Origin of the sequence: Pseudoxanthomonas sp. SE1 (assembly GCF_029542205.1) — a bacterium.
Lineage (GTDB): Bacteria > Pseudomonadota > Gammaproteobacteria > Xanthomonadales > Xanthomonadaceae > Pseudoxanthomonas_A.
Genome location: NZ_CP113783.1, coordinates 2,300,833 through 2,356,450, shown reverse-complemented (window position 1 = coordinate 2,356,450; position 55,618 = coordinate 2,300,833). Strand labels below are relative to the sequence as shown.

At 66.9% G+C, this 55,618-nt stretch carries 51 protein-coding genes and 1 tRNA gene (2 of these 52 running past the window's edge); 24 read left to right on the top strand and 28 right to left on the bottom strand.

The window, feature by feature from the left end; translation table 11 throughout:
* Positions 1 to 356 carry the 3' portion of a hypothetical protein gene (locus tag OY559_RS11155; protein ID WP_277726338.1) on the top strand. The gene continues 55 nt to the left of window position 1, outside the view, so 356 of the gene's 411 nt are visible here — the last part of the coding sequence; its start codon lies beyond the left edge, outside the window; its stop codon occupies positions 354 to 356.
* A gap of 65 nt (positions 357 to 421) precedes the next feature.
* Here the strand turns inward: OY559_RS11155 and OY559_RS11150 are convergent, their stop codons facing one another.
* Positions 422 to 829 carry a GFA family protein gene (locus OY559_RS11150; RefSeq protein ID WP_277726337.1) on the bottom strand — a complete coding sequence of 136 codons (408 nt, stop codon included), beginning with the start codon at positions 827 to 829 and terminating at the stop codon, positions 422 to 424.
* Between the two features lie 85 nt (positions 830 to 914).
* Between OY559_RS11150 and OY559_RS11145 the strand changes: the two genes are divergently transcribed.
* The gene (locus OY559_RS11145; RefSeq protein WP_277726336.1) at positions 915 to 1,868 is read left to right on the top strand and encodes a helix-turn-helix transcriptional regulator; all 954 of its coding nucleotides are present in this window, start codon (positions 915 to 917) and stop codon (positions 1,866 to 1,868) included.
* 117 nt (positions 1,869 to 1,985) lie between these two features.
* Here OY559_RS11145 and OY559_RS11140 read toward each other — a convergent pair whose 3' ends face one another.
* Positions 1,986 to 2,612, bottom strand: a complete 627-nt coding sequence (locus OY559_RS11140) for a TetR/AcrR family transcriptional regulator (RefSeq protein WP_192202629.1) — start codon at positions 2,610 to 2,612, stop codon at positions 1,986 to 1,988.
* Positions 2,613 to 2,620: 8 nt separating this feature from the next.
* Complete coding sequence (locus tag OY559_RS11135) at positions 2,621 to 2,878, bottom strand: acyl-CoA-binding protein (protein WP_192202628.1); 258 nt, start codon at positions 2,876 to 2,878, stop codon at positions 2,621 to 2,623.
* Between the two features lie 152 nt (positions 2,879 to 3,030).
* Between OY559_RS11135 and OY559_RS11130 the strand changes: the two genes are divergently transcribed.
* Positions 3,031 to 5,019, top strand: a complete 1,989-nt coding sequence (locus OY559_RS11130; RefSeq protein ID WP_277726335.1) for an SDR family oxidoreductase — start codon at positions 3,031 to 3,033, stop codon at positions 5,017 to 5,019.
* Positions 5,020 to 5,697: 678 nt separating this feature from the next.
* Here OY559_RS11130 and OY559_RS11125 read toward each other — a convergent pair.
* The 4 genes from OY559_RS11125 to OY559_RS11110 form a co-directional block, all read right to left on the bottom strand.
* Positions 5,698 to 6,171 carry a group II truncated hemoglobin gene (locus OY559_RS11125; protein ID WP_277726334.1) on the bottom strand — a complete coding sequence of 158 codons (474 nt, stop codon included), beginning with the start codon at positions 6,169 to 6,171 and terminating at the stop codon, positions 5,698 to 5,700.
* Positions 6,172 to 6,201: 30 nt separating this feature from the next.
* Positions 6,202 to 7,152, bottom strand: coding sequence for a restriction endonuclease (locus OY559_RS11120; RefSeq protein WP_277726333.1), 951 nt, complete (start codon positions 7,150 to 7,152; stop codon positions 6,202 to 6,204).
* Between the two features lie 243 nt (positions 7,153 to 7,395).
* Positions 7,396 to 7,962: a phasin family protein gene (locus tag OY559_RS11115; RefSeq protein ID WP_277726332.1), complete on the bottom strand. Its 567-nt coding sequence runs from the start codon at positions 7,960 to 7,962 to the stop codon at positions 7,396 to 7,398.
* 95 nt (positions 7,963 to 8,057) lie between these two features.
* Positions 8,058 to 9,302: a patatin-like phospholipase family protein gene (locus tag OY559_RS11110; protein ID WP_277726331.1), complete on the bottom strand. Its 1,245-nt coding sequence runs from the start codon at positions 9,300 to 9,302 to the stop codon at positions 8,058 to 8,060.
* A 12-nt stretch (positions 9,303 to 9,314) separates the two neighbouring features.
* Here OY559_RS11110 and OY559_RS11105 point away from each other — a divergent pair, with 12 nt between their 5' ends.
* Positions 9,315 to 10,106, top strand: coding sequence for a DUF8198 family protein (locus OY559_RS11105; RefSeq protein WP_277726330.1), 792 nt, complete (start codon positions 9,315 to 9,317; stop codon positions 10,104 to 10,106).
* A gap of 3 nt (positions 10,107 to 10,109) precedes the next feature.
* Here the strand turns inward: OY559_RS11105 and OY559_RS11100 are convergent, their stop codons facing one another.
* Positions 10,110 to 10,385: a polyhydroxyalkanoic acid system family protein gene (locus OY559_RS11100; RefSeq protein ID WP_277726329.1), complete on the bottom strand. Its 276-nt coding sequence runs from the start codon at positions 10,383 to 10,385 to the stop codon at positions 10,110 to 10,112.
* A gap of 98 nt (positions 10,386 to 10,483) precedes the next feature.
* Here OY559_RS11100 and OY559_RS11095 point away from each other — a divergent pair, with 98 nt between their 5' ends.
* Positions 10,484 to 11,287, top strand: coding sequence for an FHA domain-containing protein (locus OY559_RS11095; RefSeq protein WP_277726328.1), 804 nt, complete (start codon positions 10,484 to 10,486; stop codon positions 11,285 to 11,287).
* Here OY559_RS11095 and msrQ read toward each other — a convergent pair.
* Positions 11,256 to 11,885 carry a protein-methionine-sulfoxide reductase heme-binding subunit MsrQ gene (msrQ, locus tag OY559_RS11090; protein ID WP_277726327.1) on the bottom strand — a complete coding sequence of 210 codons (630 nt, stop codon included), beginning with the start codon at positions 11,883 to 11,885 and terminating at the stop codon, positions 11,256 to 11,258. The genes OY559_RS11095 and msrQ overlap by 32 nt on opposite strands.
* Positions 11,886 to 12,079: 194 nt before the next feature.
* On the bottom strand, positions 12,080 to 13,048 hold the full coding sequence (msrP, locus tag OY559_RS11085; RefSeq protein WP_277726326.1) for a protein-methionine-sulfoxide reductase catalytic subunit MsrP: 969 nt from the start codon (positions 13,046 to 13,048) through the stop codon (positions 12,080 to 12,082).
* Positions 13,049 to 13,253: 205 nt separating this feature from the next.
* Between msrP and serC the strand changes: the two genes are divergently transcribed.
* The 3 genes from serC to aroA all read left to right on the top strand — a co-directional run bounded on the left by serC (position 13,254) and on the right by aroA (position 17,059).
* Positions 13,254 to 14,339 carry a phosphoserine transaminase gene (gene serC, locus OY559_RS11080; RefSeq protein ID WP_277726325.1) on the top strand — a complete coding sequence of 362 codons (1,086 nt, stop codon included), beginning with the start codon at positions 13,254 to 13,256 and terminating at the stop codon, positions 14,337 to 14,339.
* Between the two features lie 115 nt (positions 14,340 to 14,454).
* Entirely contained in the window at positions 14,455 to 15,606 is a 1,152-nt protein-coding gene (gene pheA, locus OY559_RS11075; RefSeq protein ID WP_277726324.1) for a prephenate dehydratase, read from the top strand.
* A 142-nt stretch (positions 15,607 to 15,748) separates the two neighbouring features.
* Positions 15,749 to 17,059, top strand: a complete 1,311-nt coding sequence (gene aroA, locus OY559_RS11070) for a 3-phosphoshikimate 1-carboxyvinyltransferase (RefSeq protein WP_277726323.1) — start codon at positions 15,749 to 15,751, stop codon at positions 17,057 to 17,059.
* Positions 17,060 to 17,279: 220 nt separating this feature from the next.
* On the opposite strand, the gene OY559_RS11065 is transcribed toward aroA, so the two are convergent.
* Both OY559_RS11065 and OY559_RS11060 read right to left on the bottom strand, forming a co-directional pair.
* The gene (locus tag OY559_RS11065; RefSeq protein WP_277726322.1) at positions 17,280 to 17,843 is read right to left on the bottom strand and encodes an energy transducer TonB; all 564 of its coding nucleotides are present in this window, start codon (positions 17,841 to 17,843) and stop codon (positions 17,280 to 17,282) included.
* A 374-nt stretch (positions 17,844 to 18,217) separates the two neighbouring features.
* Positions 18,218 to 18,865: an energy transducer TonB gene (locus OY559_RS11060; protein ID WP_277726321.1), complete on the bottom strand. Its 648-nt coding sequence runs from the start codon at positions 18,863 to 18,865 to the stop codon at positions 18,218 to 18,220.
* 111 nt (positions 18,866 to 18,976) lie between these two features.
* Here OY559_RS11060 and serS point away from each other — a divergent pair, with 111 nt between their 5' ends.
* The gene (serS, locus tag OY559_RS11055) at positions 18,977 to 20,257 is read left to right on the top strand and encodes a serine--tRNA ligase (protein ID WP_277726320.1); all 1,281 of its coding nucleotides are present in this window, start codon (positions 18,977 to 18,979) and stop codon (positions 20,255 to 20,257) included.
* A gap of 192 nt (positions 20,258 to 20,449) precedes the next feature.
* On the opposite strand, the gene OY559_RS11050 is transcribed toward serS, so the two are convergent.
* The gene (locus OY559_RS11050) at positions 20,450 to 21,184 is read right to left on the bottom strand and encodes a DNA alkylation repair protein (RefSeq protein WP_277726319.1); all 735 of its coding nucleotides are present in this window, start codon (positions 21,182 to 21,184) and stop codon (positions 20,450 to 20,452) included.
* A gap of 58 nt (positions 21,185 to 21,242) precedes the next feature.
* Positions 21,243 to 21,821, bottom strand: a complete 579-nt coding sequence (locus tag OY559_RS11045) for an FMN-dependent NADH-azoreductase (protein ID WP_277726318.1) — start codon at positions 21,819 to 21,821, stop codon at positions 21,243 to 21,245.
* A gap of 116 nt (positions 21,822 to 21,937) precedes the next feature.
* Between OY559_RS11045 and OY559_RS11040 the strand changes: the two genes are divergently transcribed.
* From OY559_RS11040 to OY559_RS11020, 5 genes are all read left to right on the top strand, one after another.
* The gene (locus tag OY559_RS11040; protein ID WP_277726317.1) at positions 21,938 to 22,945 is read left to right on the top strand and encodes a LysR family transcriptional regulator; all 1,008 of its coding nucleotides are present in this window, start codon (positions 21,938 to 21,940) and stop codon (positions 22,943 to 22,945) included.
* A 113-nt stretch (positions 22,946 to 23,058) separates the two neighbouring features.
* Positions 23,059 to 23,148: transfer RNA gene (locus OY559_RS11035), tRNA-Ser, on the top strand.
* A 142-nt stretch (positions 23,149 to 23,290) separates the two neighbouring features.
* On the top strand, positions 23,291 to 23,587 hold the full coding sequence (locus OY559_RS11030; protein WP_277726316.1) for a hypothetical protein: 297 nt from the start codon (positions 23,291 to 23,293) through the stop codon (positions 23,585 to 23,587).
* Between the two features lie 8 nt (positions 23,588 to 23,595).
* A complete protein-coding gene (locus tag OY559_RS11025; protein WP_277726315.1) occupies positions 23,596 to 24,399 on the top strand; it encodes a DUF5694 domain-containing protein in 804 nt (267 codons plus the stop codon).
* Between the two features lie 167 nt (positions 24,400 to 24,566).
* Positions 24,567 to 25,685, top strand: a complete 1,119-nt coding sequence (locus OY559_RS11020; protein ID WP_277726314.1) for a hypothetical protein — start codon at positions 24,567 to 24,569, stop codon at positions 25,683 to 25,685.
* Positions 25,686 to 25,721: 36 nt separating this feature from the next.
* On the opposite strand, the gene OY559_RS11015 is transcribed toward OY559_RS11020, so the two are convergent.
* Positions 25,722 to 26,252, bottom strand: coding sequence for an REP-associated tyrosine transposase (locus OY559_RS11015; RefSeq protein ID WP_277726313.1), 531 nt, complete (start codon positions 26,250 to 26,252; stop codon positions 25,722 to 25,724).
* Positions 26,253 to 26,378: 126 nt separating this feature from the next.
* Here OY559_RS11015 and OY559_RS11010 point away from each other — a divergent pair, with 126 nt between their 5' ends.
* Positions 26,379 to 26,660 carry a hypothetical protein gene (locus OY559_RS11010; RefSeq protein WP_277726312.1) on the top strand — a complete coding sequence of 94 codons (282 nt, stop codon included), beginning with the start codon at positions 26,379 to 26,381 and terminating at the stop codon, positions 26,658 to 26,660.
* A 407-nt stretch (positions 26,661 to 27,067) separates the two neighbouring features.
* Here the strand turns inward: OY559_RS11010 and OY559_RS11005 are convergent, their stop codons facing one another.
* Entirely contained in the window at positions 27,068 to 27,910 is an 843-nt protein-coding gene (locus OY559_RS11005; protein ID WP_277726311.1) for a type 1 glutamine amidotransferase domain-containing protein, read from the bottom strand.
* Positions 27,911 to 28,018: 108 nt separating this feature from the next.
* On the opposite strand from OY559_RS11005, the gene OY559_RS11000 reads away from it, so the two are divergent.
* Positions 28,019 to 28,933: a LysR family transcriptional regulator gene (locus OY559_RS11000; protein WP_277726310.1), complete on the top strand. Its 915-nt coding sequence runs from the start codon at positions 28,019 to 28,021 to the stop codon at positions 28,931 to 28,933.
* A 324-nt stretch (positions 28,934 to 29,257) separates the two neighbouring features.
* Positions 29,258 to 31,555, top strand: a complete 2,298-nt coding sequence (gene ggpS, locus OY559_RS10995) for a glucosylglycerol-phosphate synthase (RefSeq protein ID WP_277726309.1) — start codon at positions 29,258 to 29,260, stop codon at positions 31,553 to 31,555.
* Positions 31,556 to 31,982: 427 nt separating this feature from the next.
* Here ggpS and OY559_RS10990 read toward each other — a convergent pair whose 3' ends face one another.
* The 3 genes from OY559_RS10990 to OY559_RS10980 all read right to left on the bottom strand — a co-directional run bounded on the left by OY559_RS10990 (position 31,983) and on the right by OY559_RS10980 (position 34,407).
* On the bottom strand, positions 31,983 to 32,789 hold the full coding sequence (locus tag OY559_RS10990; RefSeq protein WP_277726308.1) for an isocitrate lyase/PEP mutase family protein: 807 nt from the start codon (positions 32,787 to 32,789) through the stop codon (positions 31,983 to 31,985).
* 96 nt (positions 32,790 to 32,885) lie between these two features.
* Entirely contained in the window at positions 32,886 to 33,107 is a 222-nt protein-coding gene (locus OY559_RS10985; RefSeq protein WP_277726307.1) for a hypothetical protein, read from the bottom strand.
* A gap of 427 nt (positions 33,108 to 33,534) precedes the next feature.
* Positions 33,535 to 34,407, bottom strand: coding sequence for a M28 family metallopeptidase (locus tag OY559_RS10980; RefSeq protein WP_277726306.1), 873 nt, complete (start codon positions 34,405 to 34,407; stop codon positions 33,535 to 33,537).
* A 156-nt stretch (positions 34,408 to 34,563) separates the two neighbouring features.
* Here OY559_RS10980 and OY559_RS10975 point away from each other — a divergent pair, with 156 nt between their 5' ends.
* Positions 34,564 to 35,211: a response regulator gene (locus OY559_RS10975; protein WP_277726305.1), complete on the top strand. Its 648-nt coding sequence runs from the start codon at positions 34,564 to 34,566 to the stop codon at positions 35,209 to 35,211.
* A 638-nt stretch (positions 35,212 to 35,849) separates the two neighbouring features.
* On the opposite strand, the gene OY559_RS10970 is transcribed toward OY559_RS10975, so the two are convergent.
* Positions 35,850 to 39,014 (bottom strand): Rne/Rng family ribonuclease, encoded by a 3,165-nt coding sequence (locus tag OY559_RS10970; protein WP_277726304.1) that lies wholly within the window; start codon positions 39,012 to 39,014, stop codon positions 35,850 to 35,852.
* Between the two features lie 382 nt (positions 39,015 to 39,396).
* On the opposite strand from OY559_RS10970, the gene OY559_RS10965 reads away from it, so the two are divergent.
* The gene (locus tag OY559_RS10965; RefSeq protein WP_277726303.1) at positions 39,397 to 40,395 is read left to right on the top strand and encodes an RluA family pseudouridine synthase; all 999 of its coding nucleotides are present in this window, start codon (positions 39,397 to 39,399) and stop codon (positions 40,393 to 40,395) included.
* A 9-nt stretch (positions 40,396 to 40,404) separates the two neighbouring features.
* Here the strand turns inward: OY559_RS10965 and OY559_RS10960 are convergent, their stop codons facing one another.
* Genes OY559_RS10960 through OY559_RS10950 form a run of 3 tightly spaced genes read right to left on the bottom strand, consistent with a single transcriptional unit; the run spans position 40,405 to position 41,577 of the window.
* On the bottom strand, positions 40,405 to 40,800 hold the full coding sequence (locus tag OY559_RS10960; RefSeq protein ID WP_277726302.1) for a DUF1761 domain-containing protein: 396 nt from the start codon (positions 40,798 to 40,800) through the stop codon (positions 40,405 to 40,407).
* Positions 40,801 to 40,816: 16 nt separating this feature from the next.
* Entirely contained in the window at positions 40,817 to 41,230 is a 414-nt protein-coding gene (locus OY559_RS10955) for an energy transducer TonB (protein WP_277726301.1), read from the bottom strand.
* Positions 41,230 to 41,577: a 4a-hydroxytetrahydrobiopterin dehydratase gene (locus OY559_RS10950; protein ID WP_142124776.1), complete on the bottom strand. Its 348-nt coding sequence runs from the start codon at positions 41,575 to 41,577 to the stop codon at positions 41,230 to 41,232. Before OY559_RS10950 ends, OY559_RS10955 begins: the two co-directional genes overlap by 1 nt.
* 92 nt (positions 41,578 to 41,669) lie before the next feature.
* On the opposite strand from OY559_RS10950, the gene OY559_RS10945 reads away from it, so the two are divergent.
* Complete coding sequence (locus OY559_RS10945; protein ID WP_277726300.1) at positions 41,670 to 42,266, top strand: NfuA family Fe-S biogenesis protein; 597 nt, start codon at positions 41,670 to 41,672, stop codon at positions 42,264 to 42,266.
* A gap of 15 nt (positions 42,267 to 42,281) precedes the next feature.
* Positions 42,282 to 43,937, top strand: coding sequence for a hypothetical protein (locus OY559_RS10940; protein WP_277726299.1), 1,656 nt, complete (start codon positions 42,282 to 42,284; stop codon positions 43,935 to 43,937).
* Positions 43,938 to 44,097: 160 nt separating this feature from the next.
* On the opposite strand, the gene OY559_RS10935 is transcribed toward OY559_RS10940, so the two are convergent.
* Both OY559_RS10935 and OY559_RS10930 read right to left on the bottom strand, forming a co-directional pair.
* Positions 44,098 to 44,556, bottom strand: a complete 459-nt coding sequence (locus tag OY559_RS10935) for a c-type cytochrome (protein ID WP_142124773.1) — start codon at positions 44,554 to 44,556, stop codon at positions 44,098 to 44,100.
* A 6-nt stretch (positions 44,557 to 44,562) separates the two neighbouring features.
* On the bottom strand, positions 44,563 to 44,961 hold the full coding sequence (locus tag OY559_RS10930) for a c-type cytochrome (RefSeq protein WP_277729986.1): 399 nt from the start codon (positions 44,959 to 44,961) through the stop codon (positions 44,563 to 44,565).
* 365 nt (positions 44,962 to 45,326) lie between these two features.
* Here OY559_RS10930 and OY559_RS10925 point away from each other — a divergent pair, with 365 nt between their 5' ends.
* The 3 genes from OY559_RS10925 to OY559_RS10915 are packed head-to-tail and all read left to right on the top strand — an operon-like array spanning position 45,327 to position 53,082.
* Positions 45,327 to 46,469 carry an efflux RND transporter periplasmic adaptor subunit gene (locus OY559_RS10925; protein WP_277726298.1) on the top strand — a complete coding sequence of 381 codons (1,143 nt, stop codon included), beginning with the start codon at positions 45,327 to 45,329 and terminating at the stop codon, positions 46,467 to 46,469.
* Positions 46,466 to 49,975, top strand: a complete 3,510-nt coding sequence (locus OY559_RS10920) for an efflux RND transporter permease subunit (protein ID WP_277726297.1) — start codon at positions 46,466 to 46,468, stop codon at positions 49,973 to 49,975. Before OY559_RS10925 ends, OY559_RS10920 begins: the two co-directional genes overlap by 4 nt.
* Positions 49,972 to 53,082 carry an efflux RND transporter permease subunit gene (locus OY559_RS10915; protein WP_277726296.1) on the top strand — a complete coding sequence of 1,037 codons (3,111 nt, stop codon included), beginning with the start codon at positions 49,972 to 49,974 and terminating at the stop codon, positions 53,080 to 53,082. Before OY559_RS10920 ends, OY559_RS10915 begins: the two co-directional genes overlap by 4 nt.
* A gap of 58 nt (positions 53,083 to 53,140) precedes the next feature.
* Here the strand turns inward: OY559_RS10915 and OY559_RS10910 are convergent, their stop codons facing one another.
* The 3 genes in view from OY559_RS10910 to OY559_RS10900 are tightly spaced (at most 9 nt apart) and all read right to left on the bottom strand, a layout consistent with a single transcriptional unit that may run on beyond the window.
* The gene (locus OY559_RS10910) at positions 53,141 to 54,376 is read right to left on the bottom strand and encodes a TraB/GumN family protein (protein ID WP_277726295.1); all 1,236 of its coding nucleotides are present in this window, start codon (positions 54,374 to 54,376) and stop codon (positions 53,141 to 53,143) included.
* Between the two features lie 4 nt (positions 54,377 to 54,380).
* Positions 54,381 to 54,911, bottom strand: a complete 531-nt coding sequence (locus OY559_RS10905) for a GNAT family N-acetyltransferase (protein ID WP_277726294.1) — start codon at positions 54,909 to 54,911, stop codon at positions 54,381 to 54,383.
* A gap of 9 nt (positions 54,912 to 54,920) precedes the next feature.
* Positions 54,921 to 55,618, bottom strand: partial view of a carbon-nitrogen hydrolase gene (locus OY559_RS10900; RefSeq protein ID WP_277726293.1) — the 3' portion only. The gene runs 187 nt beyond the window's last position; 698 of the gene's 885 nt are visible here — the last part of the coding sequence; the start codon falls outside the window, past its right edge; the stop codon is at positions 54,921 to 54,923.

Below are 55,618 nucleotides of genomic sequence, written 5' to 3'. Positions count from 1 at the left end.
GGCTTGCCGGACTGGGCCTGATCGCCGTCACGAGGCGCGAGGCCGTTGCGGCCGCGAATGAAGCCGCCGGTCGCCTGCAGGCGGCGCGTGCGCAGGCCGGAAGCTTCGCCGGACAGGCGCAGCGCGATGTGCTGGGCCGCTTGGCCGAGGTGCGTGAACAGGGCGAAGCACGCGTGGGCCGGTTCAGTGCCGAGGTAGAGGCCCGCCTGCAACCGGTACTGACCAAGCTGGGCCTGAAGCAGCCCACCCGGAAGACCACGCCCCGCGCCCGCAAGAAGCCGGCCGCAAAGCGCGCCCGCGCCACGCCTGTCCGCAAGCCGGCGGCCAAACGGCCTGTGCGTCGCAGCAGGGCCTGACGGCCCACGGACGCGACGCGTCCCGAACGCCCCGGTTCCCGGGGCGTCCTGTCATGCGGTCCCGATCAGAGATGCGCGGTGACGGCGGGTTCGGAGAACCAGTCGTTGTCGCGGCCGTTGGCGTAGCGGATCGGGACCTGCGCCAGCGCGGCCGGCTCCACGTCATCCAGGCAGGCCAGGTTCACCGAGTAGTAGCGGCCGCCGAGGACTTCCAGCTCGCCCCGGCCGAACGACTTCACGCCGCAGTGCCGGCAGAATAGATGTTCGGCCACGCCGCTGCCGAAGGGGTAGCGGGTCAGCGCCTCTTCGCCCTGCCGCAGGCGGAAAGCATCCGGCCGGACCACCGTGCCCCAGTAGCGCGTCTTGGTACAGATCGAGCAGTTGCAACGGCCACTGCCGGCGGCCAGGTCGAGGTCGACTTCGTAACGCACGGCGCCGCAATGGCAGCTGCCCTGATAGGTCTGCACGGTCATGGGGTTTCCTTCCGGCGGGAGAGAGCTTCCAGTCTGGCCGACATCGAGGACAGAATCAGTCCTCAATGGGCGGCATACTGCACCCATGCTCAGCACATCGAACCGCCTGCTCCGCCTGCTGTCGCTGCTCCAGTCGCGCCGTCACTGGACGGGCGCGGAACTGAGCCAGCGGCTGGAAATCGACCGCCGCACGCTGCGCCGCGACGTGGAGCGCCTGCGCGAGCTCGGGTATCCCATCGATGCGTCGCCAGGCCTGGGTGGCGGCTACCGGCTGGGTTCCGGCGCGACCATGCCGCCCGTGCTGCTGGAGGATGACGAGGCCGTAGCCGTGGCGGTGGCACTGCGCACGGCGGCGGCCAGCGTGGGCCGGATGGAGGACACCGCGCTGCGGCTGCTGTCCAAGCTGGACCAGTGGTTGCCGGCGCGGTTGCGCAAGCGCGCCAGTGCCCTGTATTCGGTCACGCTGTCGCTCGCCGGCGGTGCGCCCACGTCCGATGTGGACGCGCTGCTGCGCATCGCCGGTGCCTGCCGCGACGGCTTCCGCCTGCGGATGCAGTACCGCGACCGCACGCAGCGAGCCAGCGAGCGCCTGATCGAACCGCTGCGTCTGGTGCATACCGGCAGCCGCTGGTACCTGGTGGCTTGGGACCTGAAACGCGAGGACTGGCGGACGTTCCGCGTGGACCGCGTGCAGGCGCTGCACGATACCGGCACCCAGTTCCCGCCGCGCGAGTTTCCCGGTGACGTGGCGGACTACGTCGCGAAGTCGATCACCCAGCCGTTCACCCGCTTCCAGGTAAGGCTGCGGCTGCCGGGGTCGGTGGAAGAGCAGGCGACACGGGTGCCCACCTGGTGCGGGATCCTGGAAGCCGGCGACGCACACCACTGCGTGCTGGAGCTGGGCGCCGAATCCGTCGAGGCGCTGCTCGCGCTGCTGGCGCTGGTGGGGCCGGAGTTCGAGATGCTGGATGATCGCGGCCTGCTGCCGGAACTGCGTGCGGCGTCGGCGCGGCTGGGCGATGCGCTGGCGGCGGCCTGATTCCCGGCTTCGCCGACGCAATGGTAGGAGGGGCTTCAGCCCCGACGCCTTTCCTACGGTCCTCGTTGATCCGACTGCACAGCGTCGGGGCTGAAGCCCCTCCTGCAGGCAAGCACGCTAGTTCGTATAGGCCTGCGTCAGCGTGTTCAGGTGCACACGTTCCGCGTCGCGCAGGAACGGTGCCACCAGCATCATCACCTGCACGATGCCCTGGCGGATGGCGGCCTGTTCGTCCTTCTCGCCACGCGTCGACGCGTAGTTCAGCCAGAAGGTGGAGATGACCAGCACGTTGGTGGCGGTGGCGGCCAGTTCCGCCGCCGACGCCCGCATCACGCCGGCCTGGCCCATGCCGCGCATCACCGCGTGGGCGCTGTCGTCGGCGCGCTTGAGGATGCGGGCGAAGCGCATGCGCAGCCGCCGGTTGCGGCTCAGGATCTCCACCAGGTCCCGATACAGGAAGCGGTAGTCCCAGATGCACTCGAACACGAGGTGCAACTGCAGCCAGATGTCCTCCAGCCCCGGCAGCCGGTCGGTGGGAGGCGTCAGCGCAGCGTCCATCCGCTCTTCGTACCGCGCGAAGAGCTGTTCGATGATGTCGTCCTTGTTGCGGAAGTGGTAGTACAGATTGCCCGGGCTGATCTCCAGCTCGTCGGCGATGTGGTTGGTGGTTACATGCGGCTCGCCCTGCGTGTTGAACATCGCGAGGGCGGCGTCGAGGATGCGCTGGCGGGTATCGCGCGCCACGTCGGGCTTCAGGCCAGCAGCTTCTTCACCAGGTCCACGTACTTCTTCTGTGCGTCCTCCTGCGCCGTGCCCTTGAGCTTGGCCCAGGCTTCGTACTTGGCGGTGCCGACGAAGTCGAAGAAACCCGGCTTGTCACCCTTCACATCACCTTCCGCGCCTTGTTTGTAAAGGCCGTAAAGCCGCAGCAACGTGTCGTTGTCCGGGCGCTCGGACAGCGTCTGGATGTCCTTGGATGCCTGGTCGAACGCGCTCTTGAGGTCTGCCATGGATGATCCCTCCCAGTGATCCAGGCCATCACACCACGGGTGGTGGAAGCGGTCAATGCGTGACGGGATTGTCGAATCTGGGCGGCTCTGGCAAGTTAGGCCGCAGGGCAGTCGGAGGGGCTCGCCCATACAACTCGAGGATAGGGGTCGTCATGAGCTATTTCGTCACGGGCGCCACAGGATTCATTGGCCGTTACCTGGTCGGCAATCTCCTCAAGCGCAGCGGGACGGTCCACGTGCTGGTCCGCAAGGACTCGCAGAAGAAGTTCGACGCCATCGCGAAGAAGGCCGGCTGGGACATGAAGCGCGTGTCCGTGGTGCACGGCGACATGACCAAGCCCAAGTGCGGCCTGACACCCGCGCAGTTGCGTGCACTGACCGGCAAGGTGAAGCATTTCTTCCACCTGGCAGCGATCTATGACCTGACCGCGACCCGCGAAGCGCAACAGGCCGCCAACATCGACGGCACCCAGCATGCGCTCGACCTGGCCGCCGCCTTGAAGGCCGGCTGCTTCCACCACACCAGTTCCATCGCAGCCGCCGGGCTTTATCCGGGCATCTTCCGCGAGGACATGTTCGAGGAAGCCGAAGGACTGGATGATCCCTACCTGCGCACCAAGCACGAATCCGAGGGGCTGGTGCGCAACGAGAAGCGCATCAAGTGGCGCATCTACCGTCCGGGCATGGTGGTGGGCCATTCGAAGACCGGCGAGATCGACAAGATCGACGGCCCGTACTACTTCTTCACCCTGATCAAGAAGCTGCGCGAGCTGCTCCCGCAGTGGGTGCCGGTGCTGGGCATCGAAGGCGGGCGCATCAACATCGTGCCGGTGGACTTCGTCGCTGACGCGATGGACCACATCGCGCACAAGCCCAAGCTGGATGGCCATACCTTCCACCTGACCGATCCCGAGCCGATGCGCGTGGGCGAAGTGCTCAATACGTTCTGCCGGGCCGGCCACGCGCCGGAAATGACCATGCGGATCGATGCGCGCATGTTCGCCTTCGTGCCGGGCAGCATCCGCATGGCGGTGGGCAACCTGCCGCCGGTGCGGCGCTTCATCGGCATGCTGCTGCGCGACTTCAAGATCCCGAAGGAAGTGTTGAAGTTCATCACCTATCCGACGCGCTTCGACAGCCGCGAGACCGAGCGGGCACTGAAGGGCAGCGGCATCGCCGTGCCGCGCCTGGACGACTACGCGTGGCGCCTGTGGGATTACTGGGAGCGCCACCTCGATCCGGACCTGTTCATCGACCGCTCGCTGAAGGGCAAGGTGCGCAACAAGGTGGTGGTCATCACCGGCGGCTCGTCCGGCATCGGCCTGTCGACGGCGCAACGCGTGGCGGAGGCCGGCGCCACCACGATCATCGTGGCGCGTGGCGAGGAGGAACTGTTCAAGGCCCGCGACGACATGAAGAAGGCGGGCGGCAAGGTGTTCGCCTATACCGCCGACCTGGCCGACATGGCCGACTGCGACCGCCTGGTGAAGACGGTGCTGGACGAGCACGGGCATGTCGACATCCTGATCAACAATGCCGGCCGCTCGATCCGCCGCTCCATCGAGGCCAGCTACGACCGCTTCCACGATTTCGAGCGCACGATGCAGCTGAACTACTTCGGCAGCATCCGCCTGATCATGGGCTTCCTGCCGAAGATGACCGAGCGCCGCAAGGGCCACATCATCAACATCAGCTCGATCGGCGTGCTGGCCAATTCACCGCGTTTTTCGGCCTACGTCGCATCGAAGGCGGCGCTGGATGCATTCAGCCGCTGCGCGCAGGGCGAGTTGTCGGGCAAGGGCATCAGCTTCACCACCATCAACATGCCGCTGGTGAAGACGCCGATGATCGCGCCCACCAAGATGTACGACAGCGTGCCGACGCTGTCGCCGGAGGAGGCGGCCGACCTGCTGGTCAAGGCCATCATCGAGAAGCCAAGCCGCATCGCCACGCGCCTGGGCATCTTCGCCGCGCTGGTCAATGCGGTGGCCCCGAAGGCCTACGAGGTGGTGATGAACACCGCGTTCGAGCTGTTCCCGGATTCGGCCGCCGCCAAGGGCGATCGCAAGGCGTTGAAGGAAGCCGCACCCAGCCAGGAGCAGATTGCGTTTGCTTCGTTGATGCGGGGCGTGCACTGGTAGGCGTCGATGCGGATCTCCTGGGCTAGGACGCTCGGGCTGGGCTGCGTGCTCCTGGTGGGCATCGGGGTCGGCATGTGGTTGCTGTTATCCCGCGTCTTGGGCGAGCGCGATGCTTGGCTAGCCGCGTGGACCGCTGAGGGTGCGCGTGCCGCCGCGCGGTACGAAATCGATGCGTACCTGGAAGGCAAGTTGATACCCCAGCGGGCCATGTCGTGCGGTGCGCAGGAGTGGGTTGTTGTCCTAGCCGGTGGTGCATGCTCCTCGGAGACCGTCATCCACGCGAGATCGTCGAAGGACGGTGGCGAGGCAAGGCTGAGGCCGTCGAAAGGCGCCGGGTATCGTTGGAAGGGCTAATTCCATCGTGATATCGACATGGTGTTGAGTCCGCAGCAGTCCGCACGCTTTCGCGAACTGGCGACGCGTGCGTTGGCGCTGCCTGACGCTTACAGGGCAGGCTGCACAGGAGTTCCCTGCCTGCAATCCGGATTCGCCGCTTGCGTCGATGGTGACTGGTGATCGGCCTATGGCCCGCCGGAGCGATTCACCGCAGGAGATCGCAGGGAACCGGGGGACGAACTTTGGTCGGATGCTTTGGCGATTCTCCGGGTCGAGACAGCGCTCGACCCGGACGATTACGTCATTTGCATGTAAGCGATGACGTTGCCGGGACAGGAGACTTTAGCCTTCGTCCGCCCACCGCAACGGCACCGCCTGCATGTTCCGCATATGCAGCGCCAGCGGCTCGATGCGCGACCACAGGAACTCGCGCAGTTCGACGTCTTCGACCGTTTCGGTCATCGCGCCATGGAAGCAGGCCAGCCAGCCGCTGGCTTCCTCCATGCCGATCCGGAAGGGCAGGTGGCGGGCGCGCAGCATCGGGGCGCCGTGCTTCTGCGTGAACAGCGGCGGGCCGCCGAGCCAGCCGCTCAGGAACTCGAATAGCTTCTGTTCGCTGCCGTCGAGTGAGGCCGGGTGCTGCGCGCGCACCGCGGCGGCTTCCGGCAACGTGTCCATCAGCGCATACATGCGCTGCGTCATCCGGCGCAGGCCGGCTTCGCCGCCGATGCGGTCGTAGGGCGTGGGAGCGGCGGGATCGTTCATCGGATCGGAAGGCGTGTCGATGGCGGCAGCATCATCCTGCAGCGACGCCAAGGCGACCAGCGACGAAGTGTCGCGGCGGCCTCACATCGTCTTGCACTGGCGCCAGCGCACCGGTTCGCTGCTGCCCGGCGGCGGGTTGAGCTGCACGCGGGTGGCACGCAGGGCCGGGTAGCGCTCCAGCTCCAGGCAGATCGACGGCCAGATGTCCTTCTCACTGCCCACCCGATCGATACTCAGCGTCAGCTTGGTCTGCCAGACGCCGCGGGTGATGCCGGGGGTTTTCGACAGCGCCTGGAGCACGCTGCGCATCTGTGCTTCCAGTTCTTCCTGCGTCGGTTCACGGAAGGCTTCCTGTGGCGCAGGCGTCGCGGGTGCAGGTGCGCTGACCGTTCGCGCCGGCACGGGTGCTGCGGGCCGCACATCGACGCGTGTGTCCGCCGATTGCCTGCCGGCCCAGCCCGCCATGGCAAGGGCACCCACCGTCACCGCGCCGAGCCAACTGATGCCGATATGCCGTTTGGCGCGCGCCGATGCGTACGTCACGATCTGCTCGCGCAGGCTTGGTTCGATCAGGTGCCTGACTTCCGGCCACAGACGAGGGCCGTCGAGCAACTCGATATTGTTGCCCTGGGCCGCATCGCGGCCCTCCTTTTCCACTTTGCCCTCGGTGGCGAGGATGCCGCCGGTGGCGGCGCCCAGGCGAATGCTGGCGGCTAGCTCCTGTACCGGGGCCGCGGCGATCCGGTAGGCCGAACCATGCTTGCACGAGAGCAGCCACTTCTCCTGGCCGCGCGCGAGCAGGAAGGTGGTCTGGGGTTCGCGGGACTCCTGGGGATCGGCGCCGGCTTCGACCAGGCCACGGCCCGCCATCGCGGCGAGGACGAGTTTGGAAAACTCCCTCCAGCGCAGGCCCGAGAGGGCGTGCAGCCCGTAGGACATTTCGTCGCTGGGGCGGCGCACCAGCCAGAGGTAGGCGGTGGCTGCCGCACCGGTCACAAGGGTGACCGCCAAACCGAGGAGCCAAATGGACATGCGTCGCGGGTGCGTTGTTGTTATTAGGCCCGCGATTCTACCGGGCCGTACCCATGGCTGTCTGTGTCGGCTCAGGCGAGTGCCGGGCGGCGGGCAAAGAAGAGCCCGCCAGTCCGAAGCCGTAAGGGGAGGGGAGCAAACGAACTTCGATGGACTGGCGGGCTGGAATGATTGTTACGCCATTCGATGTTGCCGCGCAACAAAATTTTGTTCAGAAATACGCATGAAAATGCGCGTGCAACCTTATGGTGCAGCCTTCTTGCGCGCTGCACGTTTCGCGGGCGTTTTCTTCGCGGCAGGCGCCGGTTTTTTGACGGCCGGCCTGGCGCTGCGCTTGGCACGGGACGGCTTGGCGGCCGGCGCACCGCCCATCGTGCGCAGTTGCGCATTCAGTGCGTCGACACGATCGATGAGTGCGGACAGATCCTCGCGGCTGGGCACCTCGAGACGGCGCAGTGCGCGATGCACGCGCTCTTCGAACACCTTCTCCAGGCGGTCCCAGGTATCCGAGGCGCGCTCGCGCGCCTGGCCGACGGTGGTCTCCATCGCGTCGCGCATGGCCTGGGCCTTGCCGCCCGCCACCTTGCGCGTGGTCTGCTCCAGCGACAGGCCTTCCTTCACGAGGGTTTCGAACAACTTGGTGCCTTCGGCCTGCGCGCGCCCGAAAGCCCCCACGCCAGCCAGCCACACCTGCTGTGCGGATTCACCCAGGCGCTTGGACATCTGCTCGGCCTGGGCCTGCAGGTTGTCGTTCTTGGAAGCGGATGCAGAAGCGGTTTTCTTGCGTGCGGATTTCTTCAGCGTGGCCATGGCGTTCCATCAGGGAGTGGGGTGGGGGATTGCGTTCCAGAATCGGCGTGCTGTCTAGAGTTTTCACACCAGCCGGTGACGCGGCCGTGAGCGCATCAGCCGCGATGGGCTGCGCGATGCCGCGACACGATCTGGTCCACGTCGTCCAGGGCGCGCCGCAGGCGGGCGGTGGTTTCGGTCATGCGCGGCGTCACGTCCAACCCGTCGAGGATGGAGCGGTGGCGGTCGTTGACGATGTCCTCGTTGTAGCGGATGCCGTGCGCGGCCAGCATGGGCTTGAGCACCGGTGCGCGCTTGCGCAGGTCGGCCAGCGTGTTGCGGTAGGCCAGTTGGCAGACGCGGTGGCGAGAGGAGAAGCTGAAGAGGTTGGTGAAGAACAACTCGCTGTCGTCCGAATTGGGCTCGAACACCAGCTGGTCGATATCCGGGTACCGATGCGGATACTTCTCCATGCCGATCTGCATGCGCGATTGCAGCAGCGTGCGCAGGGTCTGCGACAGCACGGCCGGCAGGCCGCCGCTGGCCAGGCCTACCTGTTCGGCTTCGTCGGCCTGCGGGGTGGCCTGGTTGGCGTCGAAAGGTACCAGCGGGTTGATGCCGATCATCAGGTCGATGCCGCGGTCCAGCACGGTGCTCGCATGCATGGTCCGGCGCAGGGCGCCGTCGAGGAAATGGCGGCCACCGATTTCCACCGGCGGATACAGCCCGGGCAGGGCGGAACTGGCCTGCACGGCGCGTGAGATCGGGATGTCGTCCCAGCCTTCCTCGCCGAAGCGCACCGCCTCGCCGCTGTCGAGGTCGACCGCGACCACGAAGAGATCCGCATCGAGCGTACGGAAATCATTGCTGCGGCCGCGACGGCTGAAGATGTCGCGCAGGAAGTGCTCGACTTCCTCGTTGTCGAAGATGCCGGTGGGCACCAGGCCGCCGAAGCGCAGGAACAGGTCCGACCAGCGCGTCGCGCGGCGGGGATTGCGTACCAGTCGCGACAGCCAGTCGGCATACAGGCCGGGCAGGCTGGCCGCGCGGCGCAGGTACTCGCCGACATTCGGGCGCAGGAAGGTTTCGGGCCGGAACTCGGCGTCGTCGCTGGTGCCGGTGATGAAGATGCGGCACATCTCGGCCGTGCCCATCCGGTTGGCCAGCCCGGCAGCTAGGAAGGCGCCGGAACTGACCCCGACGTAGCAGTCCATCCGGGTCAGGTCCAGGCCGTCGAGGGCTTCGTCCAGGGCACGCAGTGCGCCCAGCTCGTACATGCCCCCGATGGGGCCGCCGCCGGCGATGGCCAGCCCGATCTTGCCGTTGTGGCCCCGCCGCCGCGCACTGTGGATCGAAAGCATGTACTACCCGTGGTGACCTTGCCGCCCGAGTGTAGCCGACCCGCCGCCCGGTTGCGGCGCCCGCAGCGGGCCCGGATCATGGCCGGCATGGCCTCAGGAAATCCCTTGATCGAACGCGTGGGCAGGCGCTTGGCCTGGCACCAGGCCCTGCATGATCCGGTGCAGGAGCCCCGCAACCGGCTGCGCTGGCTGCCGGAGCTGCGGCGCTGGCAGGCGGCGCGGCTGGAGACCAGCTTCGAGCACTTCCTGAACGACCCGAAGCGGCGCGCGGCGGCGATGTTCTTCCTGACCGATGTCTATGGTGACCACGATTTCAGCAAGCGCGACGCCAATGTCGCCAAAGTGATGCCGATGATGCAGCGCCTGCTGCCCGGCGCCGTGCTGGACACCGTGGCGCACGGGATCGAGCTGGGTGTGCTGACGCATGCGCTGGACATGCGCATGGCTGAAGCGCTGCATCGGCTGGCGCCGAATCGCCGCAAGCTGGACGCCGGGCTTTATGGGCGTGTTTATCGTGAGGTGGGACTGCCGCGCTTGCGCGGGCACCAGATCGACCTGATCGCCGAGGTGGGCGTGGGCCTCGCGCGGGCGGTGAAGACCCCCGGCGTGGCCACGCTGCTCAAACTGTCGCGCGGGCCGGCAAAGGCGACCGGGCTGGGTGAGCTCCAGGGATTCCTGGAGCGGGGCTTCGCGGCCTTCGCTGCCCTGGGCGATGGCAAGGCCTTCGTGCGCGACATCGAGCGGGCGGAGCGCGCCGTGTCGCAGCGCCTGTACGAGGACGAACCCGATCCGTTCCGCGACTGACGTTCAGTCGAACTTGTCGCTGAGGACCCGGCGGATCTCGGCCTCGATCGGACCTTTCATGGCCGACAGCAGGAAGCCGAGGTTGGCGGTGACGCGCAGCGTGTCGGCGAACAGGGCGATGCTTCCTTCCACGCCCGAACGGCTGAAGTTCAGCGTATCGCCGTCCCAGCCGTAGTCCATGTCGAAGCGCTCGGACAGTTTCTTCGCCACGTCTTCGACCGCCTTGCGTGCCTGCTTGGGCGATTTGGAATGCGGATGGTGGATGTCGATGCTGGCCATGCGGGGGCTCCCTTTGTGCGGCGCTATTCTGCGCAGCGTGGCGGCATATGCCAAGCCGGGGCTGCCGGATCGGCCTCAACCTGATAGGCTCCCGGGGCGTGCAGAACCTCAGACTTCACTTCGCAAACCGCCCTTCGCCCGACCGGCCGCTGACCACCGGCGTGCATCGCATCGTGCGTGAAGCGGCAGGTACCGTGGGTGTCGGGGATTCGCCGCAGGGTGCACTGCTCGCGCAGATATGCGTGGACCGGCGCGGCCTCTGGCTGCAGGTGGCCAACGGCATGCGGGGTGTGCACATCAACGGCCGTCCGGTGAAGCGCATGGCGGTACTGCGGCCCGGCGATGCGGTGTACGTGGAAGGCGTGGAACTGCTGCTGCAGTCGGGCTACCAATCCGCTGCCGATCTCCGGGAAAGCGACGCCGGCCAGGGCGATGTCCGCGTGGTGCTGCGGGGCCTGGGGGGCAAATACCACGGCAAGAGCATTTCGCTGGAGCAGCCGCGTGTGGTCGGGCGTGCGCGCGATGCCCATATCCGCGTCGACGATCCGGCATTCGCCGAGCGGCACGCGCGGCTGGAGCTGCGTGGTGAACGCGTCCTTCTGCGCGACCTCGGATCCGCCGACGGCACCCGGGTGAATGGTGTGGCGGTGCGCGATGCACTGCTCGTGGCCGGCGACCAGATCGTCTTCGATGCCCAGCATCGTTTCGTCCTGGAAGTGCCGTGGGCACCCAGCGCGACCGTGGACGAGCCTGCGCTGATGGGCGAGACGGGCGCGTTGCCGGCTTCCTCTGAAGCCGCGACACCATCTTCGTCATCGGTGTTGCGTTGGCCCTGGCTGCTGCTCGCGGCGCTGTTGATGGCAGGCGCGCTCAGCGCACTGCTGCTGTTCGGCGCGGGCTGAACCGCTTCCACGCGCGCCAGCCCAGCAGGGCGGCGAGGATGGCCGCGTACAGCAACGGCTCGCGGATGTCGGATTTCACCAGCCACCAGAAATGCAGCACGGCCAGCACGCCGATGGCATATACGAGCTTGTGCAGTTGGCCCCAGCGACGGCCGAGACGGCGCATCCATCCCAGCGTCGACGTGACGGCCAACGGCACCAGCAGCAGCCAGGCGGTGAAGCCGACGGTGATGTAGGGACGTTTGACGATGTCCTCGAAGATCTGGGTCCAGTAGCCGCGCAGGTCCAGGCCCAGGTACACCGCCAGGTGCAGCGTGGCGTAGAAGAACGCGTACAGGCCGAGCATCCGCCGGAAGCGCAGCAAGGCGGACTGTCCGGTCAGCTGGCGCAGCGGCGTGACGGCCAGCGCGACCATCAGCAGGCGCAGCGCCCACAGTCCCGTGCGGTGTTCGATCTCGGCCACCGGGTCCGCACCCAGTGCGTCGCTGCCGTTGCGCCAGACGTCGTGGAACTGCCAGGCCAGGAGCGCCAGCGGGGTGAGCGCGAGGGCGTGGACCAGGATCTTGGCGGCGATGATGCGCGGGGACGTCTTGGGCATGCGTGGTGGGGTCGGTGTCGGGAAGGAGGTGGTGGCCTCAGGTGGGAACGCGTGAGCATCGAACGCATGGGCTCCGGCGTTCGAGCTCACCAGTGACGCATCTGCGCATGGGATGGTTCGACACGTTCACCGCCCGCGGAACCCGGGTGCGCGACCCACGCAGAGCCTGAAGACGAGGTTTCCGGACCTTGCCTTCAGTACCACTTCTTCAAGTCCATGCCGGCGTACATCGAGGCCACCTGGTCGGCATAGCCATTGAACATGCGTGTCGGGATGCGCTCGGCGAACAGCTTGCTCTGCTTGCCGGCGATGCGGCGTTCGGTCTTCTGGCTCCAGCGCGGATGGTCGACGCTCGGGTTCACGTTGGAAAAGAAGCCGTACTCCGACGGCTGCAGGTCGTGCCACGCGGTTTCCGGCATCTTCTCGACGAATTTGATCTCGACGATCGACTTGATGCTCTTGAAGCCATACTTCCACGGCACCACCAGTCGCAGCGGCGCGCCGTTCTGCTGCGGCAGCGGCTTGCCGTACAGGCCGGTGGCCAGCAGGGTGAGGGGATGCATCGCCTCGTCGATGCGCAGGCCTTCGCGGTAGGGCCAGTTGATCGAGGGGTAGCGCACGTCCGGCATCTGCACCGGATCGGCGAGGGTGGTGAAGGCGACGTACTTCGCCTTGGAAGTGGGCTGGAACTTCTTCAGCACCTCACCCAGCGGAACGCCCAGCCATGGGATCACCATCGACCAGCCCTCGACGCAGCGCAGGCGGTAGATGCGCTCTTCGGGTGCCAGGCCCTTCACCAGATCTTCCAGCGGGATCCGGCCCGGCTTCGCGCATTCGCCGCCCACCACCACCGACCAGGGCGAAGTCTTCAGCGTCTTGCGTGCGGTGGATGGGTCGGCCTTGCCGGTGCCGAACTCGTAGAAATTGTTGTAGCTGGCCACGTCTTCGTAGCGGGTCAGTTCTTCCGTCGTGCGGAATCCGGACCGCGCCTGCTCGGGTGTCACCGCGATCCTCGGCGGAGGCGGCGGCTCGGCCTCCGCGCAACCGGACAGGGCCAGCGCCGGCGCCATCGCGAAGGCACGCAGCAGGGCGCGGCGCTCCCGGTACACGGACTCGTCGGTGATCTCGGAGGAGGGGATTCGCAAAGCGTCGCGCAGGGACATGGGGGAGCTCCGGAACGTTGCAGAGGTTGTTGGACGTCTGTACGGCGGGAAAATTCCCGGCTCGCGCACGACCTGTCGCAAGCCTATACGTCCACGACCGGGTGCGGGATGCAGTCCGTCCGCATTTCATGCCCCAACGTCCGCATGGTTGCCCCTGCAACGGATGCGCTGCGGCATACTAGCCGTTCATTCTTCCAGGTGCCCCATGACGCGCGCGTTCAACTTCAGTGCCGGTCCCGCCACGTTGCCCGAGTCGGTACTGCGGCAGGCCCAGGCCGAGATGCTCGACTGGAACGGCATCGGCGCGTCCATCGTGGAAATCAGCCATCGCAGCCAGGATTTCATCGCGGTGGCCGCGCAGGCCGAAGCCGACCTGCGCGCTCTGGTCGGCATCCCGGACGACTATGCCGTGCTGTTCCTGTCCGGTGGCGCCACCACCCACCAGGCATTGCTGGCGCTGAACTTCGCCGCCCCCGGCCAGGTGGTCGACTATGTGGTGACCGGTCACTGGGGCAAGACCGCGATCAAGCAGGCCAGGCCGTACTGCACCGTCAACATCGCGGCCGATGGCGAGGCCGGCGGCTTCCACAACATCCCGCCGCGCGACAGCTGGAAGCTCACACCCGGCGCCGCCTACGTGCACATCACCGCCAATGAAACCATCCACGGCGTCGAGTTCCGCGATACGCCGGACGTGGGCGCAGTCCCGCTGTTCGCCGACTTCAGCTCGTCGATCGCCTCCGAGCCGCTGGATGTGTCGAAGTACGGGGTGATCTATGCCGGTGCGCAGAAGAACCTGGGCCCGGTGGGCGTTGCGGTGGTCATCATCCGCAAGGACCTGTTCCAACGCAGCGGGCAGCCGCGGGCCGACATCTTCGACTACCGCTCGCATGCCGAACGCGACTCCATGCTCAACACGCCGCCGACCTGGAACTGGTACCTGGCCGGGCTGGTGTTCAAGTGGATGCTGGCCGAAGGCGGCGTGGCCGAATTCGCGCGCCGCAACGCCATGAAGTCGTCGCTGGTCTATGGCGCCATCGATGCGTCGGGCGGCTTCTACCGCAATGACGTGGCGCCGGCCGTGCGCTCGCGGATGAACATCCCCTTCTTCCTGCCCGACGAGACGCTGACCTCCCGCTTCGTGGCCGAATCCAAGGCAGCCGGCCTGCTGGCGCTGAAAGGGCACAAGGCGGTCGGCGGCATCCGAGCGTCCCTGTACAACGCGCTGCCGGTGGAAGGTGCGCAGGCGCTGGTCGATTTCATGCGCGATTTCCAGCAGCGCAACGGATGAAGCATCCCTCTCGATCCGGTGTGGGAGCGACGTAAGTCGCGATGAAGCGTTACCGGTAAATCTTCGCGACTTACGTCGCTCCCACAGGGATGCGACCGGATTACGGAAAACCCCGATGGCCTCCAAACCCAGCAAGAAACCCGCAAAGCCCGCCGCCGGCAAGAAAGCAGACGTCACGACTGCCCCCGCACCGGCCCTCTCCGACGTGCGCGCCAAGATCGACGGCATCGACCGCCAGATCCAGTCGCTGATCGCCGAGCGCGCGCGCTTCGCCCACCAGGTCGGCAAGGCCAAGGGCAAGCTCGCCGCGGCCGTCGACTACTACCGCCCGGAGCGCGAAGCGCAGGTGCTGCGGATGGTGGTGGACCGCAACGAAGGCCCGCTCAGCGACGAAGTGCTGGTGCATGTCTTCCGCGAGATCATGTCCGCCTGCCTCGCCCAGCAGGAACCACTGAAGATCGGCTACCTCGGCCCGGAAGGTACCTTCAGCCAACAGGCGGTGCTGAAGCACTTCGGCCGCTCGGCGCACGGGCTGCCGCTGGCGAGCATCGAAGAAGTCTTCCAGGAAGTGGCCAGCGGCAACGCCGATTTCGGTGTGGTGCCGGTGGAGAACTCGGGGCAGGGCACCATCCAGATCACCCTGGATATGTTCCTGACATCGGACCTGAAGATCTGCGGCGAAGTCGAGTTGCGCGTGCACCAGTTCCTGATGTCGCGGACCGGCCGCATCGACGACATCGAACGCATCTACGCGCACCCGCAGTCCTTCGCGCAGACCGCGGGCTGGCTGCGCGCGAACCTGCCGAAGGTGGAGAAGGTGCCGGTGTCGAGCAACGCCGAGGGCGCGCGCCGTGCACGCGGCAACGACGATGCCGCAGCCATCGGTGGCGAGAGCGCTGCCCACGTGTACGGCCTGAAGAAGGTCGTCATGAGCCCGATCCAGGACGACAAGGACAACACCACGCGCTTCCTGGTGATCGGCCGCAGCATCTTCCCGCCGTCGGGCCACGACCGTACCTCGGTGCTGGTCTTCATCCACGACAAGCCCGGCGCGCTGTTCGACGTGCTCAGCCCGTTCGCGCGCCACGGCATCAGCATGAACCGCATCGAATCGCGCCCGTCGCACCACGCCAAGTGGGAGTACGGCTTCTTCATCGACCTGGCCGGCCATATCGACGACGAGTCGATGAAGCAGGCACTGGCCGAGCTGAAGCAGCATTCGGCGCAGATCAAGGTGCTGGGCTCGTACCCGGTCGCGGTGCCTTGACGCACATCCTTCCTCCGCTTGCGGGGGAAGGTGCCCGAAGGGCGGATGGGGGCGAACCGTGAATGCTTGCCCACCGCGCCCGCTTGCCCCCACCCCAGCCCTCCCCCGCAAGCGGGGGAGGGGGTAGAACACGAGAGATGGAATGAGCAGCAAGCAAGACTGGATCGCCTCCGCCGGCCACCCCCTGCGGGGCACCCTCGACATCCCCGGCGACAAGTCGGTATCGCACCGCGCGGTGATGTTCGCCGCACTCGCCGATGGCACGTCGACGGTCGACGGCTTCCTGGAAGGCGAGGACACCCGCGCCACCGCCGCTATCTTTTCGCGCCTGGGCGTGCAGATGGAAACCCCGTCGCCGTCGCGCCGCATCGTCCACGGCGTGGGCGTGGATGGCCTGAAGCCTGCCGACGGCGCGCTCGACTGCGGCAACGCCGGCACCGGCATGCGGCTGCTCGCGGGCCTGCTGGCCGCGCAGCCTTTCGACAGTGTGCTGGTCGGCGACGAATCCTTGTCCAAGCGCCCCATGCGCCGCGTCACCGGGCCGCTTTCCTCGATGGGCGCGCGCATTGACACCGAAGAAGGCGGCCTGCCACCGCTGCGCATCCACGGAGGCCAGCCGCTCACCGGCATCGACTACACGCTGGAGGTCGCCAGCGCGCAGGTGAAGTCTGCGGTACTGCTGGCCGGCCTGTATGCAGACGGCGAGACCGTGGTGCGCGAGCCGCATCCCACCCGCGACTACACCGAGCGGATGTTGAAGGCGTTCGGCGTCGACATCGACTTCTCGCCCGGCTTCGCGCGGCTGCGCGGCGGGCAGCGGCTGAAGGCCACCGACATCGCCGTGCCCGCGGATTTCTCGTCGGCCGCATTCTTCCTGGTCGCCGCCAGCATCATTCCCGGCTCTGAACTGCGCTTGCGCGCCGTCGGCCTGAACCCGCGCCGCACCGGCCTGTTGCAGGCACTGCGCCTGATGGGCGCGGACATCACCGAAGAGAATGCCAGCGAGCACGGCGGCGAACCGGTAGCCGATCTCGTGGTGCGTCACGCCCCGCTGCATGGCATCGAGGTGCCCGAAGCGCTGGTGCCGGACATGATCGACGAGTTCCCGGCGCTGTTCATCGCCGCAGCCCGCGCCGAAGGGCCGACTGTCGTGCGGGGCGCGGCGGAACTGCGGGTGAAGGAATCGGACCGCCTCGCCAGCATGGCCAACGGCCTGCGTGCGCTGGGCCTGCGCGTGGACGAGACGCCCGACGGCGCAACGATCTTCCCGGGCGAACTGCAGGGGGGTGAAGTCGACAGCCATGGCGACCATCGCATCGCGATGGCGTTCTCGATTGCGGGTCAGCTCGCGAAGGGCGAGATCCGCATCGGCGACGTCGCCAACGTGGCCACCTCGTTTCCGAACTACGACGGCCTGGCGACCGGCGTGGGGTTCGCGTTGCGGAAGGCGTGACGCTTTCGCGTTCTGTAGGAGCGACGTGAGTCGCGACCGCAGACCCTGAGTTCCTGTGTGGTTCTCCCATCCGCGGGTGCTTGACGCGATCCTGGCGCGGAAGGGGCACGGTCGCGACTTACGTCGCTCCTACAAGAAGCCAGACATAAGAAAGGGGGACGCCTGCCCGCGTCCCCCTTCTACTTTCCTCGTCAGCTCCTTGTGCGGAGCGATGCAGCACTCAGATGGGCCTGAAGTCCACCGGCACCTTCACGCTGGTGGCGATCGCCTTGCCATTGCGCATGGCAGGCTCGAAGCGCCACTGGCGCACGGCACTCAGCGCGGCGCGGTCCAGATCGCGTTCGCCGCTGCGCTCGATCACGCGCACGTCGACCGGATTGCCCTGGGCATCCACCTCGGCCAGCACCACCACGGTGCCACCGACGCCGGCACGCAGCATCGAAGCGGGGTACTTCGGCTCGGCGTTGCTGGCGAGCGGGCTGGCCTCACGACTGATCATGGCCTGACGGGCGGCTGCGCGTTCGGTACGTTCGCGGTTGGCGGCCTCGGTGACACGCTCTTTGGCGGGCGTGGTCGCTGTCGGCTCATCCATGACCGGTGCGGGCAGGGTCGCCACCGGGGTTTCGGCCGGACCGCGCGACTGGCTCCACCAGATCAGGCCGCCTGCGGTGACCGCAAAGGCGAACAGCACCAGCAGGACAGGGGATGTGGTGCGGCGCGGTTCAACCGTGGTGTCTTGCACGGTATCCGGGGTGCGGTATTCGTTGTTCGTGGGCATCGACATGTGAACCTCCGTTTCGCGTTGTGGGTTCCGCGTTGGAACGGTGCAGAGTCTTTGCGTGGGGATGTTTGCGATGCGTGATTCCGCGATGAAGTGGGCCGGGCGGAGTTCAGCTAGCGGAATACACGTTCATCCGTGTGCACGCAGCGTGCATGCGGAAAGTCTCGCAGACCTGTCGCCTGTCGCGGGCGTCGAAGCTGTACTCCGTTCGTGGTGAGCCCGTCGAACCACGCTCTTCGCGGAAAAGCGACAAACCACGGCAGCACAGAAGCGAGGTCCGACGGACTCACCACGAGCGGCTTTCATGCGGTTTCGATTGTCAGGTTGAGTTGTCGACTGGCTCCTGCCGCATCGTGTGCGATGCAGGCAACCAACGATCACCGCATCTTGAAATCGATCGGCACCGTCACCGCGCCCGGCACCGGCTGGCCATCGCGCTGCGCCGGCTGGAAGCGCCAGCGACGCACGGCCGCCACCGCGGCGCGATCCAGATCGCGGGAGCCGCTGCGCTGGGCCACGTCGACCGACGTGGGAACGCCATCCGCACCCACTTCTACCCGCACCATCACCGTGCCTTCCGCGCCATTGCGCATGGCCGAGGGCGGGTATTCGGGCGCGGGTGTCTGGCCGGGGATCGGCACCGGCACCTCGCCGGGGGCGAGCGGGACGCCTGCCGCCGACGGCGTCGCACTGACCGGTGCCGTGGCTACCGGGGTCTCCGACACGGGCGCGGGCATCGGCTTTTCTTCCACCAGCTGCGGGCGCTCCTCGGCGGGCGGTCGCGGTGCGGGTTCTTCCATGCCGCTCGCGCCATCGCCGGTGGAAAGGGGTTCGGGCAGCGCCTCGATCGGCAGCGATTTGCCGGGCGCGGTGGCTTCGGGTGTGTAGAACCCGTCGTCGCGGCCCGCCCACCAGACGATCACGAACAGCAGCAGGCCGATGCCGAAGGCGATGGCGGCGTTGCGCAGGGCGGTGCGAGGCAGGCGGAAGGTGAAGTGCGGTTCGTGCGGTTGCTGGGCCGACATGGGAGTCACCGGTGAAGTCGCGCCGATTCTTGCACAGCCGCCGTTAACCGCGCGGGCAACCGGTCGCAGATGGGCGATAATGCCGACTTCCCACGCCAGACTGCTGTTTCCATGCTCGATCCCGTCCTGCTCCGCACCCAGCCCGCCGAACTCGCCCAGCGCCTCAAGGAGACCCGCGGTTTCGACCTGGATGTGTCTCGCATCGCCGAGCTGGAAGCGTCCCGCAAGCAGATCCAGAAACGCACCGAGGAACTGCAGAACTTGCGCAATACGCGCTCCAAGGCCATCGGCCAGGCCAAGGCCAAGGGCGAGGACGTGTCCGCACTGATGGCGGAAGTGGCCGGCTTCGGCGACGAGCTGAAGGCTTCGGAAGCGAGGCTGGACGAGATCCGCGCCGAGATCGAGGGCATCGCCCTGGGTATCCCCAACCTGCCGCACGCCAGCGTGCCGGTGGGCAGCGACGAGGCCGGCAATGTCGAACAGCACCGCTGGGGCACGCCGCGCACGTTCGACTTCCCGGTGAAGGACCATGTGGAACTCGGCGCCCGCCACGGCTGGCTCGATGCCGACACCGCCGCCAAGCTGTCCGGCGCGCGCTTCACCGTGCTGCGTGGCCAGCTGGCCCGCCTGCACCGCGCACTCGCGCAATTCATGCTCGACCTGCACACCAACGAACACGGTTACGAAGAAACCAGCGTGCCGGTGATCGTCAACGCCGATTCCATGCGCGGCACCGGCCAGCTGCCGAAGTTCGAGGAAGACCTGTTCGCCACGCAGCTGGGCGAACACAAGCGCTACCTGATCCCGACGTCCGAAGTGCCGCTGACGAATATCGTGCGCGACGAGATCCTCGACGACGCCCGCCTGCCGCTGCGCATGACCGCGCATTCGATGTGCTTCCGCTCCGAAGCCGGCAGCGGCGGCCGCGATGTGCGCGGCATGATCCGCCAGCACCAGTTCGAGAAGGTGGAACTGGTCTCCATCGCGCGCCCGTCGGAAAGCTACGACGAGCAGGAGCGCATGACCCGCGCCGCCGAGACCGTGCTGGAGAAGCTTGGACTGCCGTACCGCCGCATGCTGCTGTGCACCGGCGACATGGGCTTCGGCGCCACCAGGACCTTCGACCTGGAAGTCTGGCTGCCATCGCAGGACATGTACCGCGAGATTTCCTCCTGCTCCAACTGCGAGGATTTCCAGGCCCGCCGCATGCAGGCCCGCTGGCGCAATCCGGCCACCGGCAAGCCCGAGCCGGTGCACACCCTCAACGGTTCCGGCACGGCCGTCGGCCGTGCGCTGATCGCGGTGATGGAGAACTACCAGAACGCCGACGGCTCGATCACCGTGCCTGAGGTGCTGCGGCCATATATGGGTGGCGCGGACCGCATCGCCTGACGCTGTATCCCTTCTCCCCGCGAGCGGGGAGAAGGTGCCCGGAGGGCGGATGAGGGGCGCTCTTGGCGCAGAATTCTCCGCATTCCGGTTGCAGACGCGCGTTGAGCGTTGATCGCGGCGGAAGGCCTACCTCTCCGCTCGCCCCTCACCCGCCTTCGGCACCCTCTCCCCGCACGCGGGGCGAGGGGAGCATCACGCCTTCTTCGCACGTCCCTTCGTCGCCTTCGCCACCTTGGCGAGCACCGCCGCGCGGCCCAGATCGCGCAGCGCGTCCTTGCCGACCCAGCGTCGCGCCGGATCGTCGGTCGCCGCAAGCGCGGTGGCCCGGTCGATCGCCTCCGCATGCAACGCCGCATTGCGGTGGCCGATGGCACGCAGCGCCCAGCTCACGCCCTTGCTGACGAAGTTGCGCGCATCGCCGGCCGCTGCGTCCACATGCGCCAGCCCCGCGAGGAAGGGCGCATCCGGCGTGTGGCGGTCGTGCACCGCCAGCCCGGCCAGCAGCGCGAACGCCGCGCGTTTCTCGAATTCGCCGCGCCTGAGCGCCCACGCATCGATCCGCCCCCACGCATGCGGGCTGCGGTCGAACAGGTGCAGGCACAGCGTGTCGCAGACCGCCCAGGTGTCGAACTGGCGGCACCAGCGGTCCATCCGGGCCGGGGTGAGGCGTGCGGGATCGGCGATGAAGGCCACCAGCAGGCGGGCTTCGTAGATGCCGCTGTCCCAGAGGGGCTGGGCCATGGCGTGACGACGGCCGATGCGCTTGCCGAGCGCCTGGATCTCGCGCATCGGCACGCCCAGCGCGTGCGTGTCGGGAATGCCGTAGCGCGCCAGCCCGGCGCGATGCGCGGGACTGGCGGCGTTCTTCAGTAGAGCGAGTGCTTGTGCCGGTTCGATGGCATCAGGCGGAGACCTTTTCGCGGGCATCGTCGGGGCACGGGGACGGAAGCCGGCAGCATACCGACCCCGTCCCGCGACCCGGGGCTCAGGCCGCCTTGCGCAGCGGCGTCGGGATGCTCGCCAGCGCGGCCTCGATGGCCTCGGCCTTGTGCTGCGGCGAATACGCCACGCGCTCGGCGCGGATGAACTCCACGTCGGTGATGCCGAGGAACTTGAACACCTGCGTCAGGTACGGCGCCACGAAGTCGATCGCCGTGCCGGCGTACTCGCCACCGCTGGCTTCGGCCACGATCACCTGCTTGCCGCCGGCCAAGCCGACGGGGCCGTTCTCGGTGTACTTGAAGGTGCGGCCGGCCACGGCCACGCGGTCGATCCAGGCCTTCAGCGTGGACGGCACGCCGAAGTTGTAGCGCGGGGCGCCCAGCACGATGACGTCGGCGGCAAGGAACTCCTGCATCGCCTGCTCGGCGGCTTGTGCGGCGGCGGCATCGCCCCCACCCAGTACGGCGTTGGTCAGGTGCGGCAGCGGATCGGTGTCGAGGTCGCGGTAGGTGACCTCCAGCCCGGGCACGCTGTCCTGCCAACGGGCTACGATGGCGGCGGTCAGTTGTCGGCTGACCGAGTTGGCGGCCAGGGCGCTGCTGTCGATATGCAATAGTTTCATGGTGGTTCTCCGGTCGGGATGCGGCCTCAACCGCGTTGGAGAGCACTGTAGGTCGTTGCATTGGTGGGATAAACGTGGTTAAATGTCACTGATCGTTCTAAAGGCGAGACTAATTCATGCAGCACGACCTCAACGACCTCTATTACTTCGCGATGGTGGTGGACCACGGCGGCTTCGCCGCGGCGGAACGGGCGCTGGGCATCCCCAAGTCCCGCCTGAGCCGGCGCATCAGCCAGTTGGAGACCGACCTGGGCGTACGCCTGTTGCAGCGCTCCACCCGTCGCTTCGCGGTGACGGACGTGGGCATGAGCGTGCACCGCCATGCGCAGACGATGCTGGCCGAGGCGCAGGCCGCGCGCGAGGTGGTCGATCGCCTGAGCGCCGAGCCGCGCGGCGTGGTGCGCGTCAGCGTGCCGGTGGCGGTGGCGCAGATGCAGTTGCCGAAGATCCTGCCGGCCTTCCTGGACAAGTACCCGAAGGTGCGGCTGCAGCTGCACGTCAACAACCGCCGCGTGGACATCATCAACGAGGGCTACGACGTGGCCCTGCGCGTGCGCGCCAAGCTCGACGACGACGGCAGCCTGGTGATGCGCAGCTTCGGCCAGATCCAGGAGTTGCTGGTGGCCAGCCCGAAGTACCTCAACCGCGCCGGCCGCCCGAAGGTGCCGGAAGACCTGGCCGAGCACGTCACCCTGAGCATCAGCGAGGACGAAGCGCGCCAGCGCTGGGAGCTGCATGGGCCCAATGGCGAGGTGCGCCGCATCGAGTTGAATCCGCGCCTGGCGGGTTTCGATTTCCCGCTGCTGCAGTCGATGGCGAAGGACGGTTACGGCATCACGCTGCTGCCGGAGACGGTGTGCGCGGAGGCGGTGCGCAGGGGCGAACTGGAGGTGGTGCTGCCGGAGTGGAGCTTGCCGCAGGGCATCTGCCATGCGGTGTTCGCCTCGCGCCGGGGCATGTTGCCGGCGGTGCGGGTGTTCATCGATTTCCTGGCCGAGCACCTGCCGCAGCAGATCGAATCCTCGCGGCTGGATTGCGGCGGCAAGTGTTCGGAGGAGAAGGAGAAGGCTATCGCGATGGCCATCGACAACACCAAGGCCGCCAAGGTGAAGAAGGCGTCGTAAGCCACGGGCGGGGTGTTCGTGCGAAAATGCCGTCCGGCCTGCAAGGGGCCGGGCGCGCCGCCGGGGCAGGGTGGCGATGCACCGCGACGGGGTCGCGGGCAGTTCCAGACAACGGAGAGATGGCCGAGCGGTTTAAGGCAGCAGTCTTGAAAACTGCCGTAGGTGCAAGCCTACCGTGGGTTCGAATCCCACTCTCTCCGCCACTTCGACCACCATGAAATGTAGGATGGGTTGAGCGTAGCGATACCCATCGTTTTTCTGCCTGATTGTTCGCGATAGTGGGAAAGTCGGCTCTTCCGTCTAGGGCCGCTACGCTCAACCGTTCCATAGGCAAGGAATACGCGTATGCGCGGAGTCGAACTAACTGGTATCGACATGGTGATCGGGTTTTTTGCCATTTTCTTGGTCATTGCATCCTTTCCATTGCGTGTGTGGCTGTTCCATAAGCTCAAGGGCGATTCCTCGGTAAGGGATTTGTTCGACGGCGCGTCAATGATCGGCTCCGATCTCCTCCCGTTTAGACTCATCAGAAGTTGGCGCACAATCTCCATCGCAGCACGAGGCCCCGTGCTGGCGTTTGTCCTTACCCAGCTATCAGGCCTTTTTCTCTTGCTGGTGGTTTGGGTTCGTGCGCTTCTCTAGAAATCTGAATGGAGGAAAAGCTCATGCGTTGTTTCCTCATGCTGGCGTTGCTCCTGTTGCACGGTGCCGCATGGGCGGCCGGGCCGCCGGCCCGCGTCATCGTCATCGGTACCTACCACTTCAGCAATCCGGGTCAGGACCAGGCCAACGTGGAGTCGGTGGACGTCACGGTGCCCCGGCGTCAGGCGGAACTGCAGGCGGTGACCGATGCCCTGGCCGGGTTCAAGCCGACATTCGTCGGCGTCGAGTGGCCGGCTGAAGCGGCGCGCGACAACTACGCGCGCTATCTCGACGGCACGCTGCCAGCCTCCCGCAACGAGGTCGTGCAGTTGGGATTCCGCCTGGCCAAGCAGGTGGGGCTCGAACGTGTTCACGGGCTGGATGTTCCGGGTGACTTCCCATTCGAGCCGTTGAGCGCGTGGGCGCAGGCCAATGGCAAGTCGGGCGACCTGCAAGCGCTGATGGCGCAGGCCCAGGGCATCACGGCGCGCATTACCGCGCTGCAAACCACCCACAGCATCGGCGGCGTGCTGCGCGAAATGAACACGCCGCAGGCCCTCGATGAGGCCGCGAGCTTCTACGCGGAGTTCCTGCGCTACGGAAGCGGCGAGCAGCAGCCAGGGGTCGAACTCAATGCCGCGTGGGCGAAGCGCAATTTCGCGATCTGCGCGCGACTGCTGCAAGCACTCAAGCCCGGCGACCGCGCGGTGGTGTTCTACGGCCAAGGACACGCTCCTCAGCTGGCAGCCTGTTTGCGGTCTGCGCCGGGCGTCGAGCTTGTCGAGGCGGGGACGTTTCTTCCGGCCTCTTGACCGGAAGAAAGGTAGGATGGGTTGAGCGTAGCGATACCCATCGCTTCGGTGCGTCTGATCGTCCGCGATGATGGGTATCGCTGCGCTCAACCCATCCTACGTGCTAGTGGACGAATGTCACGTTGAATGAGGTTGATTCTGTCCGCCATCGCTCAAGATGAAGTTTCATGAAAACTCTCGCCTCCGGCCCTGCTGACCATCGCGCCCTAGAAGAATTCATAGACGAGGGCGCTCGGGCAATCGTCCGCGCTCATGTCGATCCATGGCTCCACTTCGGTAGTAGTGGGGTTAGTCTAAAGATGTTGGATGGAACTCCCATTTTCTACTCTGGTATCGAGTTCAGCGGCTCCGCGCTTGAGACTTTTTGGAGTCGAAAGTACATAGATGGCTACTTACGAGCGTTCGTCGATACGTTCGTAGCAGAGACTTCGAAGACAGCGCGAGCTTTGGGGCTGGACGTGGGTGTCGTCCTCAACGACATAGGCGGAATGTTGGATACCGCAATTGGGAGAGTGCTTGACCGGATGGTTGTGGTAGATCAGCGCCTACGAGGAAAGGGGTTCCCCGACACGGTGAAGCCGCGGTCTGTAGCGGATCGGCGAGAAGAGTTGCGCAGCTATATCGCTAGACGGATAAAGGTGGAGTACGCGACCGAAATCTTGCACGCGCGCACCATCATGATCCAAGGAGCCGCACGTGGTTCAGCCCTTGTGGACTCTTTCTCGTCATGGCTTCTTGCTGGCTACGCTGCGTTGGTGGCACTTCTCGTCTCAAATGCGGATTCGCTTTCCCTTTTTTTGCAACCTTTGGCGCTCACCTACTCCCTGTATGGATTAGCAATTACGGCTGGCTTGGGTCTTGTGCAAAAGGCAATGGCGGCAATGGTCGCTTCACGCGGTGCGGGCGAAGCTGTCGGAAGAGAACTTGCTGAGAGAGGGGCAGCCATTTCGGGCATGAGTGTGGTAGTCGGCGAGATCATGAAGGCCACACTGCCAGCGATGAAGCCCTATATGCGCCGTCATTTTGGTCGAACGGCGGAAGGGGATTTGGCTGCAGACGGGCGAGCAGCTTACAAGTTGGCGCAGTGGCAGTTGATCGTAGTTGCTCTGCAAACTCTGCTGGCTATAGCTTTCGTCGCGGTTATGGCTTGGCATGCATGGCCCGCTGAGTCCGTGCCCGTAGTTCACGCTGAGAGCGCGGAGGTGCCGACAGCTCGGACTTCAATTGAAGGGAGGAATCGTGCAGAGATGGCGCCTCCAGAAGCAGCGCCAGAGCCGGTCAAGTGAGTAGCCCGTAGGATGGGTTGAGCGAAGCGATACCCATCACTGCCGCTCTCCGAAGCTCGCGTCATCTCCGCCATTACCCCAATCCTTCGTCAACACCCCATCCCGCACAAATCGATGGAACGTGGAATAAGGCCAATCCACAACACGCGCCACGTGCCCGTGCTTCACCGGATTCCAGTGGATGTAATCCACATGCCGCGCGAAGTCGATCTCGTCGCGTATCAGATGCTCCCAATACCGTCGTTGCCATATGCCGCGCTCGCCTTTTTCGATACGGCTCGCGCGTCGATGTTCGCCGTGGGGCAGGTGGCGTGAAAACCAGGTCTTGATGAGGCGCCAGCGCAGGGGGAAATCGGCGTCGCCGGATGGCAACGTCAAGATGGCGTGCAGGTGATCCGGAAGCACGACCATGGCGTCGATATCGAACGGATGACGGCGGCGCACGTACCGGATTGCATCGCGCAACAGGTCGATGTGGTCGACCAGCAGCGTGGCACGACGGTCAGCGAGATTGACCGTGAAGAAGTAGGTGGCGCCGGGGACGAGAGTGCGTCGGTAGTCGGTCATTCCTTGACCTCGGAGATGGCGTTGATGGGTATCGCTTCGCTCAACCCATCCTACGATTGTTCGGGAGCCGATCTTCAACCCGTCGTCCGTTAGACTGCGATCAAGCCTCAACGCAACGCTATCCGCATGAAACTGATCCCCACCCCCATCACCGCCGCCATCGCCGGCCTGTTCGCCGGCGTCGTGATGCCGTTGATCTGGCCGCGATTGGGGGACGAAACGTTGAACTGGGTGTTCGCGTTCCTGCTGGTGGTTGCGTTACCCGTGCATGGGCTGGTGGTGGGGTTCACTCCGTCGCGCGAAGCGCGGGCGGCCGGGGCGCTGGATGCCGCGCTGCTCAAGCGTGTGACGATCTGGCTGGTGGCGGCCGTGGCGACGGTCGCGTTGATGAAGATCCTGTTGGCCTGACCGGTGGGCCGAGGCGTCGGGTGCGGCGCCACATGAGGTCCGACCATCCGGCACCGTCGTGCACGGGGCATCGCTGACCAGGATGGCCGAGGCTTTTTCGCTGGCGCAACAGGCCATGTGTGAGTAGGGCCAGGCTTTTTCGCTCTCGTACCAGGCTTTGCGTGAGTAGAGCCAGGCTTTTTGCCTCTCGCGCCAGGCTTTGCGTGAGTAGAGCCACGCTTTTTCCCTCTCGCGCCAGGCTATGTGTGAGTAGAGCCGGGCTTTTTCCCTCTCGTGCCAGGCTATGTGTGAGTAGAGTCAGGCTTTTCGCCTCTCTCGCCAGGCTTTGTGTGAGTAGAGGGGAATGATCCGCCCTGTACGCCTGTCCGGGTCGGCAAGCGCACAAGGCGGGTACGCTGGCGCCGCTGTCAGTCCAACCGCTCCAGTAACACCTTCGCCACACCCACCGCCGAGGCCGGGTTCTGGCCGGTGATCAGTTCCCGATCGACCACCACGTTCGACTGCCACGGCTGGGTGTTGCTGCGGTACTGCACGCCGGCCTGCTGCAGCGCCGTCTGCGGGTAGAACTTCATGCGGCCGCCGTTGAGCGCGGCCTTGGCCTGTTCTTCCTCATCGTTGCTGATCACCGTGACCTGGTAGCCGGCGTAGATCCAGTCGGCCGGCGTCGGGGCGCGATTGTCGCGTTCCATCCGCTGTATGAAGGCGGCGTTGCCCGGCAGCGTGGACAGGAGGGCGATGGGGCCATGGCAGACCAGCGCGGTGGGCTTGCCCTGCTGGTGGAAGTCGGTCAGCAGGCGGCCCAGGGCCGGGCTGGCCAGCAGGTCCTGCATGGGCGCGTGGCCGCCGGGGATGTAGACGGCGTCGAATTCGCCGTAACCGATCTGCTCCACCCGGGCCAGGCTGAGCACCGGCGACTGCGTGGCGGAGGTCAGCCTCAACTGCGCCAGCAAGTCGGCGTGCGATTGCAGGCTGGCAGCGTCGTTGCCGAAATAGGCCTTGTCCACCGAGGTGCGGTCCACCGTCGGCGCGCGGCCTTCCGGCGTGGCGAAGGTGATCTCGTGGCCGGCGTCGCGCAGCGCCTTGACCGGCTGCATCAGTTCGTTGAGGTAGAAGCCGGTGGGGTAGACCTGGCCGTCGCGCAGGTCGAGGTGGTCGGCATCGGACAGCACCACGAGCACGTGGGCGGCCTGGGCGTTGGCCGAGGCGACGGCGAGCAGGACGGCGGCGGTGAGGGGGGCGAGCAGCTTCATGGGGGTCTCCGGTGCGGGCGGGAAGCCCGGGGTGGCGCGCACTGTATTCCCGGCGCGCGAGGCGATAAATTGGCCCGGGAGGGATTCATCTGTTCTCCGGAGGCAATAATGGCGCGACGGTTCGATCACCTGGCCGATGTCGAGGCGCTGGTGGCGGTGGTGGATCACGGCTCGCTGACGGCCGCCGCGGTGGCGCTGTCCACCACGCCCTCGGTGATCAGCCGCGCGGTCGCCCGGCTGGAAACGCGGCTGGGCAGCCAGTTGCTGCGGCGGACCACACGCCGGACCAGCCTGACCGAAGCCGGTCGCCTGTACGTGGAACAGGCGCGCGCCGCGTTCCACCTGATCGACGATGCCGAACGCGCGGTGCAGGGCGAGGCGGGCACGCTCAGCGGACATGTGCGCCTCAGCGTGCCGACCACCTACGGCCACTACCGGCTGCCGTGGCTGCTGCGCGATTTCGTGCGGCAGCACCCGCAGGTGCGGCTGGAGGTGAACATCGCCAACCGCAACGTGGATCTGGTGGCCGAGGGCTACGACCTGGCCATCCGGCTGGGCGCGCTGCCCGACAGCGGGCTGGTGGGCAGGACGCTGGAGGATGCGACGCTCAGCGTGGTGGCCTCACCGGATTACCTGGCTGCGCACGGCACGCCGCAGACGCTGGACGAATTGGCGGCGCATGCCTGCCTGCCGTTCGTGCTGCCCAGCAGCGGACGCGTGGCGCCGTGGCTGTTCCGCGTGGACGGCGGTGACGTGGACTGGGTGCCGTGCTCGCGCATCGAGGTGTCCGATGACGTGCTGGGGGTGGTGTCGCTGGCGCAGGCCGGCGTCGGCATCTGCCAGACGTACGACTTCATCATCGATGCCTGCACGCGTCGCGGTGCGGAGCTGGTGCGTGCGTTGCCGGACCTGTCGGGACGCACGCGTCCTTTCTCGCTGATCTACGCGCCGCATCGCCGTCTCTCCGCGGCATCGCGCGCGTTGATCGATGCGCTGGTATCGGCGACAACGACGCGCACGTAAGCGTGGCTCGCACGTGATGCAGGCGCAGTGATGCGGGAAAAACGCGGATTTCCCGGTGGAATTTAACATTCTTAACATCGTGTTGACCTTTGCGAAGACGATGCGGACTACAATGCTGCGTCGCATCAGTCGATGTCGCGTCCACATCCGGGGATGGACGCGCATCTGCAGCGCGCTTGCGCGCAGCGTGTTCCGCACGCGGCAACTCTCTTCCTGCGCCTGCCTTGCAGCGCCTTTCCGATGCGATCGATCCCCGCCTGCGTCCGTTGACGCGTCGCGTCGTGCCTCCGTGCGCGGCACACCACCCACTGGGAGTGCACCTGCATGAGCCTGTTGAAGAATTCGCCCGATCCGCTGTTGTTGGCCACCGATCTGGACGGCACGTTCCTGGCCGGCGATCCGGCCGCGCGCAAGCAGCTGTACCACCTGGTCGACGCGCATCCCGGCGTGAAGCTGGCGTGGGTCACCGGGCGCGGACGCGAAGCCATCCTGCCGCTGCTGGCCGATCCCGGCCTGCCCACGCCGGACTATCTGATCTGCGACGTGGGCGCGACCGTGCTGCGCACCGCGGACATGCAGCCGATCCAGCCGCTGCAATCGCGGATCGAAGCGCGCTGGCCGGGCGAGCACGTGGTTGCCGATGCGATGCGCCGCTTCCCGATGCTGGTGCGCCAGGAGGTGCCGCAGGAACGCCGGTGCTCGTATTACTGCCATCCGGAACAGCTGTCGACCATCCAGGCCGAGGTGGAAACCGTGGCCGCATCGCTGGGCTGCGAGGTGCTGTATTCGGCCGACCGTTACCTGGACATCCTGCCGCGCGACACGCGCAAGGGCAGCACGCTGACGGCGCTGGTGGAAGAACTCGATCTGGAACACGGCCGCGTGCTGGTGGCCGGCGACACGCTCAACGACCTGTCGATGTATGGCGAAGGCTTCCCCGGCGTGTGCGTGGGCGATTCCGAACCCGCGCTGCTCGCCGCCACCGCCGGCATGGACCAGGTGCTGCACGCGGAGGCGCCGGGCTGTGGCGGCATCCTGCAGGCGATGGCGCACTTCGACCTGCTGCGCGCCGACGACTACGCGCCGCCCACGCATGCCCCCGGCAAGGCGGAACTGGTGATGGTCTACCACCGCCTGCCGTATGAAGAACACATCGTCGACGGCAAGCGCGTGCGTCGCCCGCACAGTTCGCCCAACGGCATCATCCCCAGCCTGCTGAGCTTCTTCGGCGAGGGTCAGCCCGGTTCGTGGGTGGCGTGGACGGTGGCCGATCCGAAGGGCCCGCCGGTGGAGCTGCATACGCCGGTGGATGCGGAGCGCTATCCCGGTCTCACCGCCACCAACGTGCCGTTGACCAAACACGAGGTGGACGTCTTCTACAAGCGCTTCTCGAAGGAGGCGTTCTGGCCGGTCATCAACAGTTTCTGGGAGCGTGCGCGTTTCAGCGAGGACGACTGGGCGCTGTTCAAGCGGGTCAACCGCCGCTTCGCCGAAGCCGCCGCCGCCGAGGCCGCACCCGGCGCGACGGTATGGCTGCACGACTACAACCTGTGGATGGTGCCGTCGGTGCTGCGCGAGCTGCGCCCGGACGTGAAGATCGCCTTCTTCCACCACACGCAGTTCCCGTCGGCCGACATCTTCGCGATCCTGCCGTGGCGGCGCGAGATCCTCGGCAGCCTGATGGCGTGCGACTACGTGGGCTTCCACATCCCGCGCCATGCGGAGAACTTCACCGACGCGGTACGCAGCACGTTCCCGGTGGAGGTCACCGCGCGTGCGCAGTGCGCGCCGCGCTTCCTGACCTTCGGCTGCGCGGTGGGCGTGGAGGACATGGCCACCGAACTGCGCATCGACGGGCGCACCGTGCGCATCGGCGCGCATCCCATCGGCACCGACGTGGGCCGCATCCAGGCGTGCCTGGAAACGGAGCAGGTGGCCGAGGATATCGCGCGCATCCGCGACGAGATCGGCCGGCGCAAGCTGGTGCTGTCGATCGAACGGCTGGACTACACCAAGGGCATCCTGCAGAAGCTGCACGCGTTCGAGCGCCTGCTGGACGAGTCCCCGGAACTGCGGGGCGAAGTGACCCTGGTGCTGGTGTGCGTGCCGGCCGCGAAGGAGATGACGGTGTACCGCCCGCTGCAGCAGCAGATCGAACAGGCGGTGGGCCGGATCAACGGACGGCTGTCGCAGCTGGACTGGACGCCGGTGCGCTTCTTCGCGCGTGTGCTGCCGTTCGCCGACGTGGTGGCGCATTACGCCGCCGCCGATGTCATGTGGATCACGCCGCTGCGCGATGGCCTGAACCTGGTGGCGAAGGAGTTCGTCGCGGTGCAGGGCCTGGACGGCGGCGACGGCGTGCTGGTGCTGTCGGAATTCGCGGGTGCGGCGGCGGAACTGAAGGGCGCGGTGCTGACCAATCCGCATGATCCGGCGGATCTCGCGCGCGCATTGCGGCACGCGCTGGTGATGACGCAGGGCGAACGCGAAGACCGCCAGCGCAGGCTGTACGACATCGTCCGCCACTACGATCTATCGCGCTGGGGCAGGGAGTTCCTCGCCGCGGCGCGCGGTGTGCAGGGCGAGGTAAATGCAGAAACGCGGACGGCCATCGCGGCTTAATGCATTTACCTTTGACTCGTCGCGCGCCTGCGTCGATAGTCGTGCCACACACGGGACAGGGAGCCCCTCGCATGCGCAACCTGCTGGTACGGAGCATGGCCTGGATGCTGATCGCCGCGACGGCGCTGGTGCTGTTCGGCCTGCTGCAGATGCCCGAACTCTGGCTGGGCGGCGGCAACGGCTGATCCTGCCGCCGGCAAAAGAAAACCCGACCAATGAGGGTCGGGTCTGAAGGGGGAGTCCCCGGCTCCGGCAGTGCTGCTTGCTCAAGGCAGCGCCCGTTTCCTTTGCAGAGCGGCCTTTCGTGGCCTGCGCAGGGCGTGCTGCCGGGGACGCGAGCATCGTCGTCGAAAGCCGTCACATTCGCCGTCGGTCGTCGCCCCGATGTGTTGTAGGAAAAATCCTACCCACGTTCCCGCGTGCGCTCTCAGGCGAACAAGCCATTGACCGCGCCATAGCCCATGGCTTGGGGATCGGGCAGGGTGGTGCGCTCATCGCGCAGGAACGCCTCCACCTGCGCACCCAGGCGCCCGTACATCGACTCGGCCAGCGCCGAGCCGGTGCTGATGCGGCGCACGCCGAGGCGTTCCAGCGCGGCGAGAACCTGCAACTGCGGGCGCAGCATCACGTTGAGCGGCATGCCGCAGCGTGCGGCCAGGGTGGCGATGGCATCGGCATCGACCACGCCCGGCACGAACAGGCCATCGGCGCCGGCCTCGCGGTAGGCCTCGGCGCGTGCGAGGGTTTCGTCGATGCGTGCGGTTTCCACGACCAGTCCGCGCAGGTAGACATCGGTGCGCGCATTGATGAAGACATCCAGTCCCTGCGCGGCGCAGGCGGTCCGGATCGCGCGGATCTTGGCGGCGAGGAGTGCGGGCTCGCCTGCGCCGTCTTCCAGATTGATGCCGGCGGCACCGGCCTGCACCACGCGCATCACGGTGCCGGCAGCGGTGGCGGGATCGTCGGAATAGCCGCCTTCCACGTCGACGGTCAATGGCACCTGGAGGGTGCGCACGATGCCCTGCACGGCGTGCAGCAATGCATCAGGCTGCAGGCGGTCGCCATCCGGATATCCGAGCGCCCATGCCAGGCCGGCGCTCGTGGTCGCCACGGCCGGGGCGCCGAGGTGTTCGATCAGGCGTGCGGTGCCGGCGTCCCACGCGTTGGCCAGGCGCAGCAGGCCGTGTCGGTGGAGCTGGCGGAAACGGGTGACGGCGTCGGAGGGGGCGGTCATGGCGGGTCCGGCATGGAAGGGAAGCACAGGGTGCCATGCCGCTGCGTCGGCTACTCGCCGGATGCGGACGCGAATGCCCTCACCAGGTCCGCGACCTCAGGCACAGAGCCGCCAGCCGTTGAACAGGCGCCAGCGACCGTCGCCGCCCTCGATGTTGATGGCGTAGTCGAGTCCTTGCTGCTGGCGCTGGTTGGCGAGCTTGATCGCGTAGCCCAACGCCGCACCGCGGCTGGCGAAGTGCAGGGGCGGGGACTCGTTGATGGAGAGTTCGTAGCTGCCGTCGTCGGCAGCGTCGTGGAACAGATCGAAAGTCATCATGGCGGCTGTGGGGAAGTGCGCGTGCCTGACATGAACCTACGCAGCGATCCGTGACGTGGATGCGAACCGGGGGTGCAGTGCTCGCGGGGGTTCATCGATGTCGAGGCGGCGTCATCAAACCGTGCGCTGCAGCTGAACGCCGTACACGCCGTCTTCGCAAACCGCAACGTAAAAAGTCGCCAGTGGTCGGGCAGACGGAACCACCCCCTCCGTCCCCCGCGCAACCCTGCTTCCGAGCCGCAAGGCTGGCACCCAGGGCGCCACGAGAGAACCGAACGCAGCGCTCCGGACACCCCCTGTTCCTTGCTGCGCCTGGCGGTGGACCGCGAGTCCGACACCGTCGCCGCCCGAAGAGCCAGGCGTGTTCTCGTCCAGATGCAAACGGGCCCACCAGGGCCCGTTTGCATGTGGGTTGAAGCAGGCGCGCTCAGGGCGCCGGAGCGGCATCCCAGGCGCGCAGTCCCGCTTCCACCACGCGCAAGGCGTCGTCGACGCGGGCGCGGTCCAGTTCGGCGGCGGTGTCGCGCGGGCTGTGGATCACCTGCATCACCTTGGGCATCCGGTCCGGCTTGGCGCCACCGAAGACCGCGAGGATCGGGTTGATCTCGTCGCCGCCGACCAGCGAGAACGAGACCGCCGGCCAGCCCGCCTTGAGGAAGGCCAGGTGGTCGGTGGGCGGGTACTTGTCGCCGGGCTGGAAGCCGAGTTTCTCGTGCTGGCTGGCGGCACGCAGGGCGGCCACCAGCGGCGTGCCGGCGTCCGGCGCCATCATCCACAAGGTATCGCCCCAGCCGAAGACATCGAAGTTGACGTACAGCACGGGCTTCTCGCGGCCGGGCGTGGCGACCCATGCGCGCGAACCCAGCAGGCCCTTCTCTTCGAGATCCCAGAACGCGACCTGCACGCGATGGCCCGCGAGGGGCTTCGTCTTCAGCGCCTGCGCCAGTTCCAGCACGGCCGCCACGCCCGAGGCGTTGTCGGTCGCGCCATGGCCCACGTCCACCTGGTCGTAGTGCGCGCCGATCAGCAGCAGCGGCGCCCCGTCGGGGCCGCCGAGGTCGGCGACCAGGTTGTGGCCGGACTGGCCGTCCTGCTCGAACGCCTCGCGCTTCCACGCAATGCCCAGAGCGTCCAGCCGCCGGCTGATCGCATCGCCGCGTGCAGTGGTGGCGGCGTGCGCGCTGACATCGCCGACCTGCGTGTGCCAGCGATCGGAAACACCGTCATCGGCCCAGGCGGGCGAGATGGCGGCGAGGGAGAGCAGCAGGGCGGCGCGAAGATACGGACGGATGCCGGGCATGTCGGATTCCTTTGGGAAAGCCGGAGTATGCCGCAGCGCATGCGTGTGCCGGATGTGGCTTTCTGCATGCACGGACCCGACAACCGATAGAATGTTAATTGCGCGGCGATGGACGGCCACCTACGCTCGAACCGTACCTCAAGGCATCCGTTTCCCATGACGATCCGCGTTTTCCTCATCGACGACCATGCGCTCGTGCGCACCGGCATGCGCCTCATCCTCGGCACGGACACCGACATCGAGGTGGTGGGCGAAGCGGAGACCGGCGAGGCCGCGTTGCCGATGGTGCGCCAGCTCAAGCCGGACGTGGTGCTGTGCGACCTGCATCTGCCGGGCTACAGCGGTCTCGAAGTGACCGAGCGCATCGTGCGCGCCGACATGGGCGTGCGGGTGATCATCGTGTCGGTGCTGGAGGATGGCCCGTTGCCGAAGCGCTTGCTGGAAGCCGGCGCGTCGGGTTACCTCGGCAAGGCGGGCGATGCGGCCGAACTGATCCGTGCCGTGCGCGACGTGTCGCGCGGCAAGCGCTACCTGGGCAGCAACGTGGCGCAGAACCTCGCTTTGCATACGGTGGGCGGCGATGCGTCGCCATTCGATGCGCTGTCGCCGCGGGAACTGGAAGTCGCCATGCTGCTGACGCAGGGCCTGCGCCAGGAAGAGATCGCCAAGCGCCTGAGCCTGAGCGCGAAGACGGTGAACACGCACAAGACGCGGCTGTTCGAGAAGACCGGCGTGCAGGACAACATCGCGCTGGCACGGCTTGCCGCGCAGTGGGGACTGATGGATCCGTCGCGCGCGCTCTGACCCGTCCGGAACACGCAGCCCCGCAGCCCCGCAGCCCCGCAGCCTCGCCGCAAACCAGTCTGCACTGTCCGTCTCCGTCATTCCAGCGAACGCTGGAATCCATTGCCTGTGCGCGCCGCGGAAGCCACAGCAAGATCAAGATGGGTCCCAGCGTTCGCTGGGACGACGTCCGGCGTCACTCCAGCGCAGGCTGGAATCCATTGCCCATGCGCGCCGCGGTACCTACAGCAGGGGCAAGATGGGTCCCAGCGTTCGCTGGGACGACGGTCGACGTCATTCCAGCGCAGACTGGAATCCATTGCCCCGTGCGCGTCGCGATAACCACAGCAAGGTCAAGATGGGTCCCAGCGTTCGCTGGGACGACGGCCGATGTCATTCCAGCGCAGGCTGGAATCCATCGCCCGTGCGCGCCGCAGTACCTACAGCAAGGCCAAGATGGGTCCCAGCGTTCGCTGGGACGACGGCCGGCGTCATTCCAGCGCAGGCTAGAATCCATTGCCTGTACGCGCCGCAGTACCTACAGCAAGGCCAAGATGGGTCCCAGTGTTCGCAGGGACGACGTTCGGGTGGTTGCCTGAAACGACACTGGCCGCTTGCGCGGCCAGTGTGCTTTCAGCTCTCCGGGAGTGCGCTGCGTGTCAGACGCTGCGTTCTTCCGACGTTTCGTCGTCCTGCTTGTCGTCGTGGGCGATGTCGTCCGCCGGCTTGACCGGCGTCACCACGGGCTCGAACAGGCTGCGCGTCACCGACGGCGGCGTGTCGGCGTCGGCGACGAAGAACAGCGAACCCGTTGCCGGCATGCTGGCCGGTTTTGGGGCCTGCTGCGGGGCGGGCGCGGCCACGGCCACCTCGACGGGCGCGACGGGTTCGCTGGCGACTTCGTTCACCGCGTCGACCAGGTCGATCTGCACGGGCTCGCTGCGCACATCGGCCACGGGAGCTTCGGCGGCGGGGGCCGCATCGACGACTTGCGCCACCGCGACAGGCGTTTCGATCATCCGCGCGGGTTCGGCGGCGATCTCGGCCTTCACCGTCTCGACGATGGCGGCAGCTGCGGGCGCTTCTTCCTGCACCGTGGCAGCCACCTCGGACTGGGCGAGCACGGCCTGCACCTTCACGTCCTCGATGACCTCGGCCGCCAGTGCGGCTTCGGCCACGACGGGAGCAGGCACGTTGACGGGCGTCGGCGCCTCGGCCGAGCCGGATGCCGCGACCTCGGCTGCCACGACCGCTGCGGCGGCGACCGCAACAACCGGTGCAGCCGGTTCACGTGCCGGAGCATGCGCGGTCTGGGGCTTCGGCGGACGGGGAGCGGCGACGGCCGGCTCTTCGTCATCGAAATCGAACTCGGGCTGCGAACGATCGACTACCGGGGCTTCGTCGTCGCTGCCGAGGTCGTCGACCGACAGGCCTTCTTCGCCGGCGGCCGCGCCTTCGCCATTGCCGCGACGACGACGGCGTCCACCACGACGGCCACGACGGCGACGGCCGCCGCCTTCGCCACCCTCACCGGCATCCGCCGCGGCGTCAGGGCCGGCCTGTGCGGCCAGGGTATCGGTCACTTCGGTGTCCGCTGCCTGCGCATCGACCGGCGTGGCTGCGGCGGTGACGGCGGCCGGTGTCGCGCGCGTGGTTTCAACCGCGGCTGCTGCCACGGCCGCGGCTGCGATCACCGCATCGTCGACACCGGGGGCAGCAGACTTGGCCGTCTCCTGCTGGGGCGTGCGCGGTGCGTTCGGCTGGCGCTGGCCTTCCTGCTTGCCGGGTTGCGCCTGCCGGGGTGCCTTCTGCTGCGGGGCGTTGCCCTGCGCGTTCTGCTGGCCGCCCTGCGCCTTCTGAGGCTTCGGGGCCTGCTGTTCGTTGCGCGGCTTCTGCTGCTGCGTATTGCCGCCCTGCGCATTCTGGCCCTTGCTGCCGCGCTCATCGCGGCGGCCGCCGTCCTGCTTGCCGCCACGGCCCTGGTTCTGCTGGCCGCGGGTGTCGCGGTTTTCGCGACGGCCGTTGTTGCGGTCATTGCGCTGGCGGTTGTCCTGTTGCGGCCGCGCCTGCGGTGCGGGCGTGGTGGCTTCGCTGCCGCCGAGCAGTCGCTTGAACCAGCCGATCACGCCGCCGCTGGCGGGTGCGGCCACCGCGACGGGCGCGGCGACCGGAGCCGGTGCGGGTGCCGCCACCGGGGTTTCGCGCTCTTCGCGTACCGGGGCCGGCTGCGCGTGCTTCACGTGCGTGACCGCCGGTGCGGCCGGGATGTTGAGCTGGGCCTTGGTCAGCGCATGCACCGGCAGCTTGCGCTGGGTGCCGCGGTGGTAGCTGGGCTTGCTGCTTTCTTCGCCGAGTTCGTTCTCGCGGATGCGGGTGACTTCGTAGTGCGGGGTGTGCAGCGCTTCGTCGGCCACGATGATGACGGGCGCGTCGTGGCGCTGTTCGATCTCGCGCAGGGCGCTGCGCTTCTCGTTGAGCAGGAAGTTGGCGATCTCGAGCGGCGCCTGGATCAGCACCTGCCCGGTGTTGTCCTTCATGGCGTGCTCTTCGGCCACGCGGATGATCGACAGCGACAGCGACTCGACGCTGCGCATGCGGCCATGGCCTTCGCAGCGCGGGCAGACGATCTGGCTGGATTCGCCCAGCGACGGACGCAGGCGCTGGCGGCTCATTTCGAGCAGTCCGAAGCGCGAGATGCGGCCGATCTGCACGCGGGCGCGGTCGTACTTCAGCGCGTTCTGCAGCTTGTTCTCGACTTCGCGCTGGTGCTTGTTGCTCGACATGTCGATGAAGTCGATCACCACCAGGCCACCCAAGTCGCGCAGGCGCAGCTGGCGGGCCACTTCCTCGGCCGCTTCCATGTTGGTGTGGAACGCGGTTTCCTCGATGTCGCCGCCCTTGGTGGCGCGCGCCGAGTTGACGTCGATGGCGGTCAGCGCCTCGGTCTGGTCGACCACGATGGAGCCGCCGGAAGGCAGCCGCACGTTGCGTTCGTACGCGCCTTCGATCTGCGATTCGATCTGGAAGCGGTTGAACAGCGGGATGTCGTCCTTGTACGCCTTCAACTTGCGCAGGTTGTGCGGCATGACCTGCTGCATGAACTCACGGGCGGTTTCGTACAGTTCGTCGGTGTCGACCAGGATTTCGCCCACGTCGCTGCGCAGGTAGTCGCGCAAGGCGCGCACGATCAGGCGGCTTTCCTGGTAGATCAGGAACGGGGCCGGCTTGGTCAGCGCGGCTTCGGCGATGGCCTTCCACACGCTCAGCAGGTAATCCAGGTCCCACTGCAGCTCTTCGGCATCACGGCCGACGCCGGCGGTGCGGATGATCACGCCCATGTCGTCGGGAATGGCCAGCGCGTCCATCGCCTTCTTCAGCTCGGCGCGGTCGTCGCCCTCGATGCGGCGCGACACGCCACCGGCGGTGGGCGAGTTGGGCATCAGCACCATGTAGCGGCCGGCCAGTGAGATGAACGTGGTCAGGGCGGCGCCCTTGTTGCCGCGCTCGTCCTTGTCCACCTGGACGACGACTTCCTGGCCTTCCTTCAGCAGTTCGCGAATGCCGGCCTTGTTGTGGTCGACGCCGGCCTGGAAGTAATCGCGGGAGATTTCCTTCAGCGGCAGGAAGCCATGGCGGTCCGCGCCGTAATCGACGAAGGCGGCTTCCAGGGAGGGCTCGAGCCGGGTGATGCGGCCCTTGTAGATGTTGGACTTCTTCTGTTCCTTCGACGGCTGTTCGATATCGATGTCGTACAGGGTCTGACCGTCGACGATGGCCACGCGCAGCTCTTCGGCCTGCGTGGCGTTGATCAACATGCGTTTCATTGTGCGTTCCTCGCGCGCTGCTACCGCGCGGAACGCCATGGAGTTTCGCTTCTGGAACGTTGCACCACCCCTTGCGCAGGCGCAGCGGGGCAGATCGGGTTTCCAGCGCTACGACACCACGGCAGGCCGCGGGAGCGCTTGTTCTAATAGGTGTTGCGGGACCGGCGGCAGCTTCCCTGGTGAGGTGGCGCCGCGCGGGACATGTTCAGCCACAGGTACCGTCACGTACCCGGCGGTATCCGGGCCTGCCGATCAGCCGCTAACATGGCCGCCCCTGGGGCGGTGGCCGCGCACTTGCCGGAATCGCGGGGAGACGGGCTTCTGGCCCAACTGCAACTCCCTGCGAAATCAAACCCTTATCTCGCCCGCCGAGTGTAACAGAATGAATGCTTCCAACCCCAGCCCCCCCTCCGACAAGCCGGCAGCGGGTGCCAAGAGCGCCGTGCGGACGGTCACGGTGCCGGAGGACCGCGGTGGGCAGCGGCTGGACAACTTCCTGCTGGGTCAGCTGAAAGGCGCGCCTCGCAGTCTGGTCTACAAGCTGGTGCGGAGCGGCCAGGTGCGGGTGAATGGCGGTCGGGCCAAGGCCGAGCGCAAGCTGGAGGGTGGGGACGAGGTGCGTATTCCGCCGGTCAGTCTCGCGGATGTCGGAGACAAGGCGACGCCACCGGCGGGCTTCCTGAAGCGGATGGAGGCGGCCATCGTCTTCGAGGACGAGCGGCTGCTGGTCATCAACAAGCCCACCGGTGTGGCCAGCCACGGCGGCAGCGGCATCAGCCATGGCGCCATCGAGACCATGCGCGCGCTCCGGCCCCACCAGTCCTTGGAACTGGTGCACCGGCTGGACCGCGACACCTCCGGCCTGCTGGTGATGGCTAAGAAGCGCTCGGCGCTGTCCGAACTGCAGGCGTTGCTGCGCGAGGACAGCGAGGACGGCACCCGTGCCATCGAGAAGCGCTACCTGACGCTGCTGGTCGGCCGCATGCCCGATGGGGTGATGAGCGTGGACGCGCCGCTGCACATTGGCCTGCGCCAGGGCGGTGAGCGGCACGTGCAGGTGCACCGCGACGGCAAGGCGTCGTTGAGCCACTTCCGCGTGCTGGAACGGCGGGGAGGGCATTCGTTCTGCGAAGTGCGCATCGAGACCGGCCGCACCCACCAGATCCGCGTGCACGCGCAGCACATCGGTCATCCGGTGGCGGGCGACGACAAGTACGGCGATCCGGCCGTCAACAAGCGCCTGCGTGAGCAGGCAGGCCTGAAGCGCCTGTTCCTGCATGCCGCGTCGCTGCAGTTCGCGCTGGACGGCGGCAGGACGCCTTACGTGCTCAGTGCGCCGCTGTCCGAGGATCTTGCCGAGGCACTGGAACGGCTTGGCTGACGGGCCGCGTCAGTGCCAGAGGCCGAGGACGAGGCCGAACAGGGTGAACTGCAGCGTGTGGTAGCCGGCGTCGATCAACCAGAGCCGCGCGCCACGCTGCGCGAACAGATAGTTGATGCCGAAGCTGGCCGCCACGAAGCAGAAGCCGACCAGCGCGCCGCGGCAGAGTGCGGTTGCCAGCGCCGGCTGCGGTCCGACCAGAAATGCGAACACGCCGGCTGCGAGCACGGAGAACAGGAAGGCGCCGCCAAAGATCTTCGCCGGATGCCCCTGCTTCTGCGGGTCCATACCTGCAGCCTTGTTCCACGCCTTGCCGAACAGCGGCCCATACCAGATGCCACCCAGCAGGAAGCTGCACGCCGCTGCCAGCAGTACCGCCCAGACATTGATCCCTTCCATCGACATGACCCAGTGGCCTGCGTCAGCCCTGGCTGCCCTGTGCGAAGCAGCGCGTCGGCTTTTCCAGCACGGGCGGGAACGTCACCGGCACGGTGATGGTGTGGCTGACCGGCTTTCCGTTGCGCGTGGCGGCGCGGAATTTCCAGGTCTGCACGGCTTCGAGCGCCGCCTTGTCGAGGGCGGCGTTGCCGCTGCCCTGTGCCTGCGAAACGCGCGAAGGCACGCCATCCTTCTCGATGGTCACGCGCAGCACGGTGGTGCCGCCCTCGCTGTTGCATTCGGCTTCGGGCGGATACACGGGGGGCGGTGTGTCGGTCGCCGCCAGTTCGGTGGGCGGGATGGCGGGTACAGGCGCTTGTTCCTGTTTCGTGCATGCCACCAGCACGAGCGCGACAAACGGAACCAGAAAGCAGAGGCGGGTGTTGTGGAGGTTCATCAGGATTCTCCCAGCAGGGCGCTGGCCTTGGCCGCGCAGATGAAGTCGTTCTCGCTCAGGCCGCCGACATCATGCGTGGAGTAGCGCACGACGGCGCGGTTGTAATGCACCCCCAGGTCGGGATGATGGTCCTCGGCGTGCGCGATGAAGGCCAGCGCGTTCACGAACGCCATGGTTTCGTAATAGTTGTCGAACGGGAACGTCCGCGACAGGGCATGGCCTTCTTCCACCAGTTCCCAGCCCGGCACCTGGGGCAGCAATTCGGCGACGCGGGCAGGAGGCAGGCGGTGTTCGCTGCCACGCAACGGCACGCAGTGCGCGCGGGCGAGAGGGACAAGGTCGGACATGGGGTTCTCCTGCGTTGCAGCCAGTATGAACAAAGACCGACGATGGGCCGGTGAATGTGAATGCCTGTCGGGCAGGGGGCTAGAATACCCGCATGATCCAGATTTCCGACAGCGCGCAGGCGCACTTCCGCAAGCTGATCGAACGCGAGGCGCTGCCGGGCCTAGGCGTGCGCCTGAGTGCGGTCCATCCCGGCACGGCGCAGGCCGACGCACGGCTGGAGTTCTCCGAGCCGCGCGACCTCGCCGGCGATGAATGGGCCGTCGACTGCGACGGCTTCACGCTCTATGTCGACGCCGGCAGCGTGCACTGGCTGGATGGTGCCGAGATCGATTACGTGATGAAGGGCGCGAGCACGCAGCTCACCATCAAGGCACCCTGCATCAAGGGTGAAGCGCCCGGCGATTCCGCTTCGATGGTCGAACGCGTGCGTTGGGTGGTGGACAACGAGATCAACCCGCAGCTGGCGTCCCACAAGGGGCGTGTGGCGGTGGAGGAAGTGGGCGGCGACGGCGTGGTCTGGCTGCGTTTCGGTGGCGGTTGCCACGGGTGCGGCATGGCCGACGTCACCCTCAAGCAGGGCATCGAGAAAACGCTGATGGCCCGCGTGCCGGGCGTGACCGCGGTGCGCGACGCGACCGATCACGGGACCGGCGAAGCGCCGTACATCCCCCGCGGCAACGCCGCCTGACGGAGCCAAGCGCCGGTGACGAACGCCACCGACGTCATCGCGCAGCTGCTGTCGCGCAAGGCAGCCCCCATCGTTGAACGTCACACCGGCCTGCCGTTCGGCTGGGGCCTGTGGTTGCGCGCGCTGCCCGAGAAGCTGGGCCGGATCACGCGCGAGAAGGCCGATGCGGTCGTCGCGCTGCTGGCAGCCCGCACGGTCCGCCCGCCCGACGCCGTGCCCGCTGCGCTGGGCCGGTGGCGCGCATTCCGCTCGCTGTTCTACCAGGGCTGGGGTCCACCTCCACGCGAAGAGCGCTGGATGCGCTGGTTCGCAGGCTTTACCAGCAGTGCCGTGCACCTGTTGTTCTTCCTGTTCCTGATGTGGGTGGCGCTGGTCCAGATTCCGCCACCGCCACAACAAGCCGGCGACACCAGCCGCGTGCGGCTGGAGATCATCGGCGACGGCAGTCCCGAGGAAGCGGGAGGCGAGACGCAGGCGGCCGAACCGGGTTCGCAGCAAGCGGCGCAGGCGGACCCTGCAGCGCAGGCGGCGACCACGGCGACCCCGACACGGCCCGCGCCGTCCGAGGCTTCGCCGCCACCGTCCGACGCGGTGCTGCCCGACGTTGCGGTGGAGATGCCGCAGATCCAATCCCGCGATGTTCCACAGCCCGAACTTGCGCACCAGCCCTTGCAGGTCACCGAGGTGCCGGAACCCACCCGCGCGTTCGTGCTGCCACCGCCGACACCCCGGCAACCCGATGTCACCCTGCCGGCGCTGCGTGAGCCAGCCATACCGGTGCGCGAGATCCCGGCACCGCTCGCCGCGCCGGTCGTGCGCCGGGCTGCGCCGGTGCGCAGCGTAGACGTGCCTGTCGTGGCAACGCGTGAAGTGCAGGTGCGCGAGCGCGAGGTGATGGCACCCGCACCCCAGGTGCGCAGCGTACCGGTGCCTGCGCGCGAGATTGCGCCTGTTCCCATCGCCACGCGGGAACGCAGCGTGCGGCAAGCCGAGATCCGCGAGCCGGCACCGAGGCCTGCCCCTGCCGCCGCCGCGCCGGTTCCCGCCACGACGGGCGCCGCGACGGCGACATCGACGCCGGCGAGGACAACGGCGCCAACCCCATCTGCTTCGCCTTCAACGTCGCGTGGCACGCCCTCCCGCGCATCCACCACGCCCGGCCCGGCGGCCGCGACGAAATCCGGCGGCTGGAACACGCCTGCACGCGCCGACGACTGGGGAAACTCGACCCGCAATGCAGCAGGCGACAGTGCGGCGGACGGTCGCGACGCGCCAGGCCTCTACAACGCCGACGGCAGCCTGCGGGTGCCGGGTGGCGCGGGCGATGCCACCGCTCAGCGCGGTGCGCCCGGCGGCGAGAACGACCAGTGGACGCGTGAGCAACTGGCAGAGGCGGGCACCTGGCTGCAACGCCCCCCCTACGACTACGAACCGACCACGTTCGACAAATACTGGGTGCCGAACGAGTCCCTGCTGGCAGAGTGGGTGCGTCGCAATGTGCGCGAAATGGAGATCTCGATCCCGGGTACGAACATGAAACTCAAGTGCACGGTGTCGGTGCTGCAGCTGGGCGGCGGTTGCGGTCTGGGCAGCCTGTTCCCCGATCCGCCGAAAGCGCGCCCGCCGCCGGAGATTCCGGTCAAGCGCACCCCGATCCCGACCGACAGTTAGGGGTGCAGGGGTTTCAGCGGTCTTGTGGGAGCGATGTCAGTCGCGACAGGGCGCCGCGATGGTTCATCGCGACTGACGTCGCTCCCACTGAAGCCTACGGTTGCCGCAAACGAAAACGGAGCCCTTGGGCTCCGTTTTCGCATTCCTGACGCTGGAAGACTTACTCGTGCACGCCGTGCAGGTCGCGGAGCTGCAAGGGCCGCGAACCGAAATAGGCGGCGAGGTCGGAAATGTCCTGGTCGCTGAGGCTGGCGGCCTGCGGGGTCATCAGGGCGTGCTGGCGATCACCGCTGCGGTAGGCCTGCAGCGCGTGCCCCAGATAGTCGGCGTACTGGCCACCCAGCTTGGGATACGTGTCGTCGATCGGCGCATTGCCTTCGGCACCGTGGCAGTCCACGCAGCTCTGGCCGGTGGCCTGGCCCTTGGCCTTGGCCAGTTCTTCGCCCTTGGCGATGTGACCCTTGGGCAGGCCGGCGGAGGAGCTGGAACCGTGCTCGCCACTGGCGTGGCCGGGATTCTCGGCGGCGGTTTCCGTCGTTTCCACCTTGGAGCATGCCACCAGGGCGAGGGCAGCGAACAGGGCGATGGCTAGACGCTGGGCGTGCTTGGCGTTGGGCATGTGGGCTTACTTGACGGTGGAAAGGAAAGCGGCGATGTCGGCGATGTCCTGGTCGGAGAAGCTCTGCGACTGGGCCTGCATCGTGGGGTGCTTGCGGTTGCCGTTGCGGTACTCGGTCAGCGCATTGGCCAGATAGTCGGCCGACTGGCCGCCGATGCGGGGCACGTGGAAGTTCGGGTAGGCGTTCTTGTAGCCCACGATGCCGTGGCAGCCCTGGCAGGTGTAGGTGAGCGTGCGACCGGTATCGGCATTGCCGACCAACGGCGCCGGGGCGGCAGCGGGAGCGGCGGCAGGCGCCGCGGCTTCGACCGGGGCCGGCGTGGCCGGGGTGTCCTGTTGGGCGGTCAGGGCGGCCAGCGGGAGGGCGGCCAAGGCAAGGCAAGCGGCGAGCGGCAGCAGTCGCATCATTCTCGGGAAACTCTCAGGTTGCGCGCGCCACGTACCACCGCAGCGCTTGGCTGAACGCAAGTATAGCCTGCGACCGAATGCCGCGCACAGGCGCGGGTGCTTCCGCGCGGGCGGCATTGAGTCGCATGCCGCCGAATGGTTGCCGTCGAAGTGGAAGTTCCCGCGTTGACCATGCAGGAGGAAGACGACGAACTGTCGCGGACATGTGCGACCGTGATGACACGCTTCGTCCAGACGGAAGTGTTATTTCCCGAACACAGGCCCGGACGCAAGTCACCATGACCTTCGGCGCATGGAAGTCGTTCAGGGGTGATATACCTTGATACAACACCACCACAACACCACCACCACGGTACCGCCCCATGTCCCGACCCCGCCACGATTCCGGTCACTCCTACCTGCGCCTGGCGCTGGTACCTGTCCTCTGCAGCCTGCTGGTCCTGTCCGCCTGCAAGGGGGGCGGTCCCACGCCCGAAGCGCAGGCCAAGAACGGTGAGGCCCCCAAGGAGCCTGATGCCGTCCCGGTCGAGGTGGTCAAGGCCAGCCGTCGTCCCGTCGCCGCCAGCTACAGCGGCACGGCCGCGCTGGAAGCGCTGGGTGAGTCCCAGGTGGTCGCCAAGACGTCCGGCGTCGCGCTGGCGGTGATGGTGGAGGAGGGCCAGGTGGTCCGCGCCGGCCAGGCGCTGGTTCGGCTGGACCCGGACCGCCTGCGCCTGCAGGTGGCCCAGGCCGAAGCGCAGATGCGCAAGCTGGAGAACAACTACCGTCGCGCGCAGCAGCTGGTGGGCCAGCAGATGATCAGCGCCAACGACGTCGACCAGATCAAGTACGACCTGGACAACGCCCGCGCCATGTACCGCATGGCCGCGCTTGAGCTGTCCTACACCACGGTGACCGCGCCGATTTCCGGTGTGGTGGCCTCGCGTTCCATCAAGACCGGCAACTTCGTGCAGATCAACACGCCGATCATCCGCATCGTCGACGAATCGCGCCTTGAAGCCACCTTGAACGTGTCCGAACGCGAGCTCTCCAAGTTGAAGGCGGGCCTGCCGGTGGCGCTGGCCGTCGATGCGATGCCGGGCAAGGTGTTCCAGGGCACGGTGGACCGCATTTCGCCGGTGGTCGACTCCGGCAGCGGTACGTTCCGCGTGGTCTGCTCGTTCGGCAGCGACGGTGTGTTGCAGCCCGGCATGTTCGGCCGCATCAGGATCGACTACGACCAGCGTGCCGATGCGCTGGTGGTGCCGCGCGTCGCCCTGCTGGACGACGGCGACCCGGCCGTGTTCGCGGTGCGCGATGGCAAGGCGGTACGCGTGCCGGTCAAGGTCGGCTACGTGGATGGCGAGTGGATCGAGGTGCGCGAAGGCCTGAAGCCTGGCGACCAGGTGGTGACCGCCGGCAAGGTGGCGCTGCGTGAAGGCAGCGCAGTGCAGGTGATCGGCGCCGAGCCCGCCAAGGTGGCGGCCAAGGCCGAGGACGCCAAGACTGCCGGAACCAAGCAATGAGCGCGCCCGGCCACGTTCCCGGGGAGCACGAACCCCGCGCGACGGCTGGCGACGGCAGCATGGGCGGAGGGCTGGTCGAGTTCTCCACCCGCCGCCGCGTCACCGTGGCGATGTTCTGGATCACGATGTTCCTGTTCGGCGTGATCGCGCTGTTCTCGCTGAAGGTCAACCTGCTGCCCGACCTGAGCTATCCCACGTTGACCGTGCGCACCGAGTACACCGGCGCCGCGCCTTCCGAAATCGAAACCCTCATCAGCGAGCCGGTGGAAGAAGCCGTCGGCGTGGTGAAGAACCTGCGCAAGCTGAAGTCCGTGTCGCGTACCGGCCAGAGCGACGTGGTGCTGGAGTTCGCGTGGGGCACGGACATGGACCAGGCCAGCCTGGAAGTCCGCGACAAGATGGAAGTGCTGCAGCTGCCGCTGGAAGCGAAGGCGCCGGTGCTGTTGCGCTTCAATCCATCGACCGAGCCGATACTGCGCCTGGCCCTGGCCAACAAGCAGGAGCCGAAGAACGATGCGGACGGCGTACGCCTGCTCACCGAGCTGCGCCGTTATGCGGACGACGATCTGAAGAAGAAGCTTGAACCCGTCGACGGCGTGGCGGCGGTCAAGGTCGGCGGTGGTCTCGAGGACGAGATCCAGGTCGACATCGACCAGCAGAAACTCGCCCAGCTGAACCTGCCGATCGATACCGTCATCCAGCGCCTGCAGCAGGAGAACATCAACATCTCCGGCGGTCGCCTGGAAGAAGGTTCGCAGCGCTACCTGGTGCGCACCGTCAACCAGTTCGCCACGGTCAACGAAATCCGCGAAATGCTGGTCACCACCCAGAGTGGTGGCGACAACGCCGCGGCATCGGCGGCTGCGCAGATGGCCGCCATCGCGGCTTCGACCGGCTCAGCCGAAGCGATGGCGGCGGCCGCCTCCGTGCAGAGTGCATCGTCCGGTGGCAGTTCGGCGGTGGCCGGTGGCATGCCGGTCCGCCTGAAGGACGTCGCCGACGTGCGCCAGGGCTTCAAGGAACGCGAGGCGATCATTCGCCTGGGCGGCCGCGAAGCCGTCGAACTGGCGATCTACAAGGAAGGCGACGCCAATACGGTGGCGACGGCGCAGGCGCTGAAGGCCAAGCTGGAACAGATCAAGAACCAGACCCCGCCCGATGTCGAGCTGACCGTCATCGACGACCAGTCGCTGTTCATCGAACACGCGATCTGGGACGTGCAGAAGGACGCCATGATCGGTGGCGTGCTGGCGATCCTGATCATCTTCCTGTTCCTGCGCGATGGCTGGAGCACGTTCGTGATCAGCCTGTCGCTGCCGGTATCGATCATCACCACGTTCTTCTTCATGGGCGAGCTGGACCTGAGCCTCAACGTGATGTCGCTGGGCGGCCTGGCGCTGGCGACAGGCCTTGTGGTCGACGACTCGATCGTGGTGCTGGAGAGCATCGCCAAGGCGCGCGAGCGTGGCCTGGGCATCCTCGAAGCCGCGATGGTCGGCACCCGCGAAGTGAGCATGGCGGTGGTCGCGTCCACGCTGACCACGATCGCCGTATTCCTGCCACTGGTGTTCGTGCAGGGCATCGCCGGCCAGCTGTTCCGCGACCAGGCATTGACGGTGGCGATCGCCATCGGCATTTCGCTGGTGGTGTCGATGACGCTGATCCCGATGCTGAGTTCGTTGAAGGGGCGCCCTCCGCTGGCGTTCCCGGACGAACCGGCACATCCGCAGTGGCGCCCCGATTCGCGCTGGCAGAAACCGCTGGCGGCCACCGGCCGTGGCGTGGGCGCTGCGGTCCGGGGCTTCTTCTTCGGCATCGCATGGCTGGTGGTCCGTGCCTGGCGTGGGCTGGCCGCCGTGGTCGGCCCGGTCATGCGCAAGTTCAGCGACCTGGCGATGGCGCCTTACAACCGTGCCGAAGCCGGCTACATGCGCCTGCTGCCCGCGTCGCTGCGCCGTCCCTGGCTGGTGCTGGGCTTCGCCGCCGCCGCGTTCGTCGGCGCGATGCTGCTGGTGCCGTTGCTGGGCGCGGACCTGATCCCGCAGCTGGCGCAGGACCGCTTCGAGATGACGGTCAAGCTGCCGCCGGGCACGCCGCTGGCGCGCACCGATGCACTGGTCCGTGAGCTGCAGCTGAAGCACGCCAAGGACGAGGGCATCCATGCCCTGTATGGCGTGAGCGGCAGCGGCACGCGTCTTGATGCCAACCCCACCGAGAGCGGCGAGAACATCGGCAAGCTGACGGTGGTCATGGCCGGTGGCGGCAGCGAAGAAGTGGAAAGCCGCGAAACCGAGGCCCTGCGCGCGTCGATGAAGGACCATCCCGGTGCCCAGGTCGATTTCAGCCGTCCGGAGCTGCTCAGCTTCTCGGCGCCGCTGGAAGTCGAACTGCGCGGCCAGGATCTGGCCGGCATCGAACAGGCAGGCCAGAAGCTGGCGGCGATGCTGCGTGCCAATCCGCACTACGCCGACGTCAAGTCGACGGTGGAGCAGGGCTTCCCGGAAATCCAGATCCGCTTCGACCAGGAACGCGCCGGTGCGCTGGGCCTGACCACGCGCCAGATCGCCGACGTGGTGGTCAAGAAGGTGCGCGGCGAAGTGGCCACGCGCTACAGCTTCCGCGACCGCAAGATCGACGTGCTGGTGCGTGCCCGCGAAACCGATCGCGCGTCGTTGGAAAGCATCCGCCAGCTGATCGTCAATCCGGGCAGCGCCCGACCGGTGACGCTGTCGGCCGTGGCCGATGTCGTCGCCACGACCGGTCCCAGCGAAATCCACCGCGCCGACCAGGTGCGCGTGGCCATCGTCTCGGCCAACCTGCGCGACATCGATCTGGGCGGCGCGGTGCAGGAAGTGCAGAACATGGTGTCCGAGAACCCGCTGGGCGCCGGCGTCGGCATGCACATCGGCGGCCAGGGCGAAGAACTGGCCGAATCGGTCAACTCGCTGATGTTCGCGTTCGGCCTGGCGATCTTCCTGGTCTACCTGGTGATGGCGTCGCAGTTCGAATCGCTGCTGCATCCGTTCGTCATCCTGTTCACCATTCCGCTGGCGCTGGTGGGTGCCGTGGGCGCGCTGTTCCTGACCGGTTCGGCGGTGTCGGTGGTGGTGTTCATCGGCCTGATCCTGCTGGTGGGCCTGGTGACCAAGAACGCCATCATCCTGATCGACAAGGTCAACCAGTTGCGCGAGGCCGGCGTGGCCAAGCGCGAGGCGCTGGTCGAGGGTGCGCGTTCGCGACTGCGGCCGATCATCATGACGACCTTGTGCACGCTGTTCGGCTTCCTGCCGCTGGCGATCGCGATGGGTGAGGGTGCCGAAGTGCGCTCGCCGATGGCGATCACCGTGATCGGTGGCCTGCTGATCTCGACCCTGCTGACCCTGCTGGTGATCCCGGTCGTCTACGACCTGCTGGACCGCCGCGCCGATGACTACTACCTCGAACGCGGTCGCCGCGCTCGCAAGGGCGCAGCATTGCCGCCGGTCGGGGAGGGCGAACCCGCATGAGCGTCGCCGAGTTCAGCATCAAGCGGCCCGTGACGGCGGTGATGTTCTTCATCTCGCTGTTCGTGATCGGCCTTATCGCGGCCATCCGGCTTCCACTGGAGGCCTTTCCCGAGGTCTCGCCGCCCTTCATCTTCGTGTCGCTGCCGTATACGGGCTCGACACCGGAAGAAGTGGAGCGCACGGTGCTGCGACCGGCCGAGGAAGCGCTGTCGACGATGGCCGGCATCAAGCGAATGGAATCCAACGCCAAGGCCGACGGCGCGCAGATCTTCATCCAGTTCTCGGACTGGGACCGCGACGTGGCCATCGCCGCGTCCGAGGCGCGCGAGCGTCTGGACGCGATCCGCGACGACCTGCCGGACGACCTGCAGCGCTATTTCGTCTTCAAGTTCTCGACCACCGATCAGCCGGTGCTGCGGGTGCGCCTGGCCAGCAAGACCGACCTGACCGGCGCGTACGACATGATCGAACGCGAGTTCAAGCGTCGCATCGAGCGCATCCCGGGCGTGGCCCGCGTGGACGTGTCGGGCGCGCCGCCGAACGAAGTGGAGATCGCGATCAACCAGGATCGCCTGACCGCGCACAACCTGAGCCTCAACGATCTGACGACGCGGCTGCAGGCGGTCAACTTCTCCATTTCGGCCGGTGTGATCAGCGACGGGCCGCAGCGCCTGCGCGTGCAGCCCGTCGGCGAGCTGACCGACCTGCAGCAGCTACGCGACCTGATCGTCGGTGCGGGCAGCGTGCGGCTCGGCGACATCGCCGACGTGCGCCTGAAGCCGGCCAGGATGGACTACGGTCGCCGTCTGGACGGCCAACCAGCCGTCGGCCTGGACATCTTCAAGGAACGCAACGCCAACCTGGTGGAGGTGTCCAGCAACGCGCTGGCCGAGGTCGAATCGATCCGCGCCCAGCCGGAGATGAGCGACATCCAGGTCAAGATCATCGAGAACCAGGGCGACAACGTCACTTCGTCGCTGCTCGAACTGGCGGAAGCCGGCGCGATCGGCCTGGTGCTGTCCATCGTGGTGCTGTGGTTCTTCCTGCGCCACTGGCCTTCGGTGTCTATGGTGACGCTGGCGATCCCGATCTGCTTCGTGATGACGCTGGGCTTCATGTACTTCGCTGGCGTGACGCTCAACATCCTGTCGATGATGGGCCTGCTGCTGGCCATCGGCATGCTGGTCGACAACGCCGTGGTCGTGGTCGAGAGCATCTACCAGGAACGCGAGAAGTACCCGGACAACCCCACCTGGGCTTCGATCGTCGGCACCCGCCACGTGGCGATCGCGCTGTCGGCGGGCACGCTGTGCCACTGCATCGTGTTCGTGCCCAACCTGTTCGGCGAACGCAACTTCCTGAGCATCTACCTGGGCCAGATCGCGATCACCATCTCGGTGTCGCTGCTGGCCTCGTGGCTGGTCGCGGTCAGCCTGATCCCGATGATTTCGGCGCGGTTGAAGACACCGCCCCAGGTGCGCAGCGAGACCGGCATCATCCCGCGCATGCAGAAGCGCTACGCGGGGTTCCTGCGTTGGACGCTGGAACACCGTGGCTGGAGCGTGCTGGGCATCCTGCTGATCATCGTGGTCAGCTTCGTGCCCATGAAGATGACGAAGTTCGACATGTTCGGCAACGACGGCGGTGGCGAAGCGGAGCTGTATTACCAGTGGAAGGGCGCCTACACCAAGGAGCAGATGTCGGCCGAGATCCTCAAGGTCGAGCAGTTCCTGGACGCCAACCGCAAGAAGTACCGCATCAGCCAGATCTACTCGTACTTCAGCGAGCAGGGTTGGGGCGGAACCCAGGTCAAGTTCGACACCGAAAAGGCCAGCGAGACCAAGCCGATCGTCGAACAGCTGCGCAAGGACCTGCCGAAATCGGCCCGCGCCAACATCGGCATCGGCGGCGACGGCGGCAACCAGGGCGGCGGTGGCCAGCCCGGCCAGAGTGTGTCGTTCCAACTGGTCGGCGATTCGACCCAGACCCTGGCGGAGATCGCGGACGACCTGATTCCGATCCTGGCCAAGCGCAAGGAACTGCGTGACGTGCGCGTGGATGTCGGCGACCAGAACAGCGAGTTGAACGTGCGTGTCGATCGCGAGCGCGCCGCGGCCTTCGGCTTCACTTCCCAGCAGGTGGCCAGCTTCGTGGGCCTGGCCCTGCGTGGTGCGCCGCTGCGCGAGTTCCGCCGTGGCGAGACCGAGGTGCCGGTGTGGGTGCGTTTCGCGGGTGCCGAAGACTACGGCACCGAAGACCTGGCTGGTTTCATGGTGCGTTCGCCGGATGGCCGCACGGTACCGCTGTTGAGCCTGGTCGACGTGGGCATCACGCCGTCGGCCACGCAGATCCAGCGCACCAATCGCCAGACGACGTTGACCGTGCAGGCCAACCTGGCAGAGAAGGTCACCGTGCCGGATGCGCGCAAGGCGATGGAAGAAGCGCTGGAGGGCATGTCGTTCCCCGCGGGCTACAGCTATTCGTTCGATGGCAGCGCCTTCCAGGAAGACGACGAGGCGATGGGGCAGATGATGTTCAACCTGCTGATCGCACTGGTGATGATCTACATCGTCATGGCGGCGGTGTTCGAGTCGCTGCTGTTCCCGGCGGCCATCATGAGCGGCGTGCTGTTCTCGGTGTTCGGCGTGTTCTGGCTGTTCGCGCTCACCGGCACCACGTTCGGCATCATGTCCTTCATCGGCATCCTGGTGCTGATGGGCGTGGTGGTGAACAACGGCATCGTGATGGTCGAGCACATCAACAACCTGCGACGGCGCGGCATGTCGCGCACGGACGCACTGGTGGAAGGCAGCCGTGAACGTTTGCGGCCCATCCTGATGACGATGGGCACGGCGATCCTGGCGATGGTCCCCATCGCGATGGCGAACACCCAGATGGCGGGCGACGGCCCGGCCTATGCGCCGATGGCACGCGCCATCGCCGGTGGCCTGGCGTTCTCGACTGTGGTCAGCCTGCTGTTCCTGCCCACGATCTACGCGATCCTGGACGACATGCGCAGTGGCACCTCGCGTGCGATCGGCCGGGCCAAGCAGCGTCGTGGCGATACATCTGCGGCGGCAACCGTGGCCGCCCTGCACGTGGAGTGAAGAAAGCGGAAAGCGAAGAGCCGGGCATTGCCCGGCTCTCTTTTTCCTCAAGTCCAGCTCAGCCGACCAGTTTGCCGAGCATCCTCAGTCCCCCGGTCCACACGCCGATGGCAGTGCCCAGGCTGGTGAGGAAGAAGTTCAGCAGGACGCGCGCCACGCGGTTCTTCCACCAGCCGCGCATCGTCTGGACATCGTCGCGCAATGCCATGAAGTCGGCATACGTGGGCTTGCGCAACGTCGCTTCCACGAAGGCGCTGACGGTACCCGACGCAAGCGCGGGATGCAGCGGCGTGAGCGGCGATGAAATGAAGGCCGCGAGAATGCTGAGAGGATGCCCGCCCGCGATCGCGCAGCCGATGGCGCCCAGCACACCGGTGGCCAGTACCCACTGCAGCAACAGGTCCGAGCCGACGTCCACGCCGCCCTGCCAGAACCCCCAGGCGAATCCGCCCACGAGGAACACACCGATCACCAGTTCCATCCACGGCACGCGCGACTTGGGCTTGACGAGTTCGAGCGCGCGTCGAAGCTCGGCCGGGTCGGCGGTATCGTCCTTCAGGTGGCGGGTCAGGCCGGGCAGATGCCCCGCGCCGACCACGGCGAGCACGCGGTACGGCGACGTGGCGCCGGTCGGCTTGCCGGCGGCAACCTGGCGCAGTGCCGATGCCATGTACTGGTCGCGCTCGGCGATGATCGCCTGGTACAGCTGCGGGCTTTCGGCCGCGAACTCGCCGAAGCTCGATTCCATCATGTCGCCCTGCTTGAGCTTCTCGATTTCGTCGTCCCCGACTTCTTCGTCACCGAACATGCTGGCGAGGATGCCGGCGCCCACCTTGGTGCGCTGCCACCAGCCCAGCGATTGCAGCGCGCGCTTGAAGGTCAGACCCACTTCGCGATCGATCAGGTGCACGGGCAGGCCGCGTGCCTGCGCATCCAGCGCGCCGGCTTTCAGCTCCTCGCCGGGCTCGACACCGAGTTGTTCGGCCAGGCGGCGCTGGTAGGCGGCCAGCGCCAGGTTGGCGGCGAACAGGTGCGTCTTGCCTTCGCGGATCACCTTCACCAGGTCGAGTCGCGCGAGCGTGTCGGGATCGGTCAGCGACTGCAGGCGGCCCGGGTCCAGCTCCACCGCCACGCTGTCGTAGTCGCCACTGGCCACGGCCGCTCGCACGGCATCGACGCTGGCGCGCGAGACGTGGGCGGTGCCGAGCAGGGTGTAGCGCACGCCATCCCGCTCGACGATCTCGTGGGGTTGTCCGTGCAAGGGATCGGCGGGAGGGGTGTTTGATTCGGTCATCGTGTCATTCGTCTTGCGGGGGCGCGGTGGTGCCGGCGCCGAGGGTGCGCTGCATCTGCACGGTGTCCAGCCAGCGGTCGTGCTTCCAGGCGATGCCGCGGAAGACGCCGACCAGCGTGAAACCGAACTTCTCGTGCAGCCGGATGGAGGCGGTGTTGGTGGGTTCGCCGATCACGGCGATCATCTGGCGATAGCCGCGCGCCTCGCAGGCGTCGATCAGCGCCTGCATCAACGCCGCCCCGATGCCCTTGCCCTGCCGGCCGGGGACCACGTAGACCGAGTTCTCCACGGTCTTGCGGTAGCCCGCGCGTGCCCGGTAGCTGCCGGCGTAGGCGTAACCGACGAAGTCTCCGTCGAACTCCGCCACCAGATACGGATAGCCGGCGTCGAGTACGGCCTGCATGCGGTGCGCCATTTCGGCCTCGTCCGGCACGTCGTACTCGTAGGTGTTGACGTGGTCGCGGACTTCATCCGCGTAGAGGGAGGCGATGGCCGGCACATCGGCCGGCGTGGCTTCACGGACGATCAGCGGCACGCGTGGGTCTCAGTCGATGTAGCGCTTGAGCAGGTCGCCGTATGCGTCGATGCGGCGGTCGCGCAGGAACGGCCAGATGCGACGGACATGCTCGCTGCGCTGCAGGTCGATGTCCGCCATCAGGATGGTTTCCTCGGTGCCGGCTTCGGCGATGAACTCACCCTGCGGACCCAGCACGTGGCTGTTGCCCCAGAACTGGATGCCCGAGGCGCCGATGGGCGAAGGTTCGTGGCCGACGCGGTTGCAGCTCAGCACCGGCAGGCCATTGGCCACGGCGTGGCCGCGGTGGCTCAATACCCAGGCATCGCGCTGCCGGTTCTTCTCGGCCTGTTCGTCGTCCGGATCCCAACCGATCGCGGTCGGGTAGAGCAGCAGGTGCGCACCGGCGAGCGCCATCAGGCGCGCGGCCTCCGGATACCACTGGTCCCAGCACACCAGCACGCCGAGGCGGCCGACGGACGTATCGATGGGCATGAAGCCCATGTCGCCCGGGGTGAAATAGAACTTCTCGTAGAACCCAGGATCGTCCGGGATGTGCATCTTGCGGTACTTGCCCGCGATGCTGCCGTCCTTTTCGTAGACGACGGCGGTGTTGTGGTACAGCCCGGCGGCGCGGCGCTCGAACAGCGACGACACCAGAACCACGCCATGCTGCTTCGCCAACTTGCCCAGGCGCTCGGTGCTGGGACCGGGGACCGGTTCGGCCA

What these genes read in the sequence shown, in the direction of transcription:
- serS (WP_277726320.1), top strand. Translation starts at nt 18,977, where the DNA reads ATGCTCGATCCCGTCCTGCTCCGCACCCAGCCCGCCGAACTCGCCCAG.
- ggpS (WP_277726309.1), top strand. Translation starts at nt 29,258, where the DNA reads ATGAGCCTGTTGAAGAATTCGCCCGATCCGCTGTTGTTGGCCACCGAT.
- OY559_RS11005 (WP_277726311.1), bottom strand. Translation starts at nt 27,910, where the DNA reads ATGAAGCTGCTCGCCCCCCTCACCGCCGCCGTCCTGCTCGCCGTCGCC.
- OY559_RS11010 (WP_277726312.1), top strand. Translation starts at nt 26,379, where the DNA reads ATGAAACTGATCCCCACCCCCATCACCGCCGCCATCGCCGGCCTGTTC.
- OY559_RS11030 (WP_277726316.1), top strand. Translation starts at nt 23,291, where the DNA reads ATGCGCGGAGTCGAACTAACTGGTATCGACATGGTGATCGGGTTTTTT.
- OY559_RS11145 (WP_277726336.1), top strand. Translation starts at nt 915, where the DNA reads ATGCTCAGCACATCGAACCGCCTGCTCCGCCTGCTGTCGCTGCTCCAG.
- OY559_RS11130 (WP_277726335.1), top strand. Translation starts at nt 3,031, where the DNA reads ATGAGCTATTTCGTCACGGGCGCCACAGGATTCATTGGCCGTTACCTG.
- OY559_RS11120 (WP_277726333.1), bottom strand. Translation starts at nt 7,152, where the DNA reads ATGTCCATTTGGCTCCTCGGTTTGGCGGTCACCCTTGTGACCGGTGCG.
- OY559_RS10990 (WP_277726308.1), bottom strand. Translation starts at nt 32,789, where the DNA reads ATGACCGCCCCCTCCGACGCCGTCACCCGTTTCCGCCAGCTCCACCGA.
- OY559_RS10965 (WP_277726303.1), top strand. Translation starts at nt 39,397, where the DNA reads ATGAATGCTTCCAACCCCAGCCCCCCCTCCGACAAGCCGGCAGCGGGT.
- OY559_RS10945 (WP_277726300.1), top strand. Translation starts at nt 41,670, where the DNA reads ATGATCCAGATTTCCGACAGCGCGCAGGCGCACTTCCGCAAGCTGATC.
- OY559_RS11115 (WP_277726332.1), bottom strand. Translation starts at nt 7,962, where the DNA reads ATGGCCACGCTGAAGAAATCCGCACGCAAGAAAACCGCTTCTGCATCC.
- aroA (WP_277726323.1), top strand. Translation starts at nt 15,749, where the DNA reads ATGAGCAGCAAGCAAGACTGGATCGCCTCCGCCGGCCACCCCCTGCGG.
- OY559_RS11100 (WP_277726329.1), bottom strand. Translation starts at nt 10,385, where the DNA reads ATGGCCAGCATCGACATCCACCATCCGCATTCCAAATCGCCCAAGCAG.
- OY559_RS10970 (WP_277726304.1), bottom strand. Translation starts at nt 39,014, where the DNA reads ATGAAACGCATGTTGATCAACGCCACGCAGGCCGAAGAGCTGCGCGTG.
- OY559_RS11110 (WP_277726331.1), bottom strand. Translation starts at nt 9,302, where the DNA reads ATGCTTTCGATCCACAGTGCGCGGCGGCGGGGCCACAACGGCAAGATC.
- pheA (WP_277726324.1), top strand. Translation starts at nt 14,455, where the DNA reads ATGGCCTCCAAACCCAGCAAGAAACCCGCAAAGCCCGCCGCCGGCAAG.
- OY559_RS10960 (WP_277726302.1), bottom strand. Translation starts at nt 40,800, where the DNA reads ATGTCGATGGAAGGGATCAATGTCTGGGCGGTACTGCTGGCAGCGGCG.
- OY559_RS10915 (WP_277726296.1), top strand. Translation starts at nt 49,972, where the DNA reads ATGAGCGTCGCCGAGTTCAGCATCAAGCGGCCCGTGACGGCGGTGATG.
- OY559_RS11065 (WP_277726322.1), bottom strand. Translation starts at nt 17,843, where the DNA reads ATGTCGATGCCCACGAACAACGAATACCGCACCCCGGATACCGTGCAA.
- msrQ (WP_277726327.1), bottom strand. Translation starts at nt 11,885, where the DNA reads ATGCCCAAGACGTCCCCGCGCATCATCGCCGCCAAGATCCTGGTCCAC.
- OY559_RS11060 (WP_277726321.1), bottom strand. Translation starts at nt 18,865, where the DNA reads ATGTCGGCCCAGCAACCGCACGAACCGCACTTCACCTTCCGCCTGCCT.
- msrP (WP_277726326.1), bottom strand. Translation starts at nt 13,048, where the DNA reads ATGTCCCTGCGCGACGCTTTGCGAATCCCCTCCTCCGAGATCACCGAC.
- OY559_RS10925 (WP_277726298.1), top strand. Translation starts at nt 45,327, where the DNA reads ATGTCCCGACCCCGCCACGATTCCGGTCACTCCTACCTGCGCCTGGCG.
- OY559_RS10935 (WP_142124773.1), bottom strand. Translation starts at nt 44,556, where the DNA reads ATGCCCAACGCCAAGCACGCCCAGCGTCTAGCCATCGCCCTGTTCGCT.
- OY559_RS11000 (WP_277726310.1), top strand. Translation starts at nt 28,019, where the DNA reads ATGGCGCGACGGTTCGATCACCTGGCCGATGTCGAGGCGCTGGTGGCG.
- OY559_RS11135 (WP_192202628.1), bottom strand. Translation starts at nt 2,878, where the DNA reads ATGGCAGACCTCAAGAGCGCGTTCGACCAGGCATCCAAGGACATCCAG.
- OY559_RS10985 (WP_277726307.1), bottom strand. Translation starts at nt 33,107, where the DNA reads ATGATGACTTTCGATCTGTTCCACGACGCTGCCGACGACGGCAGCTAC.
- serC (WP_277726325.1), top strand. Translation starts at nt 13,254, where the DNA reads ATGACGCGCGCGTTCAACTTCAGTGCCGGTCCCGCCACGTTGCCCGAG.
- OY559_RS11150 (WP_277726337.1), bottom strand. Translation starts at nt 829, where the DNA reads ATGACCGTGCAGACCTATCAGGGCAGCTGCCATTGCGGCGCCGTGCGT.
- OY559_RS11025 (WP_277726315.1), top strand. Translation starts at nt 23,596, where the DNA reads ATGGAGGAAAAGCTCATGCGTTGTTTCCTCATGCTGGCGTTGCTCCTG.
- OY559_RS11045 (WP_277726318.1), bottom strand. Translation starts at nt 21,821, where the DNA reads ATGAAACTATTGCATATCGACAGCAGCGCCCTGGCCGCCAACTCGGTC.
- OY559_RS10910 (WP_277726295.1), bottom strand. Translation starts at nt 54,376, where the DNA reads ATGACCGAATCAAACACCCCTCCCGCCGATCCCTTGCACGGACAACCC.
- OY559_RS11015 (WP_277726313.1), bottom strand. Translation starts at nt 26,252, where the DNA reads ATGACCGACTACCGACGCACTCTCGTCCCCGGCGCCACCTACTTCTTC.
- OY559_RS11050 (WP_277726319.1), bottom strand. Translation starts at nt 21,184, where the DNA reads ATGCCCGCGAAAAGGTCTCCGCCTGATGCCATCGAACCGGCACAAGCA.
- OY559_RS11040 (WP_277726317.1), top strand. Translation starts at nt 21,938, where the DNA reads ATGCAGCACGACCTCAACGACCTCTATTACTTCGCGATGGTGGTGGAC.
- OY559_RS10975 (WP_277726305.1), top strand. Translation starts at nt 34,564, where the DNA reads ATGACGATCCGCGTTTTCCTCATCGACGACCATGCGCTCGTGCGCACC.
- OY559_RS10955 (WP_277726301.1), bottom strand. Translation starts at nt 41,230, where the DNA reads ATGAACCTCCACAACACCCGCCTCTGCTTTCTGGTTCCGTTTGTCGCG.
- OY559_RS10950 (WP_142124776.1), bottom strand. Translation starts at nt 41,577, where the DNA reads ATGTCCGACCTTGTCCCTCTCGCCCGCGCGCACTGCGTGCCGTTGCGT.
- OY559_RS10920 (WP_277726297.1), top strand. Translation starts at nt 46,466, where the DNA reads ATGAGCGCGCCCGGCCACGTTCCCGGGGAGCACGAACCCCGCGCGACG.
- OY559_RS10930 (WP_277729986.1), bottom strand. Translation starts at nt 44,961, where the DNA reads ATGCGACTGCTGCCGCTCGCCGCTTGCCTTGCCTTGGCCGCCCTCCCG.
- OY559_RS10980 (WP_277726306.1), bottom strand. Translation starts at nt 34,407, where the DNA reads ATGCCCGGCATCCGTCCGTATCTTCGCGCCGCCCTGCTGCTCTCCCTC.
- OY559_RS11020 (WP_277726314.1), top strand. Translation starts at nt 24,567, where the DNA reads ATGAAAACTCTCGCCTCCGGCCCTGCTGACCATCGCGCCCTAGAAGAA.